This is a genomic window from Burkholderia sp. AU18528, assembly GCF_002223215.2.
GTDB lineage: Bacteria > Pseudomonadota > Gammaproteobacteria > Burkholderiales > Burkholderiaceae > Burkholderia > Burkholderia semiarida.
On the sequence record NZ_NKFC02000008.1, the window covers coordinates 167,763 to 225,433 of the forward strand.

Sequence of the window (57,671 nt, forward strand, 5' to 3'; positions counted from 1 at the left end):
ATCGACGACGCGCTGCGGCGTGTGGCCGGCAGCACCCTGCCGGGCGCCGCGCCGGGCGACGGCGCCGCCTCGCCCGCCGTACCAGCCGCGCACCGCCGGCTGCGCGACACGCTGCACGCGCTCGTCGGGCTGCGCCTGTCGCTGTATCCGGCCGCGACCGCACAACCGCCGCAGGCGCCGGACGGAGCGCACGCATGAACCGGCTTTCCACCCTGTCCTTCCGAGCGCGATCATGATCGGCGAAATCGATATCTTCGGCGTGTTCGTGCCGGCCCCGCTCGTGCTGATGCTGATCGCCTACCTGATCAACATCGTCGTGCGCGCGGTGCTCGAGCGCGTCGGCTTCTACCGCCTCGTCTGGCACCGTTCGATCTTCGACCTCGGCATCTACGTGTTCGTGCTGGCCGCCGTCGTGATCGTGTCCCACCAACTCGTGGCTACCTAACGTGAAAAAATCCTGGCTCTCGGCAGGGCAAGTCCTGCTCACCCTGATCGTCGTCGTCGTGGCCGGCCTCGTGCTGTGGCGCATCATCAACTACTACATGTTCTCGCCGTGGACGCGCGACGGGCACGTGCGCGCCGACGTGATCCAGGTCGCGCCGGACGTGTCCGGTCTCATCACGTCGGTGCAGGTTGCCGACAACCAGGAGGTCAAGCGCGGCCAGGTGCTGTTCGTGATCGACCAGGCGCGCTACGCGCTCGCGGAGCGGCTCGCCGAAGCGACACTCGCGCAGCGCCGCGCGACGCTGGCGCAGGCGAAGCGCGAATACGCGCGCAACCTGCAGCTCGGCAACCTGGTCGCGAGCGAACAGGTCGAGGAAAGCCGCACGCGCGTCGAGCAGGGCGAAGCCGGCGTCGCCGATGCGCAGGTGTCGCTCGACACCGCGAAGCTGAACCTGCAGCGCACGACGATCGTCAGTCCCGTGGACGGCTACCTGAACGACCGCGCGCCGCGCGTCGGCGAATACGTGCCGGCCGGCCGCGCGGTGCTGTCGGTCGTCGATCGCCATTCGTTCCGCGTCGACGGCTACTTCGAGGAAACCAAGCTGCGCGGCATCCATATCGGCCAGCCGGTCGACATCATCGTGATGGGCGAGCCGCATGCGCTGCGCGGCCACGTGCAGAGCATCGTCGCCGCGATCGAGGATCGCGACCGCACGCAGGGCGCGAACCTGCTGCCGAACGTGAACCCGGCATTCAGCTGGGTGCGGCTCGCGCAGCGCGTGCCGGTGCGCGTCGTGCTCGACGAGGTGCCGGACGATTTCCGGATGATCGCGGGCCGCACCGCGACCGTATCGATGCGCGGCGCCGACGCGCGCCGCAACGCCGACGCGAAGCCGACGGCCGGTGCCGGCACGGCGCCCGCGGCATCCGGCGCGGCGGGAGCATCGCAATGAAGCGGCATGCCCTGCGCGTCGCGGCGACGCTCGCGCCCCTGGCGCTTGCACTCAGTGCATGCAAGTCGGTCGGCCCCGACTACACGCTGCCGCAGCAGGCGTACGTCAATGCGCCGCTCGCGAATCACGCGCTCGACGACGCGAACGGCGCGCTGGTGTCGCGCGACGCGGTGCCCGGCAACTGGTGGCAACTGTACGACGACCCGGTGCTCGACGGGCTCGTGCGCGATGCGCTGAAGTCGAACACCGACCTGCGCGTCGCCGCCGCGAACCTCGCGCGCTCGCGCGCGGCCCTGGTGGCCGCGAATGAACAGGGCGGATTCTCGGGCGGGGCGGAAGCGGCCGTGCAGCGCGCGCAGGAATCGGCCGAGCAGTACCTGCTCGAAAACAAGCTGCCGGTCGTCAACGAAGGTATGGTCGGCATCAACGTGTCGTACGAGCTCGACCTGTTCGGCAAGCTGCGGCGCGGTGTCGAAGCCGCGCGCGCGGACAGCGAGGCCGTCAAGGCGGCCGGCGACCTCGCGCGCATCACGGTCGTGGCCGACGTCGTGCGCGCCTACGTCGAAGCATGCTCGGCCGGCGACGAACTGGCGATCGCGAAGCGGTCGCTCGCGCTGCAGCAGCAACGCGTCGCGCTGTCGCAGCGGCTGCGAGATGCAGGACGCGGCAACCAGACCGACGTGACGCGCGGCGTGACGCAGGTACGCACGCTCGCCGCCGACATCCCGCGCTTCGAAGGCCGCCGCAAGATCGCGCAGTACCAGCTCGCCGCGCTGCTCGCGCGCGCGCCGGCCGACCTGCCGAAAGCCGTCACCGAATGCGAGCGCCTGCCGAAGCTGCGTCAGCCGATTCCGATCGGCGACGGCGCCGCGTTGCTGCGCCGCCGCCCCGACGTACGCGAAGCCGAGCGGCAACTCGCCGCCGCGACCGCCCGGATCGGCGTGGCGACCGCCGCGCTGTACCCGTCGGTCAGCATCGGTGCATCGGCCGGCTCCGTCGGCGTCGCCGCCGACCTGTTTTCATCCACCACGAATCGCTGGTCGTTCGGACCGCTGATCAGCTGGTCGTTCCCCGTCAACGGCCAGCGTGCGCGCGTGCGCGAAGCCGAAGCCGCGACGGGTGGCGCGCTCGCGCACTTCGACGGCGTCGTGCTGAATGCGCTGCGCGAAACGCAGTCGAGCCTCGCGACCTACGCGGCCGACGTGCAGCGCACCGATGCGCTGCGCACAGCGTACGAATCGGCCCGCAATTCCGCCGACGAAACCCATCGTCTCTATGCGGCGGGCCGCGAGTCGTTCATCTCCGATCTCGACGCGACGCGCACGTTGACGAGCGTGCGGGCGCAGGTCGCGGCGGCCGAAGGTCAGGTCGCGGCCGACCAGGTGCGGCTCTTCCTCGCGCTCGGCGGAGGTTGGGAGAGCGACGGCGCGACAGGCACCGGCTCCCGCGCCGCGACACCTGCGAGCGGCCCGTCAGCGCCGTAGCGCCAGCGCCGTCGGCCCCGTCACGCAGGTATGACGGTACACGCGGTGGCCGCGAGTTTTCGCCGGTTCGCGCCGTGGCATCCGCAGCGCGCCGCGCCCCGCGTTGACGGTACACTCGCCGATGCACTTCCATTCATCTGCCGCCGCTGCCGGCCCGGCCGCGGCACCCACCCGGAGAGTCATCATGCGAACCAGCGCCCGCAACCAGTTCGCCGGCCAGATCAGCGCCGTCAAACCCGGCGCCGTCAACGACGAAATCACGCTGCGCACGCAGGACGGCCTCGAGATCGTCGCCGTGATCACCCACGGCAGCGCGGCGTCGCTGGGCCTCGCGGTCGGCACGAACGCGTTCGCACTCGTCAAGGCGTCGTCGGTCATCGTGATGGTCGGCGTCGACAGCAGCAAGGTGTCGGCCCGCAACTGCGTCGCGGGCACCGTCGCGTCGGTCGCGAAGGGCGCGGTCAATTCGGAGGTCGTGATCAAGGTCACGAGCGGCGCGGAGATCATCGCGATCGTCACCAACGACAGCGTCGATCGTCTCGGCCTCGCGAGCGGCGCCGCCGCATCCGCGATCTTCAAGGCATCGAGCGTGATCGTCGGCGTCGAGTGATCGCGTGACGATCGCGATGGCGATTCATTGTGCGCCGCGCATGCCCGTCAAACCGCGGGCGGGTTGCCGGCGCGCGTTCCGCGCTTCCAACCTGATCCGGCCGCGCGCGGCTCGCGGCACGCGCATGCCGGCGCATGCTTCTGCAACATGCCGGCAACCGCCATGGCCGACCAATGACCGGCTTTCCGCGCTTCCCATAAACGGTCACCTTGCGCCCCCCGGCGCGCGTCGCTCACGACGCGGTCAATGCCGATGCCGGTGATGAATGTCCGGAAAATGCGCGTGGCTGTGCGCGATCGGCAGATGCACGTGCGGATGCGTGTGCGGTTCGTCGCCGTCATACGGGAAGTCGTGCGTGTGTTGGTGATGGTCGTCGTGCCGATGCCGATGCGTATGCTCGAGCCGCTCGTGCGCATGCGTGTGTTCGTGCCGTTCGCGCACATGCAGCCAGATGCCGAGCGCCATCAGCGCGGCCGCGATCCAGAACGTCGCGGGCGGCAGTGCCGGCCAGATCAGCAGCGACAGCACGACCCCGAACAGCGGTGCGATCGAAAAGTACGCGCCGGTGCGCGCGCTGCCGAGATGACGCAGCGCGACGACGAACAGCACGAGGCTGATCCCGTAGCCGCCGAGCCCCGTCAGCATCGCCGCCGCCGTGACCGGTATCGCGGGCAGCGTCGCGCCGGTCGCCAGCGCGATGCCGATGTTCACCGGCCCCGCGATCAGCCCTTTCAGGCACGCGATCACCATCGCGTCGTTCGCGGCCACCTTGCGGGTCAGGTTGTTGTCGATCGCCCAGCACAGGCATGCGCCGACGATCAGCAGCGCACCGACCGGCACACCGGCGCGGCCCGGTGTCCACGACAACAGCGCGCCGCCGGCGACGATCGCCACCATGCCGACGAACACCTGCGTATCCACGTTCTCGCGGAACACGACCCACGCGATCACAGCCGTCAGCACGCCTTCGAGATTGAGCAGCAACGCGCTCGTCGCCGCCGGCGTGGTCGACAGCCCGAGCATCAGCAAAGCCGGGCCGGCCACGCCGCCCGCCGCGATCGCGCCGGCCAGCCAACGCAGGTCCGCGCGCTGCAGCGGTGCGGCATCCGCGGTTGGCGCGCGACGGCCGTACCAGCCGTGCAACAGGATTCCGATGCCGAGCCCGACGCCACTGCCCAGATAGAAAAGGCCTGCGACCATGAACGGCGACATCGCGCCGATCAGCGCCTTGGCGAGCGGTGTCGCGGCGCCGAACAGCGTGGCGGCGGCGAGCGCGACGAAAATCGCGGAATGTCTCGGGTTCATGATCCGGTTTGAATTGACGTTGAAGAGCCCGGCTTCGCATCAGCCGGCATCGGTTATCTTTCGGGATGCAAGCCGCATGCACGCGCCGAGCGGCCGTAAACGGACGATCCAATCGCAATTATCGCGCGCCATCATGTCACGACGGCCGGATGGGACCGCACGCACGGAAATCGACGTTTCCCGTCTATCAATTCGGAAACCGAAATATATGACTGAAGCTGCAATTTGCTCGGCTGTGCAAACCGTCTACGCGGGGATATGAAAAAGGCGGTGCATCGCGCATGCGGCGACGTTCGACGGACGTTCGTTGTCCGGTCGTGTGGCTCGTTCAACGTGAGAGAGTTGCGTACCGGCAGATCGGACGCCGGTGGAGGGAGTCCCGGCCTGCCTCGGTCCAGGCAGGCCGGTCTGTCGTGTCATGCGCCGCATGCGACGGGCATGTTGGCATGTGCGGTGCAACGAGCCGCGGCGCGATGCCGATTAGTCGTTGCTGGCCGTTTGCTGTTCGACCTGCGGCGCGGCGTCGTTCTGCACCTTCGCTTCCGCTTCCACTTCGGCTTGCGCCGGCTGCGGCGCGGCAGCGCCCTCGGCCTGCTGCTCGGCCTTCGGCTGCTGCGGCGCACCCTTGGCCGATTGTGCCGCGCCCTTGCCCGGACGGCGAGCCTTCAGCCGGCGCGCCCGCGCCGCGTCGTCGTGCGTCACGCGCCCGGCTTCGTTGCCCTGCAGGTCGACGCGCACCGCGTCCTCGACAAGGCACGACCAGTAGCGGTTGCCGCGGCACCACGTCGACATCGCTTCGCGCAGTTCGGCTTCGTTGAGACCGATGGCCTGCGCCTCGCGTGCGAGATCGTCCCAGATGCCGACCTTGAGCGGTACTTTGGGGGCCGGATTCTTCGGGAATGCGCGCGGAAACTTCCGCTGCAGTTTGCCGATTGCGACGATGACCGGATCGACCGGGGCCGACGGCTTCGCCGAAGCAGGCTTCGCCCGATGCTGCGCCTGGGCGGCGGCGCCCGGCTTGGCGCCGCGAGACGGCCGGTCGCCGGACTTCGGCTTCGCGCCGGCGTCCGTCGGCGCTGTCGGCCGCTTCGCGTTGCGCTCCTGCTTGGCCTTCGCTGCGAGCTGCGCCCGCAATTCGGCAAGTTGTTCAAAACCCATAAATTCAATCCACCAGGAATATAAGGTGTGGTTCGTGCGGCCCTGCCGCGCGGCTTGCAAGCTTCGCCGCCATGCGTGCGGCCGGTCTGCCGCCGGTGCGGAACACTACGGGGCCGCATCGCGCACGTCACTCTGTTTTCAGGCACCCGGCCTCGATGCCGGACAAGGCAGGAGTGGAAGTATACCGGTACGCGGGACAGCCGGCTGACTCGCCGGTCCGCATTTGCCCGATCCAGGGTGCCGGAAATGCGTCCGCGCGGTCGTGTTGCGCATTATATGGATACGTTTCCGGATGTCACGCCATTAGAGGCCACTACCGGAAATCGGGGCCGGGGCGACATGCGATGAACGGTGTTCCGCGTGACGGATGTCGAACCGCGGCGCGTTGCGTCGCCTTCGGACATCGCGCCGCACGCCGCGCCTCGTTTGCGCCGGCATCGCTGTACGACTCGTTGCGTCCGCATCGATCGTGGCGCGGACGAAGATATCGGAAAGTGCGTAGTATGGCCAAGGCAACTTCGTTGGCGGCAGGGCGCGCGTGCTTTTCACCGCGCGCCCGATCGGCCGGGCGCGATCCCGTCGCCTGCGAAAAGGCCCGGCGACACGAGATGGAGCGAATGCATGGTTTCCCAAGACGACACGCCGCACGACGGCATCACGCGCGAGGAGATTCACCATCGGCAGATCGACATGCGCGGATATCGGCGCAGCGATGGCCTGTTCGAAGTGACGGCGTGCCTCGCGGACCGCAAGACCAGCGATTTCACGCCGCCTGGCGGCACACGGACGGTCGCGGCGCTGACGCCGCTCCATGATCTGGGCGTGACACTGGTCTTCGACATCGACATGGTCGTGCGCGCCGTATCGACGTTCATCCGTTCGCATCCGTATGCGCAGTGTCCGGGCGGCGGCGACTCGCTGCAGGCGCTCATCGGGTTGAACATCGGCGCCGGCTGGAACAGCGAGGTGCGCAAGCGCCTGCCGTCCTGCGACACGTGCACGCACCTGAAGGAATTGCTCGGGCCGATCGCCACGACGGCCTATCAGACGATGGTCGGCATGCGGCGCTCGTCGCTCGATTACCGTGACAGTGAAGGAAAGCCGCTCAAGATCGACAGTTGCTACGCATACGGCGCGTCGCGCGATCTCGTGAAACGTCTTTGGCCCGAATACCATCGATCCGCGGCAACCACAAAGGACAGTTGAAGCCTTGGCATTCGGCCGATTCGGCGTTGTTTGCGGAATCGGTATTGCGCGAATGGAGCCGATCCGACCTGTGCCGATACGGCAGATCTGCACCGCCGCATCCGTCGTCAGAAAACCCCCAGCACGAGCCCCGCGGCAAGCCCCGCACCCAGTTCGGCGCAGCGCGCAAGCTCGTCGCTGCCGATCGTCTTCGTCGCGAGAATACGCTCCGGCGTCTGCGCATGCGTGCAGACGATCAGGCCGGGCGCGACGCTCTTCAGCCGCCACCCGGTCGCGATCCGGTCGATCTGGCGCAATGCGTTCTGCCCATCGCTTCCGGCGCAGATCATCGCCGCATACGGACGGCCATTCACGCGATCGAGCGCCGCGTAATAGCAGCGATCGAAAAAGTCCTTCATCAGCCCGGACATCGCCGCAAGATTCTCGGGCGTCGCGAACAGGTACGCGTCGGCGGCCAGCACGTCGTCTGCGTTCGTCGCGTCCGCGCGCTGCAACCTGACGTCGACGCCAGGCTGCGCGCGAGCCGCATCGGCAGCCGCTTCGGCCATCTGCTGCGTGCCCCCGGTCATCGTGTGATAGACGATCAACAGCGTCTTCATGGATAGATGCTCACGTTCGGCTTCGGATGCGTCGACGATATCGCTGTTTCGGCCGGCCGCGCGGCCGTCACATGCGGGCGCCATGTTGCGTCGGTTGCCCGGATCGGCGGTTCGGCCGACGCCCCGTCGGCGCGTGCATCGGCCACGACGTCGATTTGACCGCGCCTGCGGATGCTTTCGGATGCGCGTTCAGTCTTGCGTGCGACGCGACACGGCGCCGTCGTCCGGGCGCGCGTAGTACGCGAGGAACATGTCGGCAGCCGACTCCGCGACTTTCTGTTGCTCCTGCGCCGTCAGCGGCGGCTGCCCCATCGTGATCTGCGGCCAGAACGCGAACGCCTTCACGGCGCCATGCAACTGATGCGCGGCGAACACCGGATCGGTCACCGCCAGACGGCCGGCCGCAGCCGCCGCCCGCACCCACACCGTGACGTCTTCCTCACGCTCGCCGAGGCGTTCGACCATGTCGCGGGCCCGTTCCGGCGAATGGATGGCCGCGCCGATCGCGACGCGCGCGAGCGCGAGAAAGGCCTCGTCGTTCATCAATCGCAATTTGCGGTCGAGCAGCGCAAGCAGTTGCGCGCGCAACGGCACGTCGGCGCGATAGGTCGGCGAATTGCCGGTCCGGGTCGCATCCCACAGCTTGTTCAGGATTGCAGCGAACAGCGTCTCCTTGCCCGGAAAGTGGTTGTAGACGGTGCGTTTCGACACGCCCGCGCGTGCAGCGATGCGATCCATGCTCGTCGCATCGTAGCCCGCCGCAAGAAATTCCTCGATTGCCGCATCGACGATCGCCGCGCGCTTGCGGTCGGTCAGACGCTGGGGGGGAGTACTGGTATCCATACGGAAATTTTACACCGGGCAGTTTACTTATCTCGAAAATAAACTACACTGCTCGGTGTACTTTATTCTCCGGATGAACCGACATGGCATCGCCTCTCGTTTTGATTCACCGCGTGCTGGGTTTCGCGGCCGCCCGGCGTGGCCGGACGCTGTCCGGCGGTTCGCCGCAGCACAATGGCGAGCGCTTTGCCAATGTCGCACCGCGCCCTGCCGAAGGATTGGGCAAGACGCTGGGGATCGCGTGGAACATGCTGGTCAACAAGCCGCGCCACACCGTGCCCGCCGGCGCGCTGCCCGTCGATTCGCTGACCCGCGCCGAACTCGACGCGGCGCCCGATCGCAGCCTGTACCGCCTCGGCCATTCGACGCTGTTGCTGAAGCTGCGCGGCGAATTCTGGCTGACCGATCCGGTGTTTGCGGAGCGCGCATCGCCGTTCCGGCGCATCGGTCCGAAGCGCTTTCATGCACCGCCGATCGCGCTGGAAGATCTTCCGCCGCTGCGCGGCGTGATCCTGTCGCACGATCACTACGATCACCTCGACCGCGACACGGTGCTCGCGCTGGCTGCAACCACCGGCGTGTTCGTGACGACGCTCGGTGTCGGCGATCGGCTGATCGAATGGGGTATCGACGCGACCAAGGTCCGCCAGCTCGACTGGTGGCAAAGCATCGACGTAGCGGGCCTGACGCTGACGGCGGCCCCCGCCCAGCACTTCTCCGGGCGCAGCCTGTTCGACGGCAACAGTACGCTGTGGGCGTCGTGGGTGATCGTCGACGACGATCTGCGCCTGTTCTTCAGCGGCGATACCGGCTATTTCGACGGCTTCCGCGAGATCGGCGAGCGCCTGGGGCCGTTCGACGTCACGCTGATCGAAACGGGCGCCTATGATGCGCAATGGCCGTACGTGCACATGCAACCGGAAGAAACCGTGCAGGCGCACATCGATTTGCGCGGACGCTGGCTGATCCCGATCCACAACGGCACGTTCGACCTCGCGATGCATCGCTGGCAGGAACCGTTCGAGCGCGTCACGGCGCTGGCGCTCGTGCGCGGCATCGAGCTGTCGACACCGAGGATGGGCGAACGCGTCGATCTCGATGCCCCGCATCGTGGCGAACGCTGGTGGCGCACGGTCGACGAGCGCGCGGCAGCGCCGGCGGCGAAATCTCGACGCTGGCAGCTTTGCGCGTCGGAGGCGACGAAGTAGTTCGCCAGTCCCGGCACGTGCCTTCCGGAAGCGGGCCGTCGGACCTATCCGCGATTCCGGGCGGTGCACTCGTTGCCAGCCGCCCCTGCACGTCGACTGCCAGCCCGTCGACCCGATTACCTCAATAGAGAAGATGCATCCAGTACCCGTCCGATACCTGCCCGCCCAACGAGACGACGCCGCCACCATCGCGGCGCTCGACCAGGCAAGCCACCGTTCAACCGGCCGCGGCCGCGAGAACGAACTGCGACAGATGCTCGCGGAGCGCGTCGCGAGATGGACCGATGGTGTCGATCATCTCAACACGGCCATTCCCAATCTGAGCTTTCATCGACGGGAAGCGCCGACGCAGCCGATGGAGTGCATGGTCGAGCCGAGCTTCGGCCTCGTCGTTCAGGGCGCGAAGCGGGTCATGCAGTGCGGGGATGCGTACCTCTACGACGCCGATCGCTTTCTGATTACATCTCTCGATCTGCCCGGTTCGACGCAAATCATCGAGGCCAGCCCCGGCAAACCGTTTCTGGGGCTCGGCCTGAAGCTGGATTTCCGCGTGATGGCCGAACTGATGATGCAAGTCGCGCCGGTTCACGACGATGTACCAGCAGGCCGCGGACTCGTCGTCGGCGACATGACTGAACCGCTGTACGACGCGCTCAACCGGTTAGTCGCGCTGCTGGACGACCCGAACGCCATTGCCGTTCTCGCACCGTACATCGAGCGGGAAATCTATTATCGGCTGCTGACGAGTGACCAAGGCGCCCGCCTGCGCCAGATCGCCTCCACCGGCAGCCAGTGCAACCGCGTGTCACGCGCGATCCGGTGGTTGCGTGCTCACTATGACGAGTCGTTGCGCGTCGATGATCTCGCGGCACAGGTCCAGATGAGCAGTTCGACCTTCCACCACCACTTCCGTCAACTCACCGGCATGAGTCCGCTGCAGTATCAGAAATGGATACGGCTGAACGAGGCTCGCCGGCTGATGCTGGCGGAGCGGCTCGATGCTGCGTCGGCAGCATTCACGGTCGGGTATGCGAGCCCGACTCAATTCAACCGCGAATATAGTCGGCTGTTCGGTAATTCTCCCCGTAGGGATATCGACAGCCTGCGAGGGAGAGCGGATGTCGCTTTGTCTGTCGTCGCGAGTTATTGAGCGCGACGGGTGGCCGTCGATATGTGCCGACTTTGACGGCATTCATAACGTGCGGGATTAGGTTCTCGCATACGACGTCGATTGGGCTCACGCTGTTCCGAAGACTACGTTGTACCGACCACGCTCGGGACTCCTCCCGCACATTTCCGACGCCGGCTTCTTCTCGTAATGCTCCGTGACTCCGTAAATCGCGCCCCACACATGCGTTGTCACGTGACAACTGACGCAAAATGGCGGTGTACCGTGCAGCGAATGGGCGGCACGTGACTCAGCAGGCGCGGACTCGCCCGCATAGCGAGGACCTACGGTGCATAGCTCATCTCGGGTCGTATCAAACACTACAAATTACGTATAAAAAATGACGAATTTGACGGCGATCTTCCCTGCGTTCGCGATGGGTGCTCGAAAAAGGTATGCGCCCCTATTTTCGAGCATCAACGCACTCATTTTTCGTGAAACAACGTGAAGAAGGTAGCGCAAGTCGTTGCCACATAAGGGTTTCCAGCCAGCGTCGATTTTCGCAGAATGTTTCACGACCTGACCCGTTTGGACTCGTCCCAGGCATTCGACGCACGAATTCGGCATGAATTGCGGTGCATACGCCCGGTGATTCCAGATGGGTTGAGCCCTTCAGTGGGGGCGCATGCCTCGAAGCACGCCCCGCCCTATCGGCGACTACCAGAGGCCATGCAAAGCTGCATGCCTCTTAATAAATGGGGACACATCAAGCTCACTATGATATCTGGGTACGCCTCAGCAGTCGCTCGCCGGTATTGCGCTAGTACGTGCGACATAAGGAGCCGGGAGGCCAGCCGATCAAGTCGGGGTCGCCACCTCCAACTGTCCCGTTGAAATGGCAACGGGACTCTTTACTTCCCACGGTTTCCTGTGGCTCGAACTTCCGGGCTCTGCTTCCGGTTGTCACGTGACAACTCACCTTCCGCTTCACGGTTTCGTTGACGAACCGGAATCTATGGTCCACGCCTGTCTTCCCGAGCAATATGTCTCTTAGGCCGCGTAGCATCGTCCAATGTCAACTGTCCCTTGACGATGTCAAGGTATCTTCGAGGCCGTTTTGCGCTGTTTGTCACGTGACAACTCACCCCGCTGCCGCATAAGCATGCGTAACCACAGGCTGCGCATCAGTAGATGTATTGAAGTGATTTCGTCGCGGCCAACGTCGTAATCGCATCGAAGGCCTCCGCGCACCGTACATGCCGAGAAGAGTCGATATCCGGCAACTTGTCACGTGACAACCGGTTGTTTTCGCGATGCCAACGACGACGCCCGCGCGACCGCGCCGATCAGCGTCTATCAACGGCACGAAGTCGTATCAAGTTTCGAGTGAAACCAAAGCACGATGAGGCACCCGGCCTTCGCCCAACCGAATTCGTTATGGCGCCAAAGAAAAATCCAGTTTTTCACTTCGGCGTTCTTTTTTGCAACCGTAATGGCGTGTTTTTTACGAATCGATGGTTTAGCAACGCCTGGCCGTTCGGCCTATTTGTCACGTAACAACCACAGCGATCAATAAAACGTTCGTGATATTGAACGCATTTCTGGACATTCTGCAAATAACTGCATATATTACGCAAAACTCCTTGGAGGAATTTAATGGCTTTCAAGATCGCCGTCAGTAATCAAAAAGGTGGGACGGGAAAGACGACCATCTCCGTCAACATCGCGGCTGCGTTCGAAGCCGGTGGCAACAAGGTTGCGTTGATCGATGCCGACCCTCAGGGCACTTCCGTCCGGTGGGTCACGAGCGGCGAAAACACGCTGCCGATGACGGTGCTTTCGCTGGCTCCCGCCGGCCGCGGCATCGGCGGCGAGATCAAGAAGCAGGACGCGAACTTCGACGTGATCGTCGTCGACTGTCCCGGCAACCTCGAAGACCCTCGTATCGCCTCCGTCCTCGAAGTGGCGGATTTCTGCCTGGTGCCGCTTTCGCCGTCACCGGCCGATCTGTACAGCACCGTCGCGATGATCCGCATGATCGAGTCGATGCGCGCCGTTCGAAATCCTCAACTTTCTTCCGCATTAATGCTGAATAGCGTTAATGGAAAAACTAAAATGCGTGAAGAAATTTTAAAAATTTTAAGGGCAGAAGAAATAGGGGAGCATCTGCTCGACAGCCAGATCGCGCAACGCGAGGTCTATCGTCAGACGTTCGCGCTCGGCACCACGATCCATCACCACAATCGATACCTGAAGGGCCTGAAGGAAGCCCGCGCGGAAATCGAAAAGCTGGTCACGGAAATGGCCCAATACATCGCGTCGACGCGCGCTACCGGAGCCGCCCATGGCTAAGGACACCTCGAAAGACAAGAAGCCGACCGGCAACCTGCATCTGGCGGCCGGCCTGTTGCGCGGACTCGCGCAGGAAAATGCGGCGCTCGAAACGCGGCTGCCCGAGCCGGCGGCCGCACCGGTTGCCGTCGCCGAAGCCGCGCCCGCCGGTACCCCGGCCGCGACCACGCCCGCCGGTACGACCGATCTGGGCGCGCCGCAGAAGGTGCTGGTGAAGGACTGCATCCCGAACCCGTTCAACCCGCGCGTGTTCTACTCGGAATCGAGCCTGCACGAGCTTGCCTTGACCTTGAAACGGGAAGGGCAGATCGAGCCGATCAAGGTCACACGGCTCCCCGAGTTTCCCGGCAAGCTCGTCGTGATCGACGGGCAACGCCGACTGCGCGCGACGAGCATCAACGGCGACGAGACGATCAATGCGACGTTCCGCACGGATCACACGCCCGAGCAGCTCTATACGATCGCGTATCGGGCGAACCACGACCACGAACGCCAGACGATCTTCGACGATGCGGTCGCGTGGAAACGTCTCCTCGACGAGAAGGTCTTTGCCGACCAGAACACGCTGGCGGAGAAAATCGGCAAGGACAAGGCGTCGATCAGCAAGACGCTGTCGCTGAACGCGCTGCCGAACACGCTGCTGGAGCGGATGGCCAGTGCCAACGACGTGGTCGGCCTGCAGGCCGCGTACTTCCTGAAGCTGATCTTCGAACGCCTGGGCGAGGCGACGGCCGACCGGCTGCTGACGGCCGTGATCGAGCGGAAGAAATCCGTCCGCGATCTCGAGAATTTCCTGCGTGCGCAGAGCGACGGCGCCAAGAAGGCCGGCCGCACGCGCTACAGCGTTCGTCATGATTTTGCGCTCGAATCGCGCGCGATCGGCCAGTTGAAGACTTATCCGGACGGGCGCCTGGATCTGCAGCTCAAGGGCGTCGACGCATCCCACCAGGAAGCGCTCGCCGACAAGCTCAAGACCGTCATCGACGCGTACGTCGCCGCTCTGGCGGCGGCCACGCCAAAGTAACGCGCCCCCGGCAAAAGGCCTCGCTCCGCGCGCTGCGTCGCGAAGCCGGACCGCAACACGGTCCGGTGCACGGCGCGCACGACGGCGGGGCCTCGTTCAGTTGCCCGCGAGGCTGCTTTTCAGCAGGAATTCCAGCAGGTCGTCCGAGGTAGGCTCGCCCCACGTATCGAGCGCCAGCCATCGGAAGAAGCTCGTCTGCGCAAGCTTGCTCGCCTTCTTCTTCGGCGACAGCGTCAGGTCCTTCGAACCCGCCACCGTCTCGTTGTAACGCTCGATCAGCTTGGTCTGGTCGTCGATCTCCAGCTCGCGGAAATACGCGCCGGCTTCCTCGACCTTCGCCGCCAGATACTTGTCGCGAATCTGTTCCTGCTTGCTCTGCGCGGATTCCTTCGCCGGTGCGGCCGCTTCGGTTCCCTGCCCGTCGGCCAGCGTGTAACCGTGCGTCAGCGCCTTGCGGAAATACGCGGCGACGTTGTCGACCGGCGCCGCATTCTTCTTCGTGGTTCGATTGAGCGTATAGGCGATCGCCGCCTTGATGCGCTGCACGCCGTATTGCGTGATCAGCCGGCGCGCTTCCGAGCGCGGAATGCCGAACTTCGCGACTTCCTCGACCAGCGCTTCATTCTTGACGTCGCCTTCTTCGACCGTATCGGTGCTCTGCTTGCGCGTTACCTTGAACTGCACGGCTTCCACGCTGCGGCCGGATTTGTGTTCGATCAGCTCGAGCGTGTGGTCCGATACTTCGTTCACCTCTTGAATGCACGGCACCAGCACCTTGCTCTTGAACAGCTTGTACTCCTTGTACGACTGAGACGCCTTGTCCTGGCCGAGAATCAGGTCACGGAATTTCGGCAGAGGGATCTTCGCGGTGATGCCGATCCCTTCGTAGCGCACCGTGTTTTCCCATAGCGCAAGCGAGTGCGACCGCCGGAACTCGCGAGCGATCCGCATATCGATCAGCGCGTAGATCTCGGGGTTGAGCAGTTCGCTGCGAATCTGGTCGGAGAAGCTGTACTTCAGCACCGATTGCTCGAGTTCGGCGCCGGCGAGCAGGCCTGACGCTTTCCAGACCGTCGAACGGTCCGCGGCCAGGTAGTCCCAGTTGACGACGGTGCTGATCAGCGAGTTGACCGTGTCCTTCACGTACTTCGTGTTGTTGCTGTTCAGCCCGCTCTCGTGCGACAGCGACGCGATCGAGATCGAGAAACTGGTCCGACCCGGCTCGAACGCCTCCTGCCGAAGCGCGTTCTTGATCAGCGAGCTGAACATCTTGCGCTGCTGCAGGCCGATCTTTCCCGACTTCGGCGCGATATGAATCGCCTGGACCGCCTTGCGCAGCAAGTCGGGTGGCTCGGGTGTCTGAAACAGCGAAACCTGTTTGTCTGAGCCTTTGCTTGCGGGCTTGCGCGGCATCGTGGTGTCCGGGTAAGGTTGCCTTATTGAGAGCGGACTTTATACCTTTTCGCGCGGCGGAGCAACGCCCTTGCTCCAGCATCACTTTCACTATCCTTCTTAAGCATCAGATAACAAAGGAAAAATTTTAATTGATAGACTTGTGCAGAGCCCCATATCCGTCTACCTTTTGATCAAAATTCCTCCCAAAAGCCGCTACCTTTCCTGTCGGCACCGGCAAACCCGGCACAAGATTTGCCACGACGAAGGTAGCCATCCATGGGGGCAAATGAGCGGAATCGAGATCGTCGGGACGATTCGTGGTGCCCCGCAGCACCGCCGCTGTTTTCTCCCATAACTTGCTACCTTCATCGATTCCCATAGGAGGGTACCTGTCAGCATCCTCGATAGTCTTGCTGTTTGTCCCGAAGGTGGAAAACGCTCCCATAAATGGCAACCACTCCGTTTCCCCATAAAAGGTAACCTGTGTACGGTATCGGCCCTGTCTATGGGAAGGCTTCGTGGAACCTGCGGGCGCTAGACAGAGAATTGACTCCGAAGGGCTCCCATAAACGGGTACCTTCGCGATTCCCCATAACCGGCTACCCGAAGGAAATTGCCGTGCACATATCCGACTACCGGCCGAGAAAAGAACCCCATAAAAAGCTACCTTCACGTGTTCCCATAGACGGCTACCCAACGAGATGGATGGTCGATTTCCCATAACCGGATACGTTCGCCCCATATCCACAACCCTGATTCCCCACAACGCGGTACCCCAAACCCCAAATCCACAGACCTGAAACCCCAAACCCTTCCACCTGTGGTCCCATAAATGGGTACCGAACACGGCTCAAACCCTTTCCAGATAAGGCTGTGAGCCGTCTAAAAGTAGTTAAAGAAGTAAACGTGGTTTACCAAAGATGTAAACACACGTGTGCTTGCACAAAAAAACAAACCCCATAAACCGCTACCAATGGGAGCCGTCTGTGGGACGCGAGGCCCTTCAACCACTCGGTCCACGCCGCTCGGTCCTGTTCAAGGCGCCGTTTCTGGGAGGCTCCAGGCCTGACAATGCATTCCGAGGAGGTAAGCGCCCACTCACAAACCTCGAAACGTAGAAACTTATGGGAAGAAATCCTCGGATTCGGCAGAGAGGTTCCCGTTTATGGGACCCCGAAACCTGTCCCGTGGCAGCCCGCCATGTGCGCTGGAGCGGCGGAACGGATGCCGTCACTCTTCCCCACAGCAGTTCGAAATCATCCTGCACCGCCACGCGCGTGGTTTTTTGTCCTCGTGCTGCCTCGTCCGTGGACAAGTTTTTTGTCGCGCGCATGGGACGCCACTCGCCAAATTTAGCCTGTGGACTGTGCGGGAGGGACCGGTGCCGGACCGCTTTTCTTCCGTGCGTCCCGTCCGTTTTTCTACCTTTGGAGCCGGGCACCGTGCGGGACCCGTCACAGGCAGGGAAAGACTCGTGCCACGGCATGAACCCGGGCCCGGCGCCAAAATGCCGCGCACGGATTCCCCGTGCCTGGGACGATCTCGACGGAACTCATCGAGAGCACCCGAGCGAATGTGAACACTTCATCGATGCCGAAGCTCACCGCAATCGAATTGGCCCACTGCTCCCGAACCTGCTCACCTTCCAAAGAACCTGGAATCCCGTAAAAGCTCACCGATCGGGCGGAGCACAGGTATAAGCAGGCTGTGCGGATCGCCGCTCCGTGCAGATAAGGAACCATTGATGGGAGCAATCAGAAACGATCGGCATCCATGCGCTGCGCCCGACGCGTCGACACGCACGGTCGCCCGAACGGACAAGTCTCCACCGCCATGAGCGCATTTACCCGACAAGCGCTGCTCGTTCATATCGGGTTCCCGTGCATTCCTGCAATCAGTCGGACCGACGTCTCCGCCGTTCACGCAACCCCACCTTTCCCGTCAGACCTGCCGATCGACGAAGCGTCTTACCTCCACAGGTACTTTCTGCATCACGATGCCGCGAAGCGTGCGGCACCCATTACCGCCCGCCACAACGACGCAATGTAGTCGTCTCGATCGCCCACGAACCGAATCGTGGTCGTTTATGGGAGAAACCGCCGCTCGAGCCGCATCGCCCGCTGATGCGACGTACGGATCGACTGCTGTTGCGGTGATCGAGCAAACACGACGATCTTCACGTCGCGCATGCGCGCATCGATATCACCACCGGTGAAACGGCCGTCGGCGCGTCGCGCCGTATCGCATACGACTCCTCCCGTCACCGACCGCGGAAACCGTGTTGTCTCCCATACGTGTATCCCAATTCCGTCGTCACGTTCGCGCCACATTTTTTGCGACACGGTTATGATGCACAGGTCCTGATCGCGACATGACGATCGATCAGGGCGGGGGCGGTATCTCGATGGTCTTTCAAACCGTGATAGTTATCAAAAAAGAGAGTTCAGCGATGCGAATCCAGATCAGAAAACTCACGTTGGCTGCTACTGCAGCCGCTTTCCTGTTCGGCTCGGCGGTTCCTGCGTTTGCGCAGACCGATGCCGCCAGCGCGCCGGCTGCACAGGACGCGAAGGCAGCGAAGAGCGAAGCGCGCAAGGCAGCCAGGGCCAAACGCAAAGCCGAGCGCAAGGCCGCGCGTGCGAAGAACAACGCCGAATTGAAGAAACTCGAAGACGCCGGCTACAAGCCGGCGGCCAATGATCCGAACTATCCGCAGAACCTGCAGAACGCGGAGAAGAAGGCCGCAGGTGCGGCAAGCCAGTAAGCGTCGTTCGGCGGCAAGCCGCGGTTCGATCCGCGGCTTGCCGCGTGCATCGCGATCACGCGATGCGTGAAGGCAAGAACGTTCGGCAGGTTTATTCCATTTAATTCGGAATCCTGTATGTCGTGACGATGCACGCCCCGCGGGCGGGTGCGATCAATCCTGCCCGTCCGACGCAGTCGCGCTTCCCGCCACCTTCAGCCAGTCCTTGAACGCGCGTACGGCGTCGTCATCCGCTCGCGCGGACGCCACATACGTGAAGTAGCGCCACGGCGGCAGCGCAGGTTCGCTGAACGGCTGCACGAGCCGGCCTTCGGCGATGTCGTCGGCGACGAGCGCGATCGGTCCCATCGCGACGCCGAGCCCGTCGAGCGCGCCTTGCAACGTCAGGTAGAAATGCTCGAGCGTGAGCGAGTGCCGCGGGACGAGATTCGGATGCCCGGCGGCCGCGAACCATTCCGGCCACATGCCCGGATAGGTCGCCGCGTGCAGCAGCGTGAAGCCGGCGAGATCGGCGGGCGTATCCAGCGACCGGCCCTCCAGCAGCTTCGGTGCACACACCGGCAGCCGGACTTCGGACAGGAATTCCTCCGCGACGTATCCGTCGACGGCCTGCGGGCCGCCGCGAACGATCAGGTCGACCTTGTCGCGCAACTTTTCGATCGGCTCGTTCGACGTCGACAGCCGCACCTCGATGGCCGGATGCGCGACCTGGAACGACGACAGCTTCGGGACGAGCCAGCGCAGCGAGAACGTCGCAGGCGCGCTGACGCGCAACACGCGCTGCTGCGCGTGGCCGAAATGCTGCGCGGTGGCGAGCGCGATCCGGTCGAACGATGCGCCGACCTCCGCGAGGTACGCGCGTCCGGACGCAGTCAGTTCGACGCGCCGGTTGTGGCGTTCGAACAGCGGCCGCCCGAGCCACGCTTCAAGTTGCTGCACGTGCCGGCTGATCGCGCCGTGCGTCACGCACAGCTCGTCGGCAGCCTGGGTGAAGCTGCCGAGCCGCGCGGCGGCCTCGAACGCGCGCAGCGAATTCAACGGAGGGAGTCGTCGGGCCATTGCATCGTTTCGTGTGAGATTTACTCATACGATGGTTCAGGTTTAATCGTTTGATCGTGTGATCCTGCTCCGTCAATATGGCACACAAACGGCCGATTCGGCCGAACGAGTGTCTGAATTTCTCACATGGAGTGCGGAGCATGCCGAACGTGGTGGTCGTGGGCGCCCAATGGGGTGACGAAGGCAAGGGGCGCGTCGTGGACTGGTTGGCGGCACAGGCCGATCTCGTCGCACGCTACAACGGCGGCCACAACGCGGGGCACACGCTCGTCGTCGACGGCAACACGTACAAGCTCGCGCTGCTGCCGAGCGGTATCGTGCGCGGCAAGCGCGGCGTGATCGGCAACGGCGTGGCGCTCGACCCCGAAGCGCTGCTCGCGGAAATCGGGCGGATGGCCGCGCTCGGGCTGCCGGTGACGCCGGAGAACCTGTCGATCGCGGAGAACGCGACGCTGGTGCTGCCGATTCACCGCGCGATCGACCAGGCGCAGGAGCGGCTGCGCCGCGCGCCCATCGGCACCACGTTGCGCGGAATCGGGCCGGCCTACGAGGACAAGGTCGGGCGTCGCGGGCTGCGCGTCGGCGATCTCGCGGAACCGCACGGGCTCGCCGCCAAGCTCGACGTGCTGGTCGATCATCACAACGCGTGGTTCCGCGGCCTGGGGCTCGACGAGTACGATCGCGACGCGATGCTGGCGACACTCGTTGCGCTCGCACCGAAGATCTTGCCGTTCGTGCGTCCGGTCTGGGCCGACCTCAACGACGCGACTGACCGCGGCGAGCGCATTCTGTTCGAGGGTTCGCAGGCCGTGATGCTGGACATCGACTGGGGCACGTATCCGTTCGTGACGTCGTCGGGCACCGTGGCGTCGGCCGCGGCGGCGGGCACCGGGCTCGGTGCGGCGAAGCTCGGCCACGTGCTGGGTGTCACGAAGGCGTATGCGACGCGGGTCGGCGGCGGCCCGTTCCTCACCGAGCTGACCGACGCCACCGGCGAAACGCTGCGCGCGCGTGGACAGGAGTTCGGCGTCAACACGGGCCGGCCGCGACGCTGCGGATGGCTCGACGCCGCGCAACTGCGCCAGGCCGTCAGGATTTCGGGCATCGATTCGCTGGCGCTCACCAAGCTCGACGTGCTCGACGGTTTCGAATCGATCGAGCTGTGCGTCGGTTACGAATTCGGCGGCGCGCGCGTCGACCATCTGCCCGCGAGCCTCGATGCGCAGTCGCGCGCGAAGCCGCTCTACGAACGGTTCGAAGGCTGGCAAGGCTCCGTGAAGGGTGTGCGCGAGCGTGCGGCGCTGCCGCGGGCCGCGCGGGATTTCATCGCGCGCATCGAGGCCGTGGCGGGTGCGCCGGTGTCGATGATCACGACCGGCGCGGAGCGCGACGACACGATCGTGTTGCGCAATCCGTTCGATGCGGCGGGCGCTGCGTAACGCGCGAGATGCGAACGGCGTCAATCGAGCGGCTGGCGGCATGACGGTTTGCGGGTCGTTTTCGGCGGCCGATGCCGTTGGCCCGTCGGTACGTCCGATACGCGTGTATGCACGGTCCCGATGCCGTCCGGCGAGCCGCCCGGCAGCACGATTCGGCAGCCGGATCACGCCGCCTACGACGAACTGGACACGCCTGCAACGCTGCTGTACTGTTCCGCACAATTCGCGCCGGACCGGCGTGTGCCGGCGTTGTCGGCACCGTGGCTGCACGGCGGTGCGACGTGACAATCCCCGGGAACAGGTCGATGGACACGTTACAGATGATGCGCATTTTCGTCCGGGTCGCGGAGGAGGGCAGCTTCACGAGCGCGGCCCAGCGTCTGGACATCACGACGGCCTACGCGTCGCGCTCGGTCGCGCAACTCGAAACGCATCTGCGCACGCGCCTGCTCAACCGCAGCACGCGCCGCATCGCGCTGACCGACGCCGGGCAGCGCTATCTCGACCGCTGCCAGCGCATCCTCGGCTATATCGACGAAGCGGAAGCCGAGGCGGCCGATGCACAGGCGAAGCCGTCCGGACGGCTGCGCGTTCATGCGACGACGAGTTTCGGCCAGTCCTACGTGGTGCCTGCGGTCGTGCGCTACCGCGAGCGCTATCCGTCCGTCGCGGTCGAGCTGACGCTGTCGCAGCACGTGCCCGACATCATCGACGAAGGCTACGACGTGTCGCTGCAGTTGAGCACGACGGAGCTACCCGATTCCGGGCTGGTATCGCAGCGGCTCGGTGACGTGGGCAGCGTGCTGTGCGCGTCGCCTGCCTACCTGAAGGCGCGCGGCACGCCGCGCACGGTCAGCGATCTCGCCGGGCATGCGTGCCTGCGGCTCGTCACGCCGCTCTTTCCGCGCGACCGCTGGCATCTCGACGGCCCGAACGGCCGAGAAACGTTCGAGCTGCCGGTACCGGATTTCGAAGTGAATATCGCCGATGCGCTCGGCGCCGCGCTGCGCGCGGGGCTCGGGATCGGCTCGCTGCCGATGTCGGCGGCGCTGCCCGCGCTCGCGAGCGGGGCGCTGGTGCGCGTGCTGCCCGATTACCGGCTGCAGAAGCTGACGGTTTATACGTTATATGCGTCGCGTCAGTATCTCGATGCGAAGATCCGCACGTTCGTCGATTTCCTGCGGGAGTGCGTGCCCGAAATGCTGGCCGCCGACGAGGCTGCATCGAACGCTTGCTGCGCGTCCCGTCATGCCTGATTCGCGTGAGGGCGCAGCCGCCCGACGATCGAGCAGGTGACGAAGCGCCGCCTCGCACGCGATATCCATTCACGGTATGACGCGCGACAGCGGCACGGCTTCGCCGCGCAGCCTCGCGACGTCGCGGCCTGGCGCATCGCCGAACAGCCGCGCGTATTCGCGACTGAACTGCGACGCGCTCACGTAGCCGACACTTCGGCACGCCTGCCGCGCGTCCATTGCCGCGAGGCACATCAGATGGCGCGCTTCCTGCAGCCGCAGCACCTTCTGGCATTGCAACGGGCTCATCGACGTGACCGCACGAAAGTGATGGTGGAACGTCGACGGGCTCATCCCCACCTGCCGCGCGAGCGAGTCGACCGCCATCGGGTCGAGGTAATGGTCGCGAATCCAGGCGACGGCGCGCGAAATGCGCTGGGTGGTCGAACCGGCGTCGCCGATCTGCGCGACGCGCGCGCCCGACGGGCCGCGCAGCAGCCGGATCAGGATTTCGTCGACGATCAGCGGCGCGAGCAGATCGAGATCGTCCGGTTGCGCGATCAGGTGCATCAGCCGGCCGACGGCGTCGACGATTTCCGGCGTCGCGTCGTGCGTCGCGAGTGCCCGGCAGTCGACGGCTTTCGGCAGCCCACGCGGAAACACGCGCGGCGTGAGCGCCGCGATGCGATGCGGATCGAGTGCGAGCTGCACGTAAAGGAACGGCTCGGCCGGGTTCGCGCGTGTCACGCGTCCGGTCACGGGCAGGTCGGCGGTTGCGACCAGCATCCGCGATGCGTCGATCGTGTAGGTATCGTCGCCGACCCGCATCGACTTCGCGCCTTGCCCGACGATGCTCAGGCACGCGTGGTGCACGCCGTGGCTCCACTGCGCCGGCGGCGCGCAAGCACGCGCGATGCGCATGCCGCGCAGCGGGAGGTCGAACATGCCGTCGTGCGGCGCGTACGCGGCGATCAGCGCCGCGAGCCGGGCCGCGGGCGACCGGGCTGGCGACCAACCATCATGATCCGGCGGCGTGCGCGGTTGCGGTGGCGTTCGGGCGTCGATTTCCATGTTGCATGAGCGGTTGACGGAGTGGGCGATGCGATGCGCGGCTGCCGTCCCCTGTCGAGGTGCTGGCACGGCGATCAATCGTACTGTGAAGTTGCGTGCGCGGGATTGCCTAAACCTGTCCGAAATTAGCCCGATCATCCGGACCTGCATGCTCGACGGATGCGTCACGCGCCGTTGCACGGTGTGCGGCGCACAAATTCGGAAATTAAGGCAAAACAATCGCAGGATCGGGCAAGCCATTTCCCGGCGATTTCCCTACCATTGCACCTGCTGAAGAAATGCGATTCAGCGTGCCCGGATGGCGCGGGCAATACCGTGCGCGTGATGCGCGGTCGCCGCCGGCCTTGTCGCGTGCGTCGCCGCGGCGAATCGCCGGGAAAGACTCAGGACTGCTATTGAATGATCGTGCATCGGGCTTGCCGAGGCCGGTTTGCGTCCGTTGCAAGCCGGATCGCGCCTGTCGCGCACGGGCCGACCGATCCGGATGAGCCGGCGTCGGGGCCGCCGCATTGGCCGGTTCGATGCGGGCCGGCGCGCGGCGCGGCGTCCGGTGCAGGGATACGGGCAGTCGTGCGCGCAGGGGAATCCGGAGAAATGGACCAACTTCAATCGATTCGGGCATTCGTGACGGTGGCAAGGGAAGGCGGGTTTCGTCGGGCGGCGACGCGCTTGCGCGTGTCGACGGCGATGGCGAGCCGGCTCGTCGAGGCGCTCGAGACGCGCCTCGGCGCGCGCTTGCTTCAACGCAGCACGAGCCATCAGTCGCTGACCGAAATCGGCGAGCTGTATCTCGCGCGCGTCGAGCGGATCCTCGGTGCGATCGACGAGATCGACGGCCGTTTCGTCGCGATGGGCAGCAAGCCGGAAGGCGTATTGCGCGTGGCCGCACCGGTTGCGTTCGGGCTCAGCCAGTTGAGCGCGTTGCTCGATCGTTTCGTGCACCGGTTTCCGGACGTGCGGCCGACCGTGACGCTGACCGATGCCCATGTCGACCTGACCGCCGAGGACATCGACGTCGCGTTCCTGACGGATGGCATGCCGGTGTCCGGCGCGCATGCGTTGCATACGCTGGCTGCGTACGAATCCGTGCGCGTCGCGGCGCCGGCTTACGTCGCCGCGCACGGCGGCGCGGCTGCGTCGGGCGACTGGCCGGACATCGCGGCCGTGCGGCTGGAGCGGGCGGCGGCCGACGACGACCGCGCGGCCGGGATTCGATCCGGCGTAGCACCCGGCAATACGGGCGTCGGCCATCTCGAGATGGTGCGGCGACTCGCCGTCGCCGGCATGGGCGCGGCGGTGCTGCCCGCGTATCTCGTCGATGCCGATCTGGCGGCCGGCACGCTGGTGCGCGTGGCCCCGGTCCACCCGCTCGCGCCCGTCACGCTGAAGCTCGCGCATGCGCGTGCCGCGCGTCTGCCGGCTGCCGCGCGCGCGTTCATCGAATTCGCCGGCGCCGCATTTCGACCCGCGCGCTAGCGGTCTGGCCGAATCCATGGCAACGCGATCCCGCCGGAGGCGCGGGCTCGCCGTTCTTTTTCGGAAGCAGTTCGGCACACGAACGCTCCGCAGGGTGCAACGCACACCCGCAACACGCGTCCGCATCCGCGGCGGGCAGGAAGCTGCAGGTCCGCCGCGCGTCAGGGCCATGAGGAGATCTGATGATTCCCATTGAAGGTCGTCTAATTGTGAGAGGTCGCTCCATGCGCGTCGAACGGGTTCCATACCGCTTAATCACTGTCGCGGCAGCCGCGGTTTTCCTGGCTGCCTGCGGAAAAAAAGAATCGGCACCGCCGCCGCAAACGCCGGAAGTCGGCGTCGTCACCGTCCAGCCGCAAGCCGTACCGGTCTTCACCGACCTGCCGGGCCGCACCAGCGCATTCCTCGTCGCGCAAGTGCGTGCACGGGTCGACGGCATCGTGCTGCGCCGTGAATTCACCGAAGGCACCGACGTCAAGGCCGGTCAGCGCCTCTACAAGATCGATCCGGCGCCGTACATCGCGGCGCTGAACAGCGCGAAGGCGACGCTTGCGAAGGCGCAGGCGAACCTCGTCACGCAGAACGCGCTGGTCGCGCGCTACAAGGTGCTGGTCGCCGCGAACGCGGTCAGCAAGCAGGACTACGACAACGCGGTCGCCACGCAAGGCCAGGCCGCGGCGGACGTCGCGGCCGGCAAGGCGGCGGTCGACACCGCGCAGATCAACCTCGGCTATACGGATGTCGTGTCGCCGATCAGCGGCCGCGTCGGCATCTCGCAGGTCACGCCGGGCGCCTACGTGCAGGCGAGCCAGGCGACGCTGATGTCGACGGTGCAGCAGCTCGATCCGGTGTACGTCGACCTCACGCAGTCGAGCCTCGAAGGGCTGAAGCTGCGCCAGGACGTGCAGAGCGGCCGTCTGAAGACGAGCGGCCCGGGCGCGGCGAAGGTGTCGCTGATCCTGGAGGACGGCAAGACCTACTCGGAGCCGGGCAAGCTGCAGTTCTCGGACGTGACGGTCGACCAGACCACCGGCTCGGTGACGATCCGCGCGGTGTTCCCGAACCCGGGCCGCGTGCTGCTGCCGGGGATGTTCGTGCGCGCACGGATCGAGGAAGGCGTGAACGAGAACGCGTTCCTGGTGCCGCAGATCGGCGTCACGCATGACCAGAAGGGGCAGGCGATCGCGATGGTCGTGAACGCCAGCAACAAGGTCGAGCCGCGTCCGCTGAAGACGACCGGCATGCAAGGCCAGAACTGGATCGTCGAAGGCGGTCTGCAGGCGGGCGATCACGTGATCGTGCAGGGCGTCGACAAGGTGCGCCCGGGCGCGACGGTAAAGACCGTCGCCGCGCAGCTCGCCCCGGCGCCGGACGCCGCATCCGCCACATCGGCCGGCGCCGCGCCGGCAAGCGCCACGCCGGTGACTACCGCAGCCAATGCCGCAGCGAGTTCGACCGCCGCGTCGAGCGCGCAATAACAGGGAGTCCGTTTCATGGCCAAGTTCTTTATCGATCGCCCGATCTTCGCGTGGGTGATCGCGATCGTGCTGATGCTGGCCGGCGTCGCATCGATCTTCAAGATGCCGATTGCGCAGTATCCGACGATCGCACCGCCGACGATCCAGATCCAGGCGAACTATCCTGGCGCTTCCGCGAAGACCGTGGAAGATACGGTCACGCAGGTGATCGAGCAGCAGATGAGCGGGCTCGACAACTTCCTGTACATGTCGTCGACGAGCGACGATTCGGGCAACGCGACGATCACGCTGACCTTCTCGCCGGGCACGAACCCGGACGTCGCGCAGGTGCAGGTGCAGAACAAGCTGTCGCTCGCGACGCCGAACCTGCCCCAGGTCGTGCAGCAGCTCGGCATGCAGGTCACGAAATCCAGCAGCAACTGGCTGATGTGGTTCGCGTTCAACTCCGAGGACGGCCGGATGTCGAAGGAGGATCTGACGAACTACGTGGCGTCGCACGTGCTCGACCCGCTGAGCCGCGTGAACGGCGTCGGCCAGACGCTGCTGCTCGGTTCGCAGTTCTCGATGCGGATCTGGCTCGACCCCGTCAAGCTGACCAACTACAGCCTCACGCCGACCGACGTGACGGCCGCGATCACGCAGCAGAACGTGCAGATCGCGGGCGGCCAGATCGGCGGCACGCCGGCGAAGCCGGGCACCGTGCTGCAGGCGACGATCACCGAATCGACGCTGCTGCGCACGCCCGAGCAGTTCGGCAACATCCTGCTGAAGGTCAACCAGGACGGCTCGCAGGTTCGCCTGAAGGACGTCGGCCGTGCGGCGCTGGGTTCGGAGAACTACACGTTCGACACGAAGTACATGGGACAGCCGACGGCCGGCCTCGGTATCCAGCTCGCGACCGGCGCGAATGCGCTGGCGACCGCGAACGCGCTGCGGGCCAAGATCGACGAGCTGTCGAAGTACTTCCCGCATGGTCTCGTCGTGCACTACCCGTACGACACGACGCCGTTCGTGCGCCTGTCGATCGAGGAAGTGGTCAAGACGCTGATCGAGGGCATCGTGCTCGTGTTCCTCGTGATGTACCTGTTCCTGCAGAACCTGCGGGCGACGATCATCCCGACGATCGCGGTGCCGGTCGTGCTGCTCGGCACGTTCGCGATCATGGGTATCGTCGGCTTTTCGATCAACACGCTGTCGATGTTCGGCCTCGTGCTCGCGATCGGCCTGCTGGTCGACGATGCGATCGTGGTGGTCGAGAACGTCGAACGGGTGATGGCCGAGGAGGGGTTGTCGCCGAAGGAGGCGACCCGCAAGGCGATGGGGCAGATCACCGGCGCACTCGTCGGCGTGGCGCTCGTGCTGTCGGCGGTGTTCGTGCCGGTGGCGTTCTCCGGCGGCTCGGTCGGCGCGATCTATCGTCAGTTCTCGCTGACGATCGTGTCGGCGATGGTGCTGTCGGTGCTGGTCGCGTTGATTCTCACGCCGGCGCTGTGCGCGACGATCCTGAAGCCGATCGAGAAGGGGCATCACGAAGAGAAGAAGGGTTTCTTCGGCTGGTTCAACCGGACTTTCGATCGCAGCCGGGATCGCTACACGAGCGGCGTGAACCACGTGATTCGGCGCTCGGGCCGCTGGCTCGTGATCTACCTCGCCGTGTTCCTCGCGGTCGGCGTGATGTTCGCGCGCCTGCCGAAGTCGTTCCTGCCCGATGAAGACCAGGGCTACATGTTCATGATCGTGCAGACGCCGTCCGGCTCCACGCAGGAAACGACCGGCAGGACGCTCGACAACATCAACACGTACCTGACCACCGCGGAGAAGGATGTGGTCGACTCGGTGTTCACGGTCAACGGCTTCAGCTTCGCGGGCCGCGGCCAGAACGCCGGCCTCGTGTTCGTGAAGCTGAAACCGTACGAGCAGCGCCAGCGTTCGGACCGGAAGGTGCAGGCGCTGATCGGCCGGACCTTCGCGCACTATTCGACGTACAAGGACGCGATGGTGATTCCGTTCAACCCGCCGTCGATTCCCGAACTCGGTACCGCTGCCGGTTTCGACTTCGAGCTGACGGACAACGCCGGCCTCGGTCACGAAGCGCTGATGGCCGCGCGCGGCCAGTTGCTCGGGATGGCCGCGAAGGATCCGGCGTTGGCGCTGGTGCGCCCGAACGGGCTGAACGATACGCCGCAGTACAAGGTCGACATCGATCGCGAGAAGGCGAACGCGCTCGGCGTGACGGCCGCGGCGATCGACCAGACGTTCTCGATCGCATGGGCGTCGCAGTACGTGAACAACTTCCTCGATACCGACGGCCGGATCAAGAAGGTGTACGTACAATCGGACGCGCCGTTCCGGATGACGCCGGAAGACATGAACATCTGGTACGTGCGCAACAGCTCGGGCGGGATGGTGCCGTTCAGCGCGTTCTCGAGCGGCCACTGGATCTACGGGTCGCCGAAGCTCGAGCGTTACAACGGCGTGTCGTCGATCGAGATCCAGGGGCAGGCCGCGGAAGGCAAGTCGACCGGCCAGGCGATGGCCGCGATGGAAGCGCTCGCGAGCAAGCTGCCGGAAGGCATCGGCTATTCGTGGACGGGGCTGTCGTTCCAGGAAATCCAGTCGGGCTCGCAGGCGCCGATCCTGTATGCGATCTCGATCCTCGTCGTGTTCCTGTGTCTCGCGGCGCTGTATGAAAGCTGGTCGATTCCGTTCTCGGTGATCATGGTCGTGCCGCTCGGCGTGGTCGGCGCGCTGCTCGCGACGATGCTGCGCGGCCTCGAGAACGACGTGTTCTTCCAGGTCGGCCTGCTGACCACGGTAGGCCTGTCCGCGAAGAACGCGATCCTGATCGTCGAGTTCGCGCGCGAGCTGCAGGCGGGCGGGAACATGGGGCCGGTGCGCGCGGCGATCGAGGCGGCGCGCCTGCGGCTGCGTCCGATCCTGATGACATCGCTCGCGTTCATGCTGGGCGTGCTGCCGCTCGCGATCAGCAACGGCGCGGGTTCGGCGAGCCAGCACGCGATCGGCACGGGCGTGATCGGCGGGATGATCACGGCGACGTTCCTCGCCATTTTCATGATCCCGATGTTCTTCGTGCGGGTTCGCGCGATCTTCAGCGGTGAGACCGAAAACGTCGACGACGCATGGCGTCTCGTACAGGGCGACCTGCAGCACGGTCACGACGACGCACACGATTCGAAGGGGCAGTAACGATGCGAAAACATGCTTTGACCGCAACCGCGGTCGCACTGGCTGCCGCGCTGTTTGCCGCCGGCTGCACGATGGCGCCGCATTACAAGCGGCCCGACGCGCCCGTCGCGCAGGCGTACCCGGCCGGCGGCGTCTACGCGACGCAGCCGGGCGCGGCCGGCGCGCGCAGCGCGAACGGGCAAGCTGCGACCGCCATCGGCTGGCGCGAGTTCTTCGTCGATCCGCGCCTGCAGCGGCTGATCGAGATCGCGCTGAACAACAACCGCGACCTGCGCGTGTCGGTGCTGAACATCGAGGCGGCGCGCGCGCAGTACCAGATCACGCGCGCGGGGCTGTTCCCGTCGCTCGACGGCACGGGCACGGGCAGCATCCAGCGTTTCCCGGCCGGTGTATCGCAGACGGGCCAGCCGCTGATCTCGCGCAACTACAACGTCGGGCTCTCGGCGTCGTGGGAGCTCGACCTGTTCGGCCGCGTGCAGAGCCTGAAGGACCAGGCGCTCGCGCAGTACCTGTCGACGTCGTATGCCCGGCAGGCATCGGAAATCTCGCTGGTGTCGCAGGTGGCTGACCAGTACCTGACGCTGCTGTCGACCGACGATCTGCTGAAGGTCACGGAAAACACGCTGAAGACCGCGCAGGCATCGTACGACCTGACGAAGCTGCAGTTCGACAACGGCACGGGCTCCGAGCTCGAGCTGCGTCAGGCGCAGACCGTGGTCGAGACGGCGCTTGCGAACCAGCAGGCGCAGGCGCGAGCGCGTGCGCAGGCACTGAACGCGCTGGTGCTGCTGATCGGCGAGCCGCTGCCGGACGACCTGCCGGCGGGCATGCCGCTCGACGCACAGAATCTGCTGACGGACGTGCCGGCAGGCCTTCCGTCGGATCTGCTGACGCGGCGTCCGGACGTGATGCAGGCCGAGCAGACGCTGCTGGCTGCAAACGCGAACATCGGCGCGGCGCGCGCGGCATTCTTCCCGCGCATCTCGCTGACGGGCGCGTTCGGCACCGGCAGCCCGACGCTCGGCGGTCTGTTCAAGGCCGGCACGGCCGCATGGTCGTTCGCGCCGCAGATCACGATGCCGATCTTCGAGGGCGGGCAGAACATCGCGAACCTGAATCTCGCGAACGTGCAGAAGCGCATCGAGATCGCCAACTACGAGAAGGCGATCCAGTCGGCGTTCCGCGAAGTGGCGGACGGCCTTGCCGCACGCGGCACGTACGACCAGCAGATCGCTGCGCTCGAGCGCAACGAGCACGCGCAGCAGCGGCGCTTCGACCTGTCGGACCTGCGGTACAAGAACGGCGTCGACAGCTACCTGTCGGTGCTGACCGCGCAGACGGATCTGTACTCGGCGCAGCAGTCGCTGATCAGCGCGCGTCTGGCCCGCTGGACGAACCTGGTCGACCTGTACCGCGCACTTGGCGGCGGGTGGATCCAGCGTGCCGGCGAAGCGCCGCGCGCGCCGGATGCGCCGGTCGACTACGACAAGGCGGCCGCGCCGGCGCCTGCGTCGGCAGCGGCGACGAACGGGTAAGCGCAGAGCGGGACAGGCGCGGTTTGCCGCGCTTGCGTGTCGAACCGGCTGTATGCGGAAACGAGAACGCCACGGACGAAAGTCCGTGGCGTTGTCTTGTGTACGGTCGCCCGTGCGAGGCGCGGCATTACTTTACGCTTGCTTCGTCCAGAGTGTCCGGCCGAAGAACGTGAGCGTGCGATCCCACGCCATCTGCGACCACACCGGATCGAACTGCGTGCCGGCGATGCGGCCGGGGCCGACGGCCGTCTCGTTCGCGAACGCATGGTGCGCGAGATAGCGGTGGAATTCGAAACCGACGTTCGCATCGGTCAGCTTCTTTTCCAGTGCGTCGACCTGGTCGATCGTGAAGAACGCATCCTGCGTCGCCCAGTGGCCCATCAGCGGCACCTTGAGCTTGGCCGGGTCGAGGTAGTCGAGCGGCGGCAGACCGTACCACGTGACGCCGGCGTCGGCTTCGGCATACTGCAGCGACAGCAGCGTGAGGGCGCCGCCCATGCAGTAGCCCGTCACCGCGACACGCGGCGCGAGCGTCTTCAGGTACGCGACCGCGCCGGGAATGTCCTGCGACGCGGCGTCGCCGAAATCGAGGCCGGTCATCAAGTGGTGTGCTTCTTCCTCCTCGACGGTCGACTTGCCGCGATACAGGTCGGGCACGAGCGCGAAGTAACCGCAGCGCGCGAGACGATCCGCGACGCCGCGGATCTGGTCGTTCAACCCCCACCATTCCTGGATGACGACGACCGCGGGCGCGCCTTCGGTCCGTGCCGGCGTGGCGAGATAGCCCTGCAGCTCCTGACCGTCCGGGCGGCGAAACGTGATCGTGGAACCGGATGTTTGAGACATGAAACCGCTCCTTTTCGAAAAATGCGCCGAGTGCGACATCGGGCCGGCCAGCGGGCGTCGTGATACCGCTCGCGTTCATTCCGGCCGGCGCCGACCACGGGCCATTCTATGCGCAAACACCGGACGCCTGCGTGAACGGTACCGCGTCGCGCGACCGGGGGACGGAAGCGGACGACCGGAAAGCAAACACCCCGCCCCGGTGAACGGGAGCGGGGTGTCGCGTGTACGACGTGCGTATCGGAATACGGCGCGAGTACGCCGTGAATACGCGGGCGCGTATCCGGCTTACTGGCCGAAATAGATCGAGTCGCGGCCTTCCTGCTTGACCGCGATCGCGCGGCCGGCACGCGCGCCGGCGGCTGCTTGCGCGCCGTAGCCGGTTTCATCGGCGTTCGTCACGCGGGCCTGGGCGGCCTGCAGTGCACGCGGGTAATACGGATCGGATGCTTCGGGCTTGTAGCCGGCCTGTTCGAGCTGAACGAGTTCCGCACGCACCTGGGCACGCGTGAGCGAGCCCGACGGGTTCGATTGCGCGAATGCGCCGTACGACGCGGACAGGGCAGTTGCGGCGACGACAGCGGTGATGAACGACTTCATGGTGACCTCCGGTTCTGTTGATTTCGCGCTTCGCTCGTTGCGTTCAGCGGTTGATTGCATCGTAACGATCGCGTTACCGGTCGGAAATACGCGTTGCAGCGAATCATTATTGCAACTGGGTAAACGATTCGCGCGGCATGGCGTTTCGTCTGAATATTGCGGGCGTGCCGGAGCACGAGCGGGGCCTTCGGGGGCGATCGAGTCGATCGGCGCGACAGATGCGAGAGGGGCAGTTGAATCGCATTCCGAATTATTTTTGCGGGGCCGTCGGCATTGCCCGTTTCGCATCACGCCGCCAGGGTCGCCTGCCGTTTCCGGTATTCGGCCGGCGTGATGCCGACATGCCGGGTAAACGCTCGCCTGAGCGTATCGACGTTCGCGAAGCCGCATTTCCCGGCGACCTGCTTCGGCGTGTCGTGGCCGTTCTCGAGCAACCGGCGGGCGGCCGAGATGCGCGTCACCTCAACCCACGCGGCCGGCGTCATGCCGACCTCCGCGCGGAACAACCGCGCGAAATGGCGCGCGCTCATGCCCGCATGCTTCGCCATCTCGGCCACCGAATGCTCGAGTTCGGGATGCGCCGCGATCCAGCGCTGGACCTCCTGCAACACCGAACGCCCGGCGGGGCGCGCTTCGCCCTTGCGGCTGAACTGGAGCTGCCCGCCCGGGCGCTTGAAGAACATCACCAGTTGCGCGGCGACCCGCCGCGCGATCTCGCGGCCGAGATCTTCCTCGACCAGTGCGAGCGCCAGATCCAGCCCGGCCGTGACGCCGGCGCCGGTGCGCAGCTTGCCGTCGCGCACGTACAGCGCGTCGGCGTCGACCGCGAGCGACGGATACGCCTGCGCGAGCGCGTCGGCAGCGGCCCAGTGCGTGGTCAGGTGACGCCCTTTCAGCAGGCCGGTGGCCGCGAGGAGGAACGCGCCGGTGCAGATCGAGCCGTAGCGCCTGCTTTGCACGGCCGCCGCGCGCAGCCACGCGAGGAGGTCGGTGCGCAGCGCGATCTGGCCGGCGTTCGGCGCGCCGGCGACGAGCAGCGTGTCGATGCGCTCGGGGATGTCGGGCGCGATCCAGTCGGGCAGCAACCGCGCACCGGACGAACTGCGGATCGGGCCTGGCCCGGCCGCGATGATCCGCAACGCATAGAACGGTTTCCCGCATTCGGCGTTCGCCTGCGCGAACACGTCGAGCGGCGCGGAGACGTCGAGCAGCTGAACGCCCGGAACGGCGAAAATACCTACGACCTTCGGCATGATCGTTGCGTGTTGTATCGAACGTGATGCGCAGCAGTATAGGGGCGCCGCATTCGCCGTGCAGGCGTCGTGTCCGTCGATCGCGCAAAATGGCAGAATTTGTCGTGACATGTCTATTTAAGACATACGTCGGACTCCGGAGAATCGAGGGTATCTTCCACGGAGGTCGACCATGACTGTGAGTGTTGCCGGCATTACCCTTCCCGCTACGCGACTGACGCGCGAGATTACCGAACTCGTGCGCGATACCGAGTCCGAGCTGTTGTTCCATCACTCGAGCCGCGTGTTTTATTTCGCGGCGCTGGCGGGCCGGCGCCGCGGGCTCGACTACGATCCCGAGCTGCTCTATTGCGGCTGCATGTTCCATGACATGGGGCTCACGCACCGGCACAGCAGCGCATGCGAGCGCTTTGAAGTGGACGGTGCCAATGCCGCCCGCGATTTTCTGAAGGGCCACGGGATATCGCAACAGGACATCGACGTCGTGTGGACGTCGATCGCACTGCATACCACGCCCGGCATTCCGCAACACATGCATCCTGTCGTCGCGCTGGTCACGGCGGGCGTCGAAATGGACGTACTGGGCCTCGCTTACCCGGAATACAGCGACGTCGAGCGGGAAGCGGTCGTGCGCGCGCATCCGCGCACGCCGCATTTCAAGGAAGACATCATTCAGGCGTTCTACGACGGCATCAAGCACAAGCCCGGCACGACGTTCGGCAACGTAAAGGCCGACGTGCTCGCGGACAAGGATCCGCATTTCCGTGCGGGCAACTTCTGCAGCGTGATTCGGGCGTCCGCATGGGCCGGCTGAGCGGGGGAGGGTGGCCGCGCCTCGGCCGACGTTGATCGACTGCCGGGCGTACGGCGCATTCGGCGCCGACGCCACCCTCGCGGCCTTGGCCGGACCCGGGGGACAAGGGGCGTTCGTTCGACTCGCGTATTACCGGCGGAAAATTGTTACGTGACAACTTCGGGTAATCAGGGACGTGAATTTTATATACTGAATTTGTGTACCCGCTCTCCGAGGCGAATCTCCGATTCGCGTGTCCCCGAATACCGGCCTGCCAGCCCGACGGGCAAACCCCGATGCTCGGCCGTCCGCAAGCATCCGGCAAAACGCCTATAATGGTTGGGCAAATTGCCGGAGACAGGTCATGAGCACCATCGCTTTTCATCCTTCGGGCGTCGCCCATCCGCGTCAGGCCGAATTCACGATTCTCGAACAGCTGCTGGCGATCCGCGTTCGCTCGGGCGCGGATCTGGCCGAACTGGCGAGCGCGCGCGTCGACGTGTCGGTGATCGATCGCCTGTCCGAGCGCGGGCTGAAATCGGACGAGCTGGCCTTCATCATCCCGCGCCGCACGCTGAGCCATCGTCGCCAGGCGCACGAACGCCTGTCGCCGGAAGAGTCGGACAAGGCGATTCGTCTCGCGCGCATCGTCGCGCAGGCGACGGCCACGTTCGGCGACCAGGACAAGGCGATGGCGTGGCTGCGCAACGGGCTCCAGCGCTTCGGCGGCCGCACGTCGCTCGACATGGCGAGCACCGAGCATGGCGCGCGGCTCGTCGAAGAGGCCCTCACGCAGATCGACGAGGGGTATTTCGCTTGACGACGCTGTGGCGGATCAGCAATTACGCCGACCTGAAAGGCGTCGGCGGGTTGCGGGCCGGTGGGCGCTGGCATTTCGCCGGGCAGCCGGTCGTGTATCTCGCCGAGCATCCGGCGCTCGCGTTGCTCGAGACGCTGGTTCATTTCGAAATCGCGACCGTCGCGCAATTGCCGAGCGGCTACCAGTTGCTGCGTATCGAGGTGCCCGATTCCGTGGACGTGGCCGAAATCGCCGAAGGCGATGCGCTAGAGGACTGGCGAACGAACGTCGACTGGACCCGCAGCGCCGGCACCGAGTGGCTGCACACGCAGCCGAGCGCGCTGCTGCGCGTGCCGAGCGTCGTCGTGCCGCACGCCCATAACTTCCTGTTGAATCCGCTGCATCCAGCCGCGTCCAGTATCCGTATCGCGGAAGTGATGCAAGCGCCGTACGACACGCGGATTCTGCGGCTGGTCCAGTCGAAGCCGGGCGAATAGCGAACCGGGAGGAACACGATCCGCGCCGGCGGCGCGCGTTCAGCGCTCGTGAGCGGCGCGATCCGCGGCCGCATCGGGCGGCAGCGTCTGCCGGATGCGCGTGACCGTTCGCATGCTGGCGAGGCCGAGCATCGCCGTGACATCGGCATGCGCGTGGCCGGCGAGCAACTGGCGGCGCGCATAGGTATTGCGGAGTATGCGCGGGCTCATGTCCGCTGCGCGAAAGCCGATCGCGTTCAGCGCGTCACGTACGACCAGCAGCAGGAACATGTCGTTCATCGCTCCCCCGCGCGGCGCGGGAAACAGCCGCGCCGACGGCGGCACGTCGGTCGAGTGCGCGCGCCATGCGGCGAGCGGCGCCACCGCGAACGCGGCGAGCGCGATCCGGCGCGCCGGCCGCGCGCGATCGCGCGGCACCGACAATGCCGCCGGCCGCGCGTCGAGATCGAGTGCGTCGCCTGTCGCCGCGCGGATCTCGGCCGACGTGATGCCGCTCGCGAGCAGCAGCGCGACGATCGCGCGATTCCGGCAGTCGGCCGGCGTGTCGTTCGCTCGAGGCTGCACATGGCGCTGCAGCGCCGCGTCGGCATCGGGCGGCAGGTAGCAGGGCTCGGGCTCGCCGTCCGGCCATGCGAGATCGCGCGTCGATCGGCCGGCCGGATGGATCGTCCGCACACCGGTGTCGACCAGATGCCGGCCGAGCCGGTCGATCAGCTTCGCATAGCGCACGCGCGTCGACGTGTCGGGCGCGCAGGTGCGGTCGAGTTCGGCGAGGAAGGCTGCGACGTGGTCGGGCCCGAATGTCGCGAGCGACACGCGGCGTGCGCTCAGGTGGCGCAGGAATCGCTCGAACATCGCGACGTGCTGCACGACCGAGCGCGGCGCGAACGGCCGGCGGCCGGCGCCGGCCGCAGTGGTTTCCTGCCAGGCGCGAAACGCGCCGACGGGGTCGTGAATCCAGCGAGTCGTGTCCATCCCCGCTTTATAGCCGGACGCGGTGACGCCGGCAATCGTCCGGATGCCAGGGCGGAGCGCGGCGATGCCGATCCGTCAGGCCGCGGTACGCGTGCCGTCGATGTCGCCATCGTTCATCGTCAGGCGAACGAGCACGCGCAACAGCGTGATGAAGACGCGGAACGTATCCGGTACGCGGTTCCATTGCTTCGATATCGGGATTCCTGACCGTTTGCGGCCGGCCGGCATGAACGCAGCCTGCCGTGCGAGGAAGCCGAGCTTCAGGCAAGAACGCAGGCGTCGTCAAGCGCGGGCAGCGTGCGCAATGGCGCGGCTGCCGCGCGTCGGGCGAAGGCGCCGCAGCCGCGCCGGCGTGGGCTTGCCTGCCCGGCCGCGCGAGCACGGCGAACGCCATTTGCGTCGCGATGTAAGCCGCATTGCGATGCAGCAGGCAAAACCGCATGCCGGTTCGGTGACGTTGCGTACACAACTTTCGGCTGCGTGACGTGATTTCCCTATTGCCGGAAAAATTTTGTCCGTGCGAGTATCGAACACGTTGCCCGGGCACCGAGGCGGTTGCCGGCAACAGGATGCCCATCGCAACGATCGACAGGAACATCGGCAGACAATGCACAGAACAGCGATTTTTCCGTATGCGTCCGCGTTGCTCGCGGCAGCCCTGCTGACCGCCTGTGGCGGCGACGTCGAGAACGAGGCGGCCCGCACGACCGCGCCTTCCGCCGATGCGAGCTGCCTCGCGGTCGACAACAGCGGCGCGACGGTCGTGGTGGGCTCGAACCAGCCGGGCGACCCGTCGCTGCCGGAAGCGTCGTCGGGCTATCGCACCGGGATGAAGCCCGTCTATGCGAAAACGTACCTCGTAGCCACGTCGAACGCGTACGCGAGCGCGGCCGGTTGCGCGGTGTTGAAGAAGGGCGGCACGGCCGCTGACGCGGCGGTCGCCGTGCAGGCCGTGCTCGGCCTGACGGTGCCCGAGGCGACGGGCCTCGGCTCGGGCGGCGTGCTGCTCTACTACGATGCGCGCGGCAAGACGCTGCAGGCATACGACGGCCGCGAAACCGCGCCGGCCGCCGCGACCGAGAACTACCTGCGCTACGTCGATGACGCCACCGATCATTCGGCGCCGCTGCCGAGCGCGCGCGCGAGCGGCCGCTCGATCGGCACGATCGGCGTGCCGCGGCTCATCGAGGCGCTGCAACAGGATCACGGCCGCTTGCCGTGGCAGAGCCTGTTCGGCGATGCGATTACGCTCGCGACCAACGGTTTCCCGATCGGCGGCCGGCTGGCCGACGCGATCGCCGCGAATGCCGCGAACCTGAAGCGCGACCCCGAAGCCGCCGCGTATTTCCTGAACGCCGATGGTTCGCCGAAGACGCTCGGCACCGTCCTGAAGAATCCGGCCTACGCGCGCACGCTGTCGCTGATGGCGCAGTCGGGCGCGAATGCGCTGTATACGGGGCAGATCGCGCAGGACATCGTCGCGAAGATCGCCGCGACGAAGGGCGCGGACGGCTCGACGCTCACGCCGGGCAAGACGACCGTCGCCGACCTTGCAGCATATCAGGCGAAGCGCCGCGACCCGGTGTGCACGACCTATCGCAGTTACTGGGTTTGCGGGATGCCGCCGCCGTCGTCGGGCGGCATCGCGGTCGCATCGGCGCTCGGCATCCTCGAGAACTATGACCTGAAGTCGCTGAAACCGACGGCCATCGATCTCGAAGGCGGCAAGCCGACCGTCGCGGGCGTTCATCTCATTACCGAAGCCGAACGGCTCGCGTATGCCGACCGCGACAAGTACGTGGCCGATACCGACTTCGTGCCGCTGCCGGGCGGCACGTGGAACACGTTGCTGAACAAGCCGTACCTGAAATCGCGCGCGGCGCTGATCGACCCGGCCAAGAGCATGGGCACCGCGCAGCCCGGCAATCTCGGTGCCGTGCCGCTCGGCGTCGACACGACGCTGATCGAGCATGGCACGAACCAGTTCACGATCGTGGATGGCGACGGCAACGTGCTGAGCGCGACGACGACGGTCGAATCGAGCATGGGCTCGTTTCACATGACCAACGGCTTCCTGCTGAACAACCAGTTGACGGACTTCTCCGCGAACCCGCTCGACACGTCCGGCAATCCGGTCGCGAACCGCCTGCAGCCGGGCAAGCGGCCGCGCAGCTCGATGGCGCCGACGATCGTGTTCGGGCAGGCTGCCGACGGCTCGCGCGGCGACTTCGTGATGGCGACCGGTTCGCCGGGCGGCGGCACGATTCCGCAATACGTGGTCAAGACGCTGGTTGGCGCGCTTGACTGGGGGCTCGATGCGCAGCAGTCGGCGGGGCTCGTCGATTTCGGCGCGAGCAACAGCCCGACGACCACGATCGGCGGCGAGCATCCGAACGTCAACCCGGCGAACAACGGCGCGAGCGATCCGCTGATCACGGGGCTGCTCGCGCTCGGGCACAACGTATCGACGTCCGCTCAGGCGAGCGGCGTCAACACGGTGATGCGCGTGACGGTCGGCCAGTCGCCCGCGTTGCAGGGCGGCACCGATCCGCGTCGCGAAGGCATCGTGCTCGGCGATACGTTCCGGCCGTAGCCGGGCAGCGTACGCACGGCCCCGGTCCGCTCGTTAGCGGCCGGGGCCGTGCATCGTGACGCGGCCGCATCGACGGCCACGCGATCCTCATCCTTCGGAATGCAGATGAGGCGGCCGGCATGAAGCACGTCTGCCGGCCCGGACTGCGCCCGTCCATCGTCGAATAGAGCGGCCGCCCCGCCGCAACCCTCCGATTGTCAAACAGTGTGAGTCAATCGTCAGCATTTGCAACGGAAGTAACAGTCCCCGCAATTCGATCGTTTTGCACGCCGCCGCCGCTACATTAGCCCCACCTGCCGCATGTCGCGGCGAGGCATGCGACAAGCCGCACGAAGGCGGCCCGCAGCAACAACGTCTTTGGGGAGAATGACCATGAACACGATTCGCACGATTCTGCTGGGTGCCGCTCTGACGGCGATGGCGACTTCGGCTGCATTCGCACAGACGGCCCAGACCGGTGCGCAGGGTTCCGCAGGCGTCGGCGCCCAGGTCCAGACGCCGCTGCTCGGCGGCGGCGTGGGTGTGCAGGCCGGCGGCGGCGCGAATGCGGCAGGTTCGGGTTCGGGCGCGGGCGATGTCGTCGGCGGCGCGCTGAACGGCGTCGGCAAGACGGTCGGCGGCGTGGGCTCGGCAGCCGGCGCGGCGGTCGGCGGCGCGACGCAGGCGGTCGGTTCGGCGGCCGGCGCGACGAAGGATGCGGCGGCATCGGCCGTCCACGCGACGAAGTCGCACGTGAAGCGCGTCGCCGGCTCGGCGAAGAGCCATGCACAAGGCGCGGTGTCGACCGCGGGCGACGTCGCCGGCGGCGCGAAGGCGAAGGCCGGCGAGGCGCTCGAAGGCGCGACGAACTCGGTGCAGGGCGGCGCGTCGGTTGGCGTGAAGGGCTCGGCGTCGGCGCAAGGCGGCGCGCTGTAACAAGTAGCACGCATCGCGTCACGGCCCGGCCCGCTTCGATGCGGGCCGGGCTTTTCTATTGGGGAAACGCGATGTGTCGTGCGCGGTGCCTCATGTCGAAACACGGCAGCATGAGTGCATCGATATTGATTAGGATGACAGAAATAAAAAAGTGGGCGCTCGACTGAACTCGACGCCGAAAGGAGACGGCCATCGGGCCGGGGACACCGGAACGGCGTATCCACCCCGAACATTTCGGCGGCCCCCGATGCGGGGCGCTTTGGCGACTTCAAGGAGCCTATCGTCCAGGCGGCATGTCGAGTGACATCGGAGCGCCGTGGAATGGATGAGCCCGCCTTGTCCGGTGTTTCCGTATCTCTTCACGCCTGGATGCCCGGGCGGCACATTGACAGGCGCAGCAACCTGATGTCGGCGCGCAAGCCGAGCCTTTCGATGCTGCTATCAAGCAGCTATCGCTCGCAATTTTCACTTTCATGGCTCAATGACGATCGCCGTAAAGGTATTTGAAATGATTGAATAAAGTGTTTGCAAGAAAAGTGGGGGTTGGTTTATAAATACGAGCGATTTGTATTCTCTGTCGATCGCCACCATCGACGTTGATGGGGTTTCAGATGGATGTGACTTTGAGGGCCGCCTGCAAAGCAGGCTATGCCGACGTTGGGAGAATCCCGCCGAATTTTCTGAACTCGTCAGCCCGTGCCTGATGAATCGCAGGGGTAGCACGTTATTTTCGTGATCGAAGCGATGATTATCTGATCGGTGTCAATTGCGTGTCATCTTGTGATTCGCATTGGTACTAATGAGGTATTTCATAATTAAATTGATTCGGATTGCGAAATTATAAGAAGGCGTTCGATGAAAAATGAAATGGTTGCAAATTACTTTTTTATTATATGTAATCCGACCGTTGAAAAACGAGATCGCATCATGAATACGCTGCTAAGGATAAAGCACCCGCAGTGATCGAACGTGTCGCCAGTCGACCGACACATCCGATTCATCTCCACCGAACAATATCGAGAGAAGACGACCGCGAAATGCACCACGCGGTGCATCGGTCGTCGACACCGAAAGCGGCGTATTCGCCTGATGTCAGACAGGTGAGTGCCGGATTTCACACGAGGGAAACAAATGACTCTTTTCGACGGGATCGATCCGTCCGATTCATGGCCGATGTCGAAACCCATTGCACACGATGAATGGCGCGGCGACGAGGCGATCCGGTCCACCGGCGTCGCCCCGTTACATCCGTGTTCAAGTCAACCTGCACGATGCATGCGGCAGGCCCCTTCGATACGTGAAATTCGGTGAGACACGAGTGAATACGATGATATCCACGATGGCAGATGACGCCAAACCCGACGCGGACATTCGGCCGCGGCTCGCGACGCAACCCTCGAAACTCCTGGTGCTTGGCAAGCGCACGATCGACGAACTCGACTACGACCCATCGATGGTGCTCGAAGCCGTCGAACGGGCATACCTTGGCCTCGGCACCGGCGAATCCGACAATCCGCGCAAGCTGATGAGCCAGCCGGCGGACAAGCATTCCGTCGCGTACTCGATGCTGGGTCGAGACGGTGGACGCAGAACGGTCGGTTTCAAGACGTCGTATAAGTTCGATCCGGAACATAACCGCGAACTTCAGAAGTACTACACGACGTTGTTGCTGTTCGACGACGAAACGGGCCTGCCTGTCGCGCTGATGGACGGCAGTCTTGTCGGGTCGCTGCGCACGCCGGCGGTGTCGGCCCTGATCGCGCGTGCGGCGGCGCCGCGGGCGCGAACGGCCCTCGTCGTCGGCACGGGCACGCAGGGGCGGATGGCGGCGCCGTTCCTGCTCACCGCATTGCCGGACATCGAGCGCGTGATCGTGCACGGTCACTACGAGTCGGGAATCGACGCCGTGCGCAATACGCTGAAGCGCTTTCACCCGGATCGTGACATCGAAGTGTCGAAGGATCTCGTCGCCTCCGCGAACGAGGCCGACATCGTGCTGGGCGTGGCTGGCGCCGGTGTATCGGAGGCCGTGCGGCACGCGGCGCTGAAGCCGGGCGCGCTGGCGCTGCTGGTCGGATACGGAATTCATGCTGACGCGCTGCATTGCGCCGATTACCGCATCGCGACGAGCGAGGCGCAAATGCAGGTGACCGGCGCCGATCTCGTGGACGAAGCCGGAAAACTGCCTGCTGTCGACGCCGAGTTGCCGGACATACTGCTGGGCCGCAAGCCTGCACGGCGCAACGACACCGATATCGTTTACGCGTTCAACAGCGGAATGATCGTGACGGACATCGCGCTCGGGCGCGTGTTGGCCGATGCCGCGCTGGCGAAAAGGCTCGGTCGGGAAGTCGAACTATGGTGACGGATATTCCCCGATTGCCCGCGTTGTGGGATCCGCTACTGCGCGATTTCGTGGACGGACATCAGGCGATGATCCACGATCTTGTCGATGGCTTCGACGCACCCCTTCATTTCCTGTTTCCCGGGCGCTTCGCGCGCAATGTCGCCGAATTTCAGCGCGTACTGGACGATCGCCAGGTGTCGGGGCGCATTTACTATGCGAAGAAGGCGAACAAGGCGCGATGCTTCGCGCATGCGGCCGCGGCATCCGGGATCGGCGTCGACGTCGCGAGCACGGGCGAATTCTCGGAAGCGTTGGCCGCCGGGGTGTGCGGGACCGATATCGGCGTATCCGGGCCGTCGAAGTCGGAGGCGCTGCTGCGGCTCGCGGTTTCGCACGATGCGTTGATCGCGATCGACAGCGAGGAGGAACTCGATCGGCTGATCGCGCTCTCGGGACAGGCCAGGCGGACCGCGCGCATTCTGTTGCGCATGGCGCCCACGGCACGAGGCGATAGTCGATTCGGATTGAGTGCCGAGGCGCTGCGCGTTGCGCTGTCGACCTGTGCCGCGACGCAGGCGTCGGTCGCCCTTGAAGGGTTCTCGTTTCATCTGTCCGGGTACAGCGCGATGGAGCGCTGCAATCAGGCCGCGATGGCGATGCGTGCGTGCATGGCTGCTCGTGAACTCGGCCTTGCGCCGAACACGATCAATATCGGCGGCGGCTTCGCGATGTCGTACGCCAGCGAGAGCGACTGGCGCGCATTCCAGCGCGCACACCGGCCGGACGATTACCACGCGAACAAGGTATTCGGCGGCTTCTATCCGTATCACTCTGCCTGCAGCGGCGCGCGGATGCTCGATGCAATCCTGGCGGGCACTCCCGACACGGAGTCCGCAACACTCGCCGAACTGGCCCGCGAGTATGGCCTGAAAATCATGCTGGAACCGGGGCGTGCACTGCTGGATCAGGCAGGATTCACGGTCTTTGCCGTGCAGGGCGTGAAGGACTGCGGCGACTATGGCATCGCGACCGTCAATGGCACGAGCTTCAGCGTTTCGGAGCAATGGTTCGCCAGCGAATTCCTGCCCGATCCGGAACTGCTGAGCGCGGCGCGCGAGCCCTCACGATCGCCGCGCACGGGCACGCCTTATCGCGCCTGTGTCGGCGGGGCGAGCTGCCTCGATTCGGACATGCTGACCTGGCGCAAGATCGCATTCGGGCAGCGCCCGGAACCCGGCGATCTGCTGATCTACCCAAACACCGCCGGCTACCAGATGGATTCGAACGAATCTTCGTTTCACGAGCTGCCGCTTCCCCCCAAGCTTGTCTTGACACTTGACGGCGCACGGCCGCGTTGGCGCGTCGATCGCCTCTTCCAGTTTCCGGGAGCCTGACCATGAATGTACGCTTTCTCGGTGAGCGATCCACGATCACCGTACCTGCGATCGTGTCGAAGGTATCGGATCTTGTCGGCCGCACGCCGTTGTTCGAATTGATTCGCGGCACCAACGGCGCGCGCGTCCTGCTTAAACTCGAGTCGACGAATCCGACCGGCAGCGCCAAGATCCGCATGGCAAGGCAGATGCTCGACGAAGCCGAACGGGACGGGAGTCTCCAGCCGGCCGGGCATGTGATCGAATCGACCTCCGGCAATACGGGCATGGGGCTCGCGCTGTTGTCGGCCGAGCGCGGCTATCGGTTCACCGCGGTCGTGGATCGTCACGCATCGAAAGACAAGTTGCGCGCGATGCAGGCCTTCGGCGCGGCACTCGTCTACGTGAGCGACGGCGACGAGATCGCGACGGCGGACCGGGACACACTTGCCAAGCGCATGGCGGCCGACGATCCGCACGGCATCTGGACGGAGCAGCACAACAATCCCGCGAACGGTAACGGTTATCGCGGGCTGGCACATGAGCTGCGCGACATTCTTGGCGACCGGATCGACTTTCTGGTCGGTGCGGTCGGCACCGGCGGGTCGCTGTTCGGCACTGCGCGGGAACTGCTCGCGACCGGCCCGGCGCCGCGAGTCGTCGGCGTCGAGCCCGTCGGCTCGATCGTTTTCGGCGGCGAAGGCGGGCCGTATTATCAGTCCGGCACCGGAACACCGCCCGGCGCCGAGATCGGCGCGTTGGTCGACTATGCGTTGCTCGACGAAGGCTTCAAAGTGACGGACGCGGCCGCATTCAATACAGCACGCTATATCGCACGCAAGAAGTCGCTGCTCGTCGGCGGCTCGGCAGGCGGTGTCGTCTGGCACGCGTTGAAGATGTTCGATTCGCTGCCCGCGGGTGCGACACTCGTGGCCCTGGTCTGTGACGGCGGGGAGAAATATCTGGACACGGTGTTCAACGACGACTGGATGCGAGAGCGGAATCTGCTCGACGAGTCGGTTGCTCACGAACTTGAATCGATATTTTCCCGCGCCGTATGAAACTTCATCGGCAAGTCTGGCTCGATGCCAGACAAATCGGCGTGCTTGCCGCTCCGCTCGTTCTCACGCAGCTCGCACAGGTGGCGCTGACGACCACCGACATCGTCATGATGGGGATGCTTGGCCCGCGCGAGATCGCCGCTGGCGGTCTCGCGCTGACGATCTTCAACCAGTTCCGGACGATGGGAACCGGGCTGGTGACGGGAACCGGCAACCTCGTCGCGTTCGCGAACGGCCAGCACGCGCATGCGGAAATCATGCGGCTGGTGCGGTCCGGCTTTGCGTTGTCGACGCTTGCGGCACTGGTGTTTGCATTGATGATGCTGTGCATCGAAAAGCCGCTTGTCTGGCTCGGTCAGGACCCCGACGTCGCGCGGCAAGCGTCGTTCTATCTGGCGGCGGCCGCGCCCGGCATGTTGCCGTGTCTCTGGTTTCAGGTGCTTCGACAATATACCGTCGGATTGCGCAGGCCTGGGCCGCTATTGGCGATCACGATCGTATCGATCGTCGTCAACGCCGCGCTCGACTATGCATTGATGTTCGGCCGGTTCGGATTTCCGAAGCTCGGCCTGATCGGCATTGCGTGCGCAACCAGTTGCGTGTACCTGCTTTCCTTCATCGCGTTCCTGACGATCGCTAGGCGCCGGCCGGAACTGTCCGAACACTTGTCGCTCGCCGTCTGGCGTGCCGATGCCGATACGTTGGCGCGGACGTGGCGGATGGGTTTGCCGATTGCGGCAACCTATGGATCGGAGGCAGCGTTCTTTACCGTCCTCACGCTCGTGATCGGGACGCTCGGCGCCGATGCGCTCGCCGCCCAGACAATCGTGAATCAGGTGATCTACATCGTGTTCATGATTTCCGTCGGCTTGTCTCATGCGTCGTCGATCAGCATCAGCCATGCGTGTGCACGGCACGACTATCGCGGGGCGCGTCGACTCGGTTATACGGGGCTCGCGCTGGGCGTCGTGACCATGCTGGTCGTTGCGCTTCCGTATCTCATTGCGCCCACCCGCGTGCTCGCGCCATTTCTCGATAACGGTGTGGCCGCGAGTGCCGAAGTGCTGCGCCTCGCTGGCGGGCTGCTGACGATCGCGGCACTGCTGCAGATCTTCGATTGCAGCCAGAACATCGGCGTTGGCATCTTGCGAGGGCTCGGTGACGTAACGAGTTCGTTCCGAATATCGATCGTCGGATACTGGGTCATCGGTCTGCCGGTCGCCTGGGTGGCCGGTGTGCTGCTGGGATACGGCATCTATGGCATATGGAGCGGACTCGCCATCGGCCTTGCGGCCACGGCGTCGATGTTGCTGCACAAGTTCGAAGGTCGCCTTCGCGCGATGACGAAACGGACGCAAGACGGACATTCGTGAACGCGACGTAGTTTCCAATGAGTACACCGGTGCACACTGGGCACCAGACTTCCCGAAGTACCGGCCGGCATTGCATCGAACGCGGCACGTCCGCTCGTCTCGCCAGCGGCGGAATGCCGGCCGAATTCCCCGACTGTCCGCATGCGTTGCCGTTCATAGACGGCGACCTCTCCTTGTCCGCGACCGTACCCGGTGCGCGGCATGGTGGTCGTGACCCCCTCATACGGCGTATTCCGCTTTGGGGATGCACAAGCCGTGACGGTCACCGCTCGCGATTGCGCTAATCGTATGCCGACGAGATACGTCGGTGGAGAGTTTGCGCATTCAGTAAATTTTTCTAATTCGGCAGATCGATGGTTGCAAGAACGCGGCAGATATAACTACATCCGGGAAGCGTGATTTGATCGGCCGCATTTATTGAATTATCGCAACGGTAATTGATTGCCGTAGATGCTGACGATGTAAATAATGCATCGCATTATACGACGGGTTGAAATTGATGTCGGTTGATTTGTAAAGTTGTCTGGCGTTTCCAAGTTTGGATTGTGACAAGATGCCGCAGTTCGTCGAATTGCTGAAATATTATGCGACTTACAATAGCTTCGATGCAATAAAACCGCACATTTTCGATGTAATGCCAAAGAAAGGTTGATTACAAATTTTTTTCGGCAAGTAATGTTTCTGTCTTCTGTCCTCCGATATACTTGCGCAGCTTCAAGTTTAGAGCGTGAAGTCTAGACATATAGCCCGTGTGGCGAACTGTTTCAGCCATTGGCAAGTAAATAATTCAGATGTTAATGGTCTTGCGTAATTGGTTTGTATTCCTTCTGAGTGCTGGTTCTCAAACCACGATTCGCGAACGATGGCTGCCTGGATGTTGCCATTGGATACTGTCGCAGTGCTTACGCATAGAAAGCAAGTGGCGTTGGATTGCCAATCCGGTAAGGCCTTGAAGCTTTGGCAGATATTGGGCTGCCGGAGCATCTCAACGAATACGAATCTTGTCTTTTCAATAAGGGCCCAGAAAATTGGAGACCTTTTCGCGCATCATTGGCGAGATTCTTCGTCCCAACGGTTTGACCGAGGGGATCGATCAGCTCGCGGAAAAAATCGGACGCGTGATTCCGTTCGACAAGTGTTTGATTTTGCATGGAGGAAGCGGCGATGCAGCTTCTCACGGACTGATATATCGCTATGGTGCGGCGAACGACGCCGGAACCCGACGAGGGCTGACGCTGTTTGGAGCCGGGATCGACATTGATCGATATTTGAGTTGCTTCGCCTTGTCGGATCGTCAGGATCATACCTTTCGCTGGCGCGATCTCGACGGGGAAGTGCCGCAACGCGATGCGCAGGTCAACGATGTCGCGTCATACATGCGCGGGCAGGGAGTGGTCGCTTGTATTGGCGCGCCGCCCGGCGATTCGACGGCCATTCGGACCGTCTTGCAGTTGAAGTGCGAAGACACGACGTTGCATTCGGCGTTGCTCGTCAGCCTCATTGCCATGCATTTGCATGCAGCACTGACCCAGAAGATTGCGAGACAGAGCCGGGAAGCCGTGGAATCACGCGCACCAGGCCTCGAGCCGGATGCTTGCGCGGATCGGGACAGGATTCAGTTCACGAGAAAGGAATCCGATGTAATCAAATGGGTAGTCGAAGGCAAGACTGCGTGGGAAATTGGCCGAATACTTTCGATGTCGGAAAGAACGGTCAAGTTTCATCTGACGAATGTGTACGAAAAACTGCGTGTTTCGAACAGGGCGCAGGCGGTGGCGAAGGTCAGCCGTCTGGGATTGATCTAGGAGAGTTCGGGAATGTCTTTCAAGGAAAAGGTCAAGGCGTTTGTCGCGCGTCATGGGTTGACGTACAAAGCCTATATTTTGTCGATTCTCTTTCTGCCGCCTGCCGCGCTTTATATCGCATGGAAGCGGCCGGGCTTGCCGGTCCCGGGCCGTGTCCTGCTGTGCGTGACCGGGGTGCTTGCGCCTCCATTGATCGGCATAGCCACGGCGATGATCCTGAAAAGCGCGTTCGATCTGGTCCGGACCGCCATTTCCGTTTAGTTTGCCTGCTGCCTGCCGAATACGATTCCGCTTTCCCGAGCGTGGTTCTCGATCGCATCATCATTCATTTCATAGACGCCAATGAATGCCCGACTGCCAAGCGTACATTTGCTAGATCGTGTTCGGGCAATAGCAGGATTACATGAACCGTCGCGCAATATTCCGTATAACTACACGTCGTTTTCCGATCGCGAGATCGTGATTCGCCTGCTCGGCGAAGAGGCGTGGTCGGTGCTCGACGAACTGCGCGCCGAGCGCCGCACGGGCCGCTCGGCGCGGCTGCTCTGTGAAGTGCTCGGCGACATCTGGGTCGTGCGCCGCAACCCGTATCTGCAGGACGACTTGCTCGATAACCGAACGCGTCGCGCGTTCCTGATCGCCACGCTGCATGACCGGCTGTCCGAAATTGCAAGACGTCGTCGGGTGAGTGTGAGCGGATGGTACGACGCCGCCGGCCGCGAACGCGCATCGCGCGTCGAGATGCTGGAAGCGGCGGCGCAGCGCGCGGTCGACGAATTCGCCGACGAATTCGACAAGATGGCCGAGCTGCGCCGCCGCGCAACCAAGGCGCTCGGCCGCTGCACGCAGAAGGACAACATCCGCTTCGACGGGCTGTCGCGCGTGTCGCACGTGACCGACGCGACCGACTGGCGCGTCGAATACCCGTTCGTCGTGCTGACGCCCGACACCGAAGCCGAGATCGCCGCGCTGATCAAGGCGTGCTTCGAGCTCGGCCTGACCGTGATCCCGCGCGGCGGCGGCACCGGCTACACGGGCGGCGCGGTGCCGCTCACGCCGTTCTCCGCGGTGATCAACACCGAGAAGCTCGAGCAGCTCGGCGCGGTCGAGCTCACCGAGCTGCCGGGCGTCGCGCACAAGGTGCCGACGATCTTCTCCGGCGCGGGCGTCGTCACGCGCCGCGTGACCGAAGCGGCGGAAGCGGCCGGCTACGTGTTCGCGGTCGATCCGACCTCGCTCGACGCATCGTGCATCGGCGGCAACGTCGCGATGAACGCGGGCGGCAAGAAGGCCGTGCTGTGGGGCACCGCGCTCGACAACCTGGCGTGGTGGCGGATGGTCGACCCGGACGGCAACTGGCTCGAAGTCACGCGCCACGAGCACAATCAGGGCAAGATCCACGACATCGCGGTCGCGCGCTTCGAGCTGAAGTGGTTCGACGGCGCGTACGCGCCGGGCGAGAAGCTGCTGAAGACCGAGATGCTCGAGATCGAAGGCCGGCGCTTTCGCAAGGAAGGGCTCGGCAAGGACGTCACCGACAAGTTCCTCGCCGGCCTGCCGGGCGTGCAGAAGGAAGGCTGCGACGGGCTGATCACGTCCGCGCGCTGGGTGCTGCACAAGATGCCCGCGCACACGCGCACCGTCTGCCTCGAATTCTTCGGCCAGGCGCGCGAGGCGATCCCGAGCATCGTCGAGATCAAGGACTACCTGTTCGAGACGTCGAAGCAGGGCGGCGCGATCCTCGCGGGCCTCGAGCACCTCGACGAGCGCTACCTGCGCGCGGTCGGCTACGCGACCAAGAGCAAGCGCAATGCGTTCCCGAAGATGGTGCTGATCGGCGACATCGTCGGCGACGACGCCGACGCGGTCGCGCACGCGACGTCCGAAGTGATCCGGATGGCGAACGGCAAGAGCGGCGAAGGCTTCGTCGCGGTCAGCGCGGAGGCGCGCAAGCGCTTCTGGCTGGACCGCAGCCGCACGGCGGCGATCGCGAAGCACACGAACGCGTTCAAGATCAACGAGGACGTCGTGATCCCGCTGAACCGGATGGGCGAGTACACCGACGGCATCGAGCGGATCAACATCGAGCTGTCGCTGAAGAACAAGCTGCAGCTGGTCGACGCGCTCGAGGCGTTCTTCCGTGGCGGCAACCTGCCGCTCGGCAAGACCGACGACGCGAACGAGATCCCGAGCGCGGAACTGCTGGAAGACCGCGTGCAGCAGGCGCTGGAGCTGCTCAGGCGCGTGCGCGCACGCTGGGAATTCGTGCGCGACCGGCTCGACCAGCCGCTGCGCGAGGCGCAGCACTACCTGGTGCAGCTCGGCTACGAGGCGCTCGCCGAGAAGTTCGCCGACCGCGCGGACGAGCAGCCGGGCGCGACCGTGTTCCACGTCACGCAGGACCGCACGGTGCGCATCTCGTGGAAGCAGGAGATCCGCGCGGAACTGCGCGCGATCTTCAACGGCGGCGCGTTCAAGCCGATCCTCGACGAAGCGCAGGCGATCCACAAGCGCGTGCTGCGCGCGCGCGTGTTCGTCGCGCTGCACATGCACGCGGGCGACGGCAACGTGCACACGAACATCCCGGTCAACTCCGACAACTACGAGATGCTGCAGGACGCGCACGCGGCCGTCGCGCGGATCATGACGCTCGCGCGCTCGCTCGACGGCGTGATTTCCGGCGAGCACGGGATCGGCATCACGAAGCTCGAGTTCCTGACCGAGGACGAGATCGCCGAATTCCGCGCGTACAAGCAGCGCGTGGACCCGAACGGCCGCTTCAACAAGGGCAAGCTGCTCGAGGGCGCCGATCTGCGCAACGCGTACACGCCGAGCTTCGGGCTGATGGGCTACGAGTCGCTGATCATGCAGCAGTCCGACATCGGCGCGATCGCCGATTCGGTGAAGGACTGCCTGCGCTGCGGCAAGTGCAAGCCGGTGTGCGCGACGCACGTGCCGCGCGCGAACCTGCTGTACAGCCCGCGCAACAAGATCCTCGCGACGTCGCTGCTGGTCGAGGCGTTCCTGTACGAGGAGCAGACGCGCCGCGGCGTGTCGATCAAGCACTGGGACGAGTTCAACGACGTGGCCGACCACTGCACGGTGTGCCACAAGTGCGCGACGCCGTGCCCGGTGAAGATCGACTTCGGCGACGTGACGATGAACATGCGCAACCTGTTGCGCAAGATGGGCAAGAAGAAGTTCAACGCGGGCAACGCGGCGGGCATGTTCTTCCTGAACGCGACCAATCCGCAGACGATCAACGTCGCGCGCGGCGTGATGATGGGGGTGGGCTACAAGGTGCAGCGCTTCGCGAACGACATGCTCAAGAAGGTCGTGACGAAGCAGACGCAGCATCCGCCGGCGACGACGGGCAAGCCGCCGGCGGTCGAGCAGGTGATCCACTTCGTGAACAAGAAGATGCCGGGCAACCTGCCGAAGAAGACGGCGCGCGCGCTGCTGGACATCGAGGACAACAAGATCGTGCCGATCATCCGCAACCCGAAATCGACGACCGTCGATTCGGAAGCGGTGTTCTACTTCCCGGGCTGCGGCTCCGAGCGGCTGTTCTCGCAGGTGGGGCTGGCGACGCAGGCGATGCTGTGGGAGGCGGGCGTGCAGACGGTGCTGCCGCCGGGCTATCTGTGCTGCGGCTATCCGCAGCGCGGCTCGGGCCAGTACGACAAGGCCGAGAAGATCGTGACGGACAACCGCGTGCTGTTCCACCGGGTGGCGAACACGCTGAACTACCTGGACATCAAGACGGTGGTGGTGTCGTGCGGCACGTGCTACGACCAGCTCGCGGGCTACGAATTCGACAAGATCTTCCCGGGCTGCCGGATCATCGACATCCACGAGTTCCTGCTGGAGAAGGGGATGAAGCTCGACGGCGTGACGGGCACGCGCTACATGTACCACGACCCGTGCCACACGCCGATCAAGACGATGGACCCGGTGAAGCTGGTCAACGAGCTGATGGGTTCGGAGAAGGACGGCTACAAGATCGAGAAGAACGATCGCTGCTGCGGCGAATCGGGCACGCTGGCGGTCACGCGGCCGGACATCTCGACGCAGGTGCGCTTCCGCAAGGAGGAAGAGATCCGCAAGGGCGCGGCGAAGCTGCGTGCGATTCCGGTGGTGGCGGGCGACGCGGCGGCGCCGGCGGCCGCTACCGCGGCCGGCCCGGACGTGAAGATCCTGACGAGCTGCCCGTCGTGCCTGCAGGGGCTGTCGCGCTACGGCGAGGACGCGAACCTCGAAGCGGACTACATCGTGGTCGAGATCGCGCGCCAGGTGCTCGGCGAGAACTGGATGGCCGATTATGTCGCACGGGCCAACCATGGCGGCATCGAGCGCGTGATGCTGTGACGGGATGACCTCGCAGCCGATGCCGGCGCGACCGGTTCTCGGTATCGTGGCTATGCCTGTGCGGCCAGCGTCGCAACCACGCGATCCTGAAGCTCGCGTTCCCGGGCATGGATGAAGAAATGATCGCCGTCGAACCGATGAAGGGAGAACGGTCCGTCGCTGTAGCGGCGCCATTCGCGCAGCGCGTCGATATCGACATGCGGATCGTGCAGGCCGCCGAATACGGTCAGCCCGCACCGCAACGCGAATGGCGCATCGGTGCAATATCCTTCGGCGAGCGCCAGATCGGCGCGCAGCGCGCGCAGGAAATGCCGAAGCCAGTCCGGCTCCGACAGCAACGCATCCGGTGTGCCGCCCATCGTTTTCAGCCAATCAATGAGGTCCGGTTCCGGCAACCGATGAATCGAGAGCGGACGCGGTGCGACATGCGGCGCGCGGTGCGCTGCACAGAACGCATGAACGGGCCCGCGAAGCCGTCGTCGATCGAGTTCCTTCAACCATTCGATACCGACGACACTGCCGAAACTGTACCCGAAGGTGCCGAATGGCTTGTCGAGGAGCCCGCTCGCGGCCGTGGCCAACGCATCCGTCATCGCATCCAGCGACGTGGGCGGCGCTTCCGAGAAACGCGTCTGGCGTCCCGGCAGTTCGACCGCGACGACTTCGATCCAGTCGGGCAGATCGAGCGCCCAGCGCCGATAGAGCAGCGAGCCGGCACCGGCGTACGGGAAGCAGAACAGCCGGTGCGTGGCCGCGGGTTGCGGGCGATGCAGGATGAACCAGGGCGTGATCTTGACTGGCATGCCGATTGGGAACGGAAGTCGTGACGAGACGCGGCCGCGATTCGATCCGGGGCGGCGCGCCGATGACGGTGCAGCGTAATCGCAAGGGCCGGCGACGTGTGCCGTCCGACGGTACAGGTTGACGGTCCCTCCCGGCCGTGATTGTTCGCGAATGCGGGACGCGACATGCCATCCCGGCATCGCGTTCGCGCCCGGACGCTGCCCCAACGAACAGGTTTTTCCGTACACGCAAGTTGGTATTCTGCGCTGCGCGATCGTCCTGCACCGTGCTGTCGCGGCCTGCCAACTTCGTACATCGAGACCATGAACGCCGTAATACTCGAAGCCGTTGAAAAGTCGTATCTGATGGGCTCCGTCAACGTGACCGCGCTGCGCGACGTCACGCTCGACATCCGTGACGGAAGACTGACCGTCATTGCCGGCGCGTCCGGCAGCGGGAAGTCGACGTTGCTGAATCTTGTCGGATGCGTGGACCGGCCCGATCGCGGCCGCATCGTCGTGGCGGGCGAAGAGGTCGGCCGTTTGTCGGACGACGCGCTGTCGGATTTTCGTGCCCGCCGGCTCGGTTTCGTCTTCCAGAACTTCAATTTGCTGCCGGTGCTCACGGCGCACGAAAACGTCGAATATCCGCTGCTTCTCGCGGGCACGCGATTGACGGAGTCCGAGCGGGCGCTGAAGGTGCGGGACATGCTCGATGCGGTCGGCCTGGCCGACAAGGCGCACCATCGTCCGGGACAGATGTCGGGCGGCCAGCGGCAACGGGTCGCGATCGCACGCGCACTCGTCGCGTCGCCGAACCTCGTGCTGGCGGACGAGCCGACCGCCAATCTGGACAGCAAGACCGGCCAGCAGATCATCGCGCTGATGCGGCGCTTGCAGCGGGAGCGGCGCGTCTCGTTCGTGATTTCGTCGCATGATCCGCAGGTCATCGCGGCGGGCGACGACGTCGTCCATATTGCCGACGGGATCGTGTCCGACGTGACCCGCACGGACGAGCAGGAGGCGTTCGCATGAAGACATTTTCGCTCGCGCTCCGCAATCTGCTGCGCAACCGCCGTCGCTCGATCACGACCTTGCTTGCGATGATCGTCGGCGCGCACGCGGTGCTGCTGTTCGGCGGCTATACGCGCAACATCACGTATGGTCTGCAAACCGATTACGTGAAGTACGGCGGCCACCTGCAGATCGAACGCAAGGGGTTCTACGAGTTCGGCAGCGGCAATCCTTCCGAGTACGGGATCGACAACTACGAAGCGATCATCGACGCGGTGAAGGCCGACCCGGTACTGGCGACGATGGTGCTCGTCGCGACGCCCACGCTGCAGTTGCAGGGCATCGCGGGCAACTTCGACGCGGGGTTGTCGCGTACCGCGCTCGCGCTCGGCGTGCGCGTGGACGACCAGAACCGGATGCGCGCCTGGAACGACTATCGCTTCCCCGTGACGATCCCGCCGATGGCGCTGACCGGAACGACGGGCGACGCAGCCGTGATCGGTACGGGCCTCGCGCGTGTACTCGAACTGTGCGGGCCGCTCAAGGTGCCCGACTGCAAACCGCCCAGGAAGTCCGTGGACGCCACGCCTGCCTCGCCGCTTCCGGGCGATATCGCGGCCCTTGCCGAGGGAACGCGCGCGGCGCCGGCCGCCGGGACGAGCGGCCGGCGGATCGAACTGCTTGCGGCGACCGCGCGCGGTGCGCCGAACGTGGCGGAACTGCAGGTCGTGAAAGCGGAACGACAGGGCATCAAGGAATACGACGACATGTACGTCGGCCTGCATCTCGCGCAAGCGCAACGACTCGTGTACGGCGCCGAGCAGCCGAAGGCCACGGCGATCGTCGTCCAGTTGCGCCACACGTCGGATTTGCCTGCCGCGAAGGCGCGGCTCGAGACGCTGCTCAAAACGAAATTCGCCGGTACGGACACGGAAGTCGTGGATTACACGGTGCTGAACCCGTTCTATGGTCAAGCGCTTGCGATGTTCGCGACGCTGTTCGGTTTTGTCGCACTGCTGATCGCCGCGATCGTGCTGTTTACCGTGGGCAACACGATGAGCACGGCGGTGTTCGAGCGCACGGTCGAAATCGGAACGCTGCGCGCGATGGGGTTGCGCCGCGCCGGCGTGCGGCGCCTGTTCCTGTGCGAAGGGCTGCTGCTCGGCGTGATCGGCGCGGTGCTCGGCGTCGCCAGCGCGGCGTTGCTCGCCGGCGTCATCAACGTCAGCGGTCTGACGTGGACGCCGCCGGGCCGCTCGCCGGTGCCGCTGATCATTCGCGTGTGGGGCGAGAACGACCTGATCGTCGGCACCGCGATCGGCCTGCTCGTGGTGTCGATGCTGTCCGCGTTGCTGCCCGCGCGCCGCGCGTCGCGCATGGAGATCGTCGATGCGCTCCGCTACGCGTGATCGAGCGGCCGCATCGGGCGTCGTTGAAATGTCAATGAAATCGATTCGTCGGCGGATCGTCATGTTAGCCTTCGCCGGGAGCTGCATCGCCATGCTCGGCGCATGCGGCGCACCGGCCGAGCAGTCGGTTCCCGCGGGTCTGAATCTATCGTTGACGCGAGCGACGGCGTCGGGCGCGTACGTCGTGACGCTCGAGCCGCCCACGACACCGCCGCCGCTGAACCGGATCCATGTCTGGACGGTCAGCGTGAGCCGTGCGTCGGGCGAGCCCGTGCGCGGTGCGCGCATCGACGTGAGCGGCGGGATGCCGCAGCACGGGCACGGTCTGCCGACGCGCCCCCGCGTGGTCGAGAGCGACGGAAATGGTGCGTATCGGCTGCAGGGGATGAAGTTCAGCATGCCCGGCTGGTGGACGATCACGCTGAAGGTCCGGGACGCGCAGCGCGACGACGACGTGACGTTCAACGTCGTGTTGCCGCCGGCGGTGGCATCGTGACGGCCGGCACGGGCGCCATGCCTGATTACTGGATGAGTTCCATACACGGAGAGGCTTCAATGCGAAAAGTCATGCTGTACTGGATGATGTTGCTGCTCGCGCCGCTTGCATCGGGCATCGCGAACGTTGCCCATGCCGGGCCCGCGAGCGAAGCGTCGGCGCCGGCAGCGGCCGCGCCCGCGGCGGCACGCGCCGACCGGCTGCCCGCCTATCAGCCGCGCTTCGGGCGCACGCGCCCGATCGTCGCCGTCGTCGGCGAGAACTACTATACCGAGCTGACCGACTACGTCGTTCCCTATGGCATCGTGGCCGAATCGGGCGCGGCGGATCTCGTCGCGCTTGCGACGAAGCCGGGCCCGATCCGGATGTTCCCGGCGCCGATGAACGTCATTCCGGACGAAACCACCGCGCAGTTCGACGAGCGCGTGCCGCAAGGGGCCGACTACGTGATCGTGCCGGCCGTGCATCGCGACAGCGATCCGGCGCTGCTTGCATGGGTGGCCGGGCAGGCGAAGAAGGGCGCGACGATCATCGGCGTGTGCGACGGCGTCTGGGTCGTTGCACGCGCGGGGCTGCTGGAAGGCCGCCGCGCAACGGGGCATTGGTACTCGATGAACGATCTGCGCAAGAAATTCGCCGATACGCGCTGGGTCGACGGCAAGCGTTACGTTGCCGACGGCAAGGTCGTCACGACGACCGGCGTCACCGCGACGATTCCGGTATCGCTGGCGCTCGTCGAGGCGCTCGCCGGGCACGAACGCGCGCTGCAGGTCGCCGAGCGGCTCGGACGCCCTGCATGGTCGTCCGAGATCGCGACCGACCGCTTCAGCCTCGGATTGCCGGCGATGGCGACGATCGCAACCAACTATGTGTCGTTCTGGTCGCACGAGGATTTCGGTATCCCGATCGCGCCGGGCGTCGACGAAATTGCGCTCGTGCTCGAGGCCGACGCCTATTCGACGACGTTCCGCTCGACCGCCTACACGGTGGCCGCGAGCCGCGAACCCGTGCGCACCCGGCGCGGGCTGACGATCGTTCCCGATCGTGTGGCCGGCGTCGACGCGCCGACGCGGATGCTGTCCGCCCCGGTCACGCGCTATCCGTTGCATGCGCTCGATGCATCGCTGAATGCGATCGCGTCCGAATTCGGCAAGCGCACGGCCGCGTGGGTCGCGCTACAGATGCAGTATCCGGGCTACTGAGCTGCGCATCGCAGCGTCCCCGTACGTCCTCTAGCCAGTCGGTTCTCCGCCCGTTCCGGGCGGGGGCCGCACTCGTCCCCGTCATTCCGTATTTGCCCCGGAGATTCCGATGCAGACGCATTCGATGGCGCGCCTGGGCGCCGCCGCGATCCTCGCACTCGCCTGCTGTACCGCGCACGCCGCGCCCGATCCGCAGCGCATCCTCGCCGCGAGCGATGCC

Annotated in this window: 49 protein-coding genes (2 of these 49 cut by a window edge); 36 read left to right on the top strand and 13 right to left on the bottom strand. The window is 65.0% G+C overall.

Annotation, left to right across the window (positions count from 1 at the left end):
* The 5 genes from CFB52_RS30290 to CFB52_RS30310 form a co-directional block, all read left to right on the top strand.
* Window positions 1–198, top strand: partial view of an FUSC family protein gene (locus CFB52_RS30290; protein WP_059579515.1) — the 3' portion only. The gene continues 1,926 nt to the left of window position 1, outside the view; only the last 198 of its 2,124 coding nucleotides appear in the window; the start codon falls outside the window, past its left edge; its stop codon occupies window positions 196–198.
* 34 nt (window positions 199–232) lie between these two features.
* Complete coding sequence (locus tag CFB52_RS30295; protein ID WP_006481008.1) at window positions 233–445, top strand: DUF1656 domain-containing protein; 213 nt, start codon at window positions 233–235, stop codon at window positions 443–445.
* 1 nt (window position 446) lies between these two features.
* Window positions 447–1,397: an HlyD family secretion protein gene (locus CFB52_RS30300; protein ID WP_059579517.1), complete on the top strand. Its 951-nt coding sequence runs from the start codon at window positions 447–449 to the stop codon at window positions 1,395–1,397.
* Window positions 1,394–2,881: an efflux transporter outer membrane subunit gene (locus CFB52_RS30305; protein WP_059579520.1), complete on the top strand. Its 1,488-nt coding sequence runs from the start codon at window positions 1,394–1,396 to the stop codon at window positions 2,879–2,881. Before CFB52_RS30300 ends, CFB52_RS30305 begins: the two co-directional genes overlap by 4 nt.
* 184 nt (window positions 2,882–3,065) lie before the next feature.
* Window positions 3,066–3,491, top strand: a complete 426-nt coding sequence (locus tag CFB52_RS30310; protein ID WP_059579522.1) for a molybdopterin-binding protein — start codon at window positions 3,066–3,068, stop codon at window positions 3,489–3,491.
* Window positions 3,492–3,734: 243 nt separating this feature from the next.
* Here CFB52_RS30310 and CFB52_RS30315 read toward each other — a convergent pair whose 3' ends face one another.
* Together CFB52_RS30315 and CFB52_RS30320 are read right to left on the bottom strand one after the other, a co-directional pair.
* Complete coding sequence (locus CFB52_RS30315) at window positions 3,735–4,796, bottom strand: DMT family transporter (RefSeq protein WP_059579523.1); 1,062 nt, start codon at window positions 4,794–4,796, stop codon at window positions 3,735–3,737.
* Window positions 4,797–5,276: 480 nt separating this feature from the next.
* Window positions 5,277–5,954 (bottom strand): ProQ/FinO family protein, encoded by a 678-nt coding sequence (locus CFB52_RS30320; RefSeq protein WP_059579526.1) that lies wholly within the window; start codon window positions 5,952–5,954, stop codon window positions 5,277–5,279.
* 621 nt (window positions 5,955–6,575) lie between these two features.
* Between CFB52_RS30320 and CFB52_RS30325 the strand changes: the two genes are divergently transcribed.
* Complete coding sequence (locus tag CFB52_RS30325; protein WP_059898153.1) at window positions 6,576–7,160, top strand: DUF2889 domain-containing protein; 585 nt, start codon at window positions 6,576–6,578, stop codon at window positions 7,158–7,160.
* Between the two features lie 107 nt (window positions 7,161–7,267).
* Here CFB52_RS30325 and CFB52_RS30330 read toward each other — a convergent pair whose 3' ends face one another.
* On the bottom strand, window positions 7,268–7,759 hold the full coding sequence (locus CFB52_RS30330) for a flavodoxin family protein (protein ID WP_059579532.1): 492 nt from the start codon (window positions 7,757–7,759) through the stop codon (window positions 7,268–7,270).
* A 189-nt stretch (window positions 7,760–7,948) separates the two neighbouring features.
* The gene (locus CFB52_RS30335; protein WP_059579536.1) at window positions 7,949–8,602 is read right to left on the bottom strand and encodes a TetR/AcrR family transcriptional regulator; all 654 of its coding nucleotides are present in this window, start codon (window positions 8,600–8,602) and stop codon (window positions 7,949–7,951) included.
* 83 nt (window positions 8,603–8,685) lie between these two features.
* On the opposite strand from CFB52_RS30335, the gene CFB52_RS30340 reads away from it, so the two are divergent.
* The 4 genes from CFB52_RS30340 (at window position 8,686) to CFB52_RS30355 (ending at window position 14,294) form a co-directional block, all read left to right on the top strand.
* A complete protein-coding gene (locus tag CFB52_RS30340) occupies window positions 8,686–9,810 on the top strand; it encodes an MBL fold metallo-hydrolase (protein WP_099318292.1) in 1,125 nt (374 codons plus the stop codon).
* A 133-nt stretch (window positions 9,811–9,943) separates the two neighbouring features.
* Window positions 9,944–10,960 (top strand): AraC family transcriptional regulator, encoded by a 1,017-nt coding sequence (locus CFB52_RS30345; protein ID WP_099318293.1) that lies wholly within the window; start codon window positions 9,944–9,946, stop codon window positions 10,958–10,960.
* A 1,614-nt stretch (window positions 10,961–12,574) separates the two neighbouring features.
* A complete protein-coding gene (locus tag CFB52_RS30350; protein WP_006497839.1) occupies window positions 12,575–13,270 on the top strand; it encodes a ParA family protein in 696 nt (231 codons plus the stop codon).
* Complete coding sequence (locus CFB52_RS30355; RefSeq protein WP_099318294.1) at window positions 13,263–14,294, top strand: ParB/RepB/Spo0J family partition protein; 1,032 nt, start codon at window positions 13,263–13,265, stop codon at window positions 14,292–14,294. The genes CFB52_RS30350 and CFB52_RS30355 overlap by 8 nt, the downstream gene beginning before the upstream one ends.
* Before the next feature lie 96 nt (window positions 14,295–14,390).
* On the opposite strand, the gene CFB52_RS30360 is transcribed toward CFB52_RS30355, so the two are convergent.
* Entirely contained in the window at window positions 14,391–15,707 is a 1,317-nt protein-coding gene (locus tag CFB52_RS30360) for a replication initiation protein (protein WP_059579547.1), read from the bottom strand.
* Between the two features lie 127 nt (window positions 15,708–15,834).
* The gene (locus CFB52_RS34460) at window positions 15,835–16,068 is read right to left on the bottom strand and encodes a hypothetical protein (RefSeq protein WP_144029779.1); all 234 of its coding nucleotides are present in this window, start codon (window positions 16,066–16,068) and stop codon (window positions 15,835–15,837) included.
* A gap of 2,070 nt (window positions 16,069–18,138) precedes the next feature.
* Here CFB52_RS34460 and CFB52_RS30375 point away from each other — a divergent pair.
* The gene (locus tag CFB52_RS30375; protein WP_059579550.1) at window positions 18,139–18,453 is read left to right on the top strand and encodes a hypothetical protein; all 315 of its coding nucleotides are present in this window, start codon (window positions 18,139–18,141) and stop codon (window positions 18,451–18,453) included.
* Window positions 18,454–18,606: 153 nt separating this feature from the next.
* On the opposite strand, the gene gcvA is transcribed toward CFB52_RS30375, so the two are convergent.
* The gene (gcvA, locus tag CFB52_RS30380; RefSeq protein WP_060310042.1) at window positions 18,607–19,512 is read right to left on the bottom strand and encodes a transcriptional regulator GcvA; all 906 of its coding nucleotides are present in this window, start codon (window positions 19,510–19,512) and stop codon (window positions 18,607–18,609) included.
* A gap of 140 nt (window positions 19,513–19,652) precedes the next feature.
* On the opposite strand from gcvA, the gene CFB52_RS30385 reads away from it, so the two are divergent.
* Together CFB52_RS30385 and CFB52_RS30395 are read left to right on the top strand one after the other, a co-directional pair.
* Window positions 19,653–20,951 carry an adenylosuccinate synthase gene (locus tag CFB52_RS30385; protein ID WP_099318296.1) on the top strand — a complete coding sequence of 433 codons (1,299 nt, stop codon included), beginning with the start codon at window positions 19,653–19,655 and terminating at the stop codon, window positions 20,949–20,951.
* Window positions 20,952–21,256: 305 nt separating this feature from the next.
* Window positions 21,257–22,207, top strand: a complete 951-nt coding sequence (locus CFB52_RS30395; RefSeq protein WP_059579558.1) for a LysR family transcriptional regulator — start codon at window positions 21,257–21,259, stop codon at window positions 22,205–22,207.
* Window positions 22,208–22,276: 69 nt separating this feature from the next.
* On the opposite strand, the gene CFB52_RS30400 is transcribed toward CFB52_RS30395, so the two are convergent.
* Window positions 22,277–23,257 (bottom strand): AraC family transcriptional regulator, encoded by a 981-nt coding sequence (locus CFB52_RS30400; protein WP_180278288.1) that lies wholly within the window; start codon window positions 23,255–23,257, stop codon window positions 22,277–22,279.
* A gap of 594 nt (window positions 23,258–23,851) precedes the next feature.
* On the opposite strand from CFB52_RS30400, the gene CFB52_RS30410 reads away from it, so the two are divergent.
* The 4 genes from CFB52_RS30410 (at window position 23,852) to CFB52_RS30425 (ending at window position 30,953) form a co-directional block, all read left to right on the top strand.
* Window positions 23,852–24,733 carry a LysR family transcriptional regulator gene (locus tag CFB52_RS30410; RefSeq protein ID WP_059579561.1) on the top strand — a complete coding sequence of 294 codons (882 nt, stop codon included), beginning with the start codon at window positions 23,852–23,854 and terminating at the stop codon, window positions 24,731–24,733.
* 224 nt (window positions 24,734–24,957) lie between these two features.
* On the top strand, window positions 24,958–26,211 hold the full coding sequence (locus CFB52_RS30415) for an efflux RND transporter periplasmic adaptor subunit (protein ID WP_099318297.1): 1,254 nt from the start codon (window positions 24,958–24,960) through the stop codon (window positions 26,209–26,211).
* A gap of 15 nt (window positions 26,212–26,226) precedes the next feature.
* Complete coding sequence (locus tag CFB52_RS30420) at window positions 26,227–29,418, top strand: efflux RND transporter permease subunit (protein ID WP_099318298.1); 3,192 nt, start codon at window positions 26,227–26,229, stop codon at window positions 29,416–29,418.
* 2 nt (window positions 29,419–29,420) lie between these two features.
* On the top strand, window positions 29,421–30,953 hold the full coding sequence (locus tag CFB52_RS30425) for an efflux transporter outer membrane subunit (RefSeq protein ID WP_099318299.1): 1,533 nt from the start codon (window positions 29,421–29,423) through the stop codon (window positions 30,951–30,953).
* A 132-nt stretch (window positions 30,954–31,085) separates the two neighbouring features.
* On the opposite strand, the gene CFB52_RS30430 is transcribed toward CFB52_RS30425, so the two are convergent.
* The 3 genes from CFB52_RS30430 to CFB52_RS30445 form a co-directional block, all read right to left on the bottom strand.
* Window positions 31,086–31,799 carry a dienelactone hydrolase family protein gene (locus tag CFB52_RS30430; RefSeq protein ID WP_059579575.1) on the bottom strand — a complete coding sequence of 238 codons (714 nt, stop codon included), beginning with the start codon at window positions 31,797–31,799 and terminating at the stop codon, window positions 31,086–31,088.
* A 285-nt stretch (window positions 31,800–32,084) separates the two neighbouring features.
* Complete coding sequence (locus CFB52_RS30435) at window positions 32,085–32,396, bottom strand: DUF4148 domain-containing protein (protein ID WP_060317460.1); 312 nt, start codon at window positions 32,394–32,396, stop codon at window positions 32,085–32,087.
* 287 nt (window positions 32,397–32,683) lie between these two features.
* The gene (locus CFB52_RS30445; RefSeq protein ID WP_089466000.1) at window positions 32,684–33,649 is read right to left on the bottom strand and encodes a GlxA family transcriptional regulator; all 966 of its coding nucleotides are present in this window, start codon (window positions 33,647–33,649) and stop codon (window positions 32,684–32,686) included.
* A gap of 172 nt (window positions 33,650–33,821) precedes the next feature.
* Here CFB52_RS30445 and CFB52_RS30450 point away from each other — a divergent pair, with 172 nt between their 5' ends.
* The 3 genes from CFB52_RS30450 to CFB52_RS30460 all read left to right on the top strand — a co-directional run bounded on the left by CFB52_RS30450 (window position 33,822) and on the right by CFB52_RS30460 (window position 35,738).
* Window positions 33,822–34,463 carry an HD domain-containing protein gene (locus CFB52_RS30450; RefSeq protein ID WP_059579583.1) on the top strand — a complete coding sequence of 214 codons (642 nt, stop codon included), beginning with the start codon at window positions 33,822–33,824 and terminating at the stop codon, window positions 34,461–34,463.
* Window positions 34,464–34,806: 343 nt separating this feature from the next.
* On the top strand, window positions 34,807–35,262 hold the full coding sequence (locus CFB52_RS30455; protein WP_006480981.1) for an antitoxin Xre/MbcA/ParS toxin-binding domain-containing protein: 456 nt from the start codon (window positions 34,807–34,809) through the stop codon (window positions 35,260–35,262).
* Window positions 35,259–35,738, top strand: a complete 480-nt coding sequence (locus CFB52_RS30460; RefSeq protein ID WP_099318300.1) for an RES family NAD+ phosphorylase — start codon at window positions 35,259–35,261, stop codon at window positions 35,736–35,738. Before CFB52_RS30455 ends, CFB52_RS30460 begins: the two co-directional genes overlap by 4 nt.
* Before the next feature lie 39 nt (window positions 35,739–35,777).
* Here CFB52_RS30460 and CFB52_RS30465 read toward each other — a convergent pair whose 3' ends face one another.
* Window positions 35,778–36,713, bottom strand: coding sequence for a tyrosine-type recombinase/integrase (locus tag CFB52_RS30465; RefSeq protein WP_099318301.1), 936 nt, complete (start codon window positions 36,711–36,713; stop codon window positions 35,778–35,780).
* A 64-nt stretch (window positions 36,714–36,777) separates the two neighbouring features.
* On the opposite strand from CFB52_RS30465, the gene CFB52_RS35345 reads away from it, so the two are divergent.
* From CFB52_RS35345 to CFB52_RS30515, 11 genes are all read left to right on the top strand, one after another.
* Window positions 36,778–37,197, top strand: a complete 420-nt coding sequence (locus tag CFB52_RS35345) for a hypothetical protein (protein WP_180278284.1) — start codon at window positions 36,778–36,780, stop codon at window positions 37,195–37,197.
* 123 nt (window positions 37,198–37,320) lie between these two features.
* On the top strand, window positions 37,321–39,306 hold the full coding sequence (locus tag CFB52_RS30475; RefSeq protein WP_099318303.1) for a gamma-glutamyltransferase family protein: 1,986 nt from the start codon (window positions 37,321–37,323) through the stop codon (window positions 39,304–39,306).
* A gap of 372 nt (window positions 39,307–39,678) precedes the next feature.
* A complete protein-coding gene (locus CFB52_RS30480; protein WP_099318304.1) occupies window positions 39,679–40,221 on the top strand; it encodes a hypothetical protein in 543 nt (180 codons plus the stop codon).
* A gap of 321 nt (window positions 40,222–40,542) precedes the next feature.
* Window positions 40,543–40,728, top strand: a complete 186-nt coding sequence (locus CFB52_RS34465) for a hypothetical protein (RefSeq protein WP_144029781.1) — start codon at window positions 40,543–40,545, stop codon at window positions 40,726–40,728.
* A 688-nt stretch (window positions 40,729–41,416) separates the two neighbouring features.
* The gene (locus tag CFB52_RS30485; RefSeq protein ID WP_257220778.1) at window positions 41,417–42,586 is read left to right on the top strand and encodes an ornithine cyclodeaminase family protein; all 1,170 of its coding nucleotides are present in this window, start codon (window positions 41,417–41,419) and stop codon (window positions 42,584–42,586) included.
* Window positions 42,580–43,962, top strand: a complete 1,383-nt coding sequence (locus tag CFB52_RS30490; RefSeq protein WP_099318305.1) for an alanine racemase — start codon at window positions 42,580–42,582, stop codon at window positions 43,960–43,962. Before CFB52_RS30485 ends, CFB52_RS30490 begins: the two co-directional genes overlap by 7 nt.
* Before the next feature lie 2 nt (window positions 43,963–43,964).
* Window positions 43,965–45,002 (top strand): cysteine synthase family protein, encoded by a 1,038-nt coding sequence (locus tag CFB52_RS30495; protein WP_099318306.1) that lies wholly within the window; start codon window positions 43,965–43,967, stop codon window positions 45,000–45,002.
* A complete protein-coding gene (locus CFB52_RS30500; protein ID WP_099318307.1) occupies window positions 44,999–46,375 on the top strand; it encodes an MATE family efflux transporter in 1,377 nt (458 codons plus the stop codon). The genes CFB52_RS30495 and CFB52_RS30500 overlap by 4 nt, the downstream gene beginning before the upstream one ends.
* Before the next feature lie 1,028 nt (window positions 46,376–47,403).
* Window positions 47,404–48,180 (top strand): helix-turn-helix domain-containing protein, encoded by a 777-nt coding sequence (locus CFB52_RS30505; protein WP_257220781.1) that lies wholly within the window; start codon window positions 47,404–47,406, stop codon window positions 48,178–48,180.
* A 12-nt stretch (window positions 48,181–48,192) separates the two neighbouring features.
* On the top strand, window positions 48,193–48,441 hold the full coding sequence (locus tag CFB52_RS30510; RefSeq protein ID WP_059579608.1) for a hypothetical protein: 249 nt from the start codon (window positions 48,193–48,195) through the stop codon (window positions 48,439–48,441).
* A gap of 81 nt (window positions 48,442–48,522) precedes the next feature.
* Complete coding sequence (locus CFB52_RS30515) at window positions 48,523–52,548, top strand: DUF3683 domain-containing protein (RefSeq protein ID WP_373680982.1); 4,026 nt, start codon at window positions 48,523–48,525, stop codon at window positions 52,546–52,548.
* A 50-nt stretch (window positions 52,549–52,598) separates the two neighbouring features.
* Here CFB52_RS30515 and CFB52_RS30520 read toward each other — a convergent pair whose 3' ends face one another.
* Complete coding sequence (locus tag CFB52_RS30520; RefSeq protein WP_099318308.1) at window positions 52,599–53,531, bottom strand: thioesterase II family protein; 933 nt, start codon at window positions 53,529–53,531, stop codon at window positions 52,599–52,601.
* Between the two features lie 123 nt (window positions 53,532–53,654).
* On the opposite strand from CFB52_RS30520, the gene CFB52_RS30525 reads away from it, so the two are divergent.
* The 5 genes from CFB52_RS30525 to CFB52_RS30545 all read left to right on the top strand — a co-directional run.
* On the top strand, window positions 53,655–54,365 hold the full coding sequence (locus tag CFB52_RS30525; protein ID WP_059583855.1) for an ABC transporter ATP-binding protein: 711 nt from the start codon (window positions 53,655–53,657) through the stop codon (window positions 54,363–54,365).
* The gene (locus CFB52_RS30530; protein ID WP_099318309.1) at window positions 54,362–55,753 is read left to right on the top strand and encodes an ABC transporter permease; all 1,392 of its coding nucleotides are present in this window, start codon (window positions 54,362–54,364) and stop codon (window positions 55,751–55,753) included. Before CFB52_RS30525 ends, CFB52_RS30530 begins: the two co-directional genes overlap by 4 nt.
* Before the next feature lie 151 nt (window positions 55,754–55,904).
* Window positions 55,905–56,249 (top strand): FixH family protein, encoded by a 345-nt coding sequence (locus tag CFB52_RS30535; protein WP_257220783.1) that lies wholly within the window; start codon window positions 55,905–55,907, stop codon window positions 56,247–56,249.
* Between the two features lie 59 nt (window positions 56,250–56,308).
* Complete coding sequence (locus tag CFB52_RS30540; protein ID WP_059642214.1) at window positions 56,309–57,451, top strand: DJ-1/PfpI family protein; 1,143 nt, start codon at window positions 56,309–56,311, stop codon at window positions 57,449–57,451.
* Window positions 57,452–57,560: 109 nt separating this feature from the next.
* A protein-coding gene (locus CFB52_RS30545; protein WP_059583849.1) for an outer membrane lipoprotein-sorting protein crosses the window boundary here: on the top strand, window positions 57,561–57,671 show its beginning. The gene runs 672 nt beyond the window's last position; 111 of the gene's 783 nt are visible here — the first part of the coding sequence; it begins with the start codon at window positions 57,561–57,563; its stop codon lies beyond the right edge, outside the window.

Coding starts and splice junctions, on each gene's coding strand:
- CFB52_RS30495 (WP_099318306.1), top strand. CDS start 43,965: ATGAATGTACGCTTTCTCGGTGAGCGATCCACGATCACCGTACCTGCG.
- CFB52_RS30345 (WP_099318293.1), top strand. CDS start 9,944: ATGCATCCAGTACCCGTCCGATACCTGCCCGCCCAACGAGACGACGCC.
- CFB52_RS30315 (WP_059579523.1), bottom strand. CDS start 4,796: ATGAACCCGAGACATTCCGCGATTTTCGTCGCGCTCGCCGCCGCCACG.
- CFB52_RS30480 (WP_099318304.1), top strand. CDS start 39,679: ATGAACACGATTCGCACGATTCTGCTGGGTGCCGCTCTGACGGCGATG.
- CFB52_RS34460 (WP_144029779.1), bottom strand. CDS start 16,068: ATGGGAATCGATGAAGGTAGCAAGTTATGGGAGAAAACAGCGGCGGTG.
- CFB52_RS30310 (WP_059579522.1), top strand. CDS start 3,066: ATGCGAACCAGCGCCCGCAACCAGTTCGCCGGCCAGATCAGCGCCGTC.
- CFB52_RS30450 (WP_059579583.1), top strand. CDS start 33,822: ATGACTGTGAGTGTTGCCGGCATTACCCTTCCCGCTACGCGACTGACG.
- CFB52_RS30485 (WP_257220778.1), top strand. CDS start 41,417: ATGAATGGCGCGGCGACGAGGCGATCCGGTCCACCGGCGTCGCCCCGT.
- CFB52_RS30305 (WP_059579520.1), top strand. CDS start 1,394: ATGAAGCGGCATGCCCTGCGCGTCGCGGCGACGCTCGCGCCCCTGGCG.
- CFB52_RS30530 (WP_099318309.1), top strand. CDS start 54,362: ATGAAGACATTTTCGCTCGCGCTCCGCAATCTGCTGCGCAACCGCCGT.
- CFB52_RS30475 (WP_099318303.1), top strand. CDS start 37,321: ATGCACAGAACAGCGATTTTTCCGTATGCGTCCGCGTTGCTCGCGGCA.
- CFB52_RS30335 (WP_059579536.1), bottom strand. CDS start 8,602: ATGGATACCAGTACTCCCCCCCAGCGTCTGACCGACCGCAAGCGCGCG.
- CFB52_RS30540 (WP_059642214.1), top strand. CDS start 56,309: ATGCGAAAAGTCATGCTGTACTGGATGATGTTGCTGCTCGCGCCGCTT.
- CFB52_RS30360 (WP_059579547.1), bottom strand. CDS start 15,707: ATGCCGCGCAAGCCCGCAAGCAAAGGCTCAGACAAACAGGTTTCGCTG.
- CFB52_RS30525 (WP_059583855.1), top strand. CDS start 53,655: ATGAACGCCGTAATACTCGAAGCCGTTGAAAAGTCGTATCTGATGGGC.
- CFB52_RS34465 (WP_144029781.1), top strand. CDS start 40,543: ATGGATGAGCCCGCCTTGTCCGGTGTTTCCGTATCTCTTCACGCCTGG.
- CFB52_RS30385 (WP_099318296.1), top strand. CDS start 19,653: ATGCCGAACGTGGTGGTCGTGGGCGCCCAATGGGGTGACGAAGGCAAG.
- CFB52_RS30295 (WP_006481008.1), top strand. CDS start 233: ATGATCGGCGAAATCGATATCTTCGGCGTGTTCGTGCCGGCCCCGCTC.
- CFB52_RS30410 (WP_059579561.1), top strand. CDS start 23,852: ATGGACCAACTTCAATCGATTCGGGCATTCGTGACGGTGGCAAGGGAA.
- CFB52_RS30515 (WP_373680982.1), top strand. CDS start 48,523: ATGAATGCCCGACTGCCAAGCGTACATTTGCTAGATCGTGTTCGGGCA.
- CFB52_RS30455 (WP_006480981.1), top strand. CDS start 34,807: ATGAGCACCATCGCTTTTCATCCTTCGGGCGTCGCCCATCCGCGTCAG.
- CFB52_RS30340 (WP_099318292.1), top strand. CDS start 8,686: ATGGCATCGCCTCTCGTTTTGATTCACCGCGTGCTGGGTTTCGCGGCC.
- CFB52_RS30415 (WP_099318297.1), top strand. CDS start 24,958: ATGCGCGTCGAACGGGTTCCATACCGCTTAATCACTGTCGCGGCAGCC.
- CFB52_RS30435 (WP_060317460.1), bottom strand. CDS start 32,396: ATGAAGTCGTTCATCACCGCTGTCGTCGCCGCAACTGCCCTGTCCGCG.
- CFB52_RS30510 (WP_059579608.1), top strand. CDS start 48,193: ATGTCTTTCAAGGAAAAGGTCAAGGCGTTTGTCGCGCGTCATGGGTTG.
- CFB52_RS30430 (WP_059579575.1), bottom strand. CDS start 31,799: ATGTCTCAAACATCCGGTTCCACGATCACGTTTCGCCGCCCGGACGGT.
- CFB52_RS30420 (WP_099318298.1), top strand. CDS start 26,227: ATGGCCAAGTTCTTTATCGATCGCCCGATCTTCGCGTGGGTGATCGCG.
- CFB52_RS30375 (WP_059579550.1), top strand. CDS start 18,139: ATGCGAATCCAGATCAGAAAACTCACGTTGGCTGCTACTGCAGCCGCT.
- CFB52_RS35345 (WP_180278284.1), top strand. CDS start 36,778: ATGCCGATCCGTCAGGCCGCGGTACGCGTGCCGTCGATGTCGCCATCG.
- CFB52_RS30395 (WP_059579558.1), top strand. CDS start 21,257: ATGGACACGTTACAGATGATGCGCATTTTCGTCCGGGTCGCGGAGGAG.
- CFB52_RS30355 (WP_099318294.1), top strand. CDS start 13,263: ATGGCTAAGGACACCTCGAAAGACAAGAAGCCGACCGGCAACCTGCAT.
- CFB52_RS30325 (WP_059898153.1), top strand. CDS start 6,576: ATGGTTTCCCAAGACGACACGCCGCACGACGGCATCACGCGCGAGGAG.
- CFB52_RS30320 (WP_059579526.1), bottom strand. CDS start 5,954: ATGGGTTTTGAACAACTTGCCGAATTGCGGGCGCAGCTCGCAGCGAAG.
- CFB52_RS30330 (WP_059579532.1), bottom strand. CDS start 7,759: ATGAAGACGCTGTTGATCGTCTATCACACGATGACCGGGGGCACGCAG.
- CFB52_RS30350 (WP_006497839.1), top strand. CDS start 12,575: ATGGCTTTCAAGATCGCCGTCAGTAATCAAAAAGGTGGGACGGGAAAG.
- CFB52_RS30400 (WP_180278288.1), bottom strand. CDS start 23,257: ATGGAAATCGACGCCCGAACGCCACCGCAACCGCGCACGCCGCCGGAT.
- CFB52_RS30520 (WP_099318308.1), bottom strand. CDS start 53,531: ATGCCGGGATGGCATGTCGCGTCCCGCATTCGCGAACAATCACGGCCG.
- gcvA (WP_060310042.1), bottom strand. CDS start 19,512: ATGGCCCGACGACTCCCTCCGTTGAATTCGCTGCGCGCGTTCGAGGCC.
- CFB52_RS30500 (WP_099318307.1), top strand. CDS start 44,999: ATGAAACTTCATCGGCAAGTCTGGCTCGATGCCAGACAAATCGGCGTG.
- CFB52_RS30425 (WP_099318299.1), top strand. CDS start 29,421: ATGCGAAAACATGCTTTGACCGCAACCGCGGTCGCACTGGCTGCCGCG.
- CFB52_RS30465 (WP_099318301.1), bottom strand. CDS start 36,713: ATGGACACGACTCGCTGGATTCACGACCCCGTCGGCGCGTTTCGCGCC.
- CFB52_RS30490 (WP_099318305.1), top strand. CDS start 42,580: ATGGTGACGGATATTCCCCGATTGCCCGCGTTGTGGGATCCGCTACTG.
- CFB52_RS30445 (WP_089466000.1), bottom strand. CDS start 33,649: ATGCCGAAGGTCGTAGGTATTTTCGCCGTTCCGGGCGTTCAGCTGCTC.